The organism is Cellulomonas sp. NPDC055163, assembly GCF_053607065.1.
On sequence record NZ_JBSGSU010000006.1, the window covers coordinates 56409 to 111679 of the forward strand.

At 75.4% G+C, this 55271-nt stretch carries 54 protein-coding genes (2 of these 54 cut by a window edge); 26 read left to right on the forward strand and 28 right to left on the reverse strand.

Going from position 1 to position 55271, the window contains the following annotated elements; genetic code table 11:
• Positions 1–1275, forward strand: partial view of a carboxypeptidase-like regulatory domain-containing protein gene (locus ACWFNE_RS12770; RefSeq protein ID WP_452122808.1) — the 3' portion only. Its footprint begins 588 nt before the window's first position; the window shows 1275 of its 1863 coding nt (coding positions 589–1863); its start codon lies beyond the left edge, outside the window; the stop codon is at positions 1273–1275.
• Between the two features lie 111 nt (positions 1276–1386).
• Here ACWFNE_RS12770 and ACWFNE_RS12775 read toward each other — a convergent pair whose 3' ends face one another.
• Positions 1387–2688 (reverse strand): family 16 glycosylhydrolase, encoded by a 1302-nt coding sequence (locus tag ACWFNE_RS12775; RefSeq protein WP_452122809.1) that lies wholly within the window; start codon positions 2686–2688, stop codon positions 1387–1389.
• A 240-nt stretch (positions 2689–2928) separates the two neighbouring features.
• Here ACWFNE_RS12775 and ACWFNE_RS12780 point away from each other — a divergent pair, with 240 nt between their 5' ends.
• Complete coding sequence (locus ACWFNE_RS12780; protein WP_452122810.1) at positions 2929–4116, forward strand: NAD(P)/FAD-dependent oxidoreductase; 1188 nt, start codon at positions 2929–2931, stop codon at positions 4114–4116.
• 42 nt (positions 4117–4158) lie between these two features.
• Here the strand turns inward: ACWFNE_RS12780 and ACWFNE_RS12785 are convergent, their stop codons facing one another.
• The gene (locus ACWFNE_RS12785) at positions 4159–4389 is read right to left on the reverse strand and encodes a hypothetical protein (protein ID WP_452122811.1); all 231 of its coding nucleotides are present in this window, start codon (positions 4387–4389) and stop codon (positions 4159–4161) included.
• Positions 4390–4458: 69 nt separating this feature from the next.
• Between ACWFNE_RS12785 and ACWFNE_RS12790 the strand changes: the two genes are divergently transcribed.
• Positions 4459–4911, forward strand: coding sequence for an SMI1/KNR4 family protein (locus tag ACWFNE_RS12790; RefSeq protein ID WP_452122812.1), 453 nt, complete (start codon positions 4459–4461; stop codon positions 4909–4911).
• A gap of 402 nt (positions 4912–5313) precedes the next feature.
• On the opposite strand, the gene ACWFNE_RS12795 is transcribed toward ACWFNE_RS12790, so the two are convergent.
• A complete protein-coding gene (locus ACWFNE_RS12795) occupies positions 5314–5697 on the reverse strand; it encodes a VOC family protein (RefSeq protein ID WP_452122813.1) in 384 nt (127 codons plus the stop codon).
• 270 nt (positions 5698–5967) lie between these two features.
• Between ACWFNE_RS12795 and ACWFNE_RS12800 the strand changes: the two genes are divergently transcribed.
• Genes ACWFNE_RS12800 through ACWFNE_RS12810 form a run of 3 tightly spaced genes read left to right on the forward strand, consistent with a single transcriptional unit; the run spans position 5968 to position 7931 of the window.
• Entirely contained in the window at positions 5968–6642 is a 675-nt protein-coding gene (locus ACWFNE_RS12800; protein WP_452122814.1) for a YceI family protein, read from the forward strand.
• A gap of 21 nt (positions 6643–6663) precedes the next feature.
• Positions 6664–7173, forward strand: a complete 510-nt coding sequence (locus ACWFNE_RS12805; RefSeq protein ID WP_452122815.1) for a sigma-70 family RNA polymerase sigma factor — start codon at positions 6664–6666, stop codon at positions 7171–7173.
• Positions 7170–7931, forward strand: a complete 762-nt coding sequence (locus ACWFNE_RS12810) for an anti-sigma factor family protein (protein ID WP_452122816.1) — start codon at positions 7170–7172, stop codon at positions 7929–7931. The genes ACWFNE_RS12805 and ACWFNE_RS12810 overlap by 4 nt, the downstream gene beginning before the upstream one ends.
• On the opposite strand, the gene ACWFNE_RS12815 is transcribed toward ACWFNE_RS12810, so the two are convergent.
• Positions 7915–9213 carry an ion channel protein gene (locus ACWFNE_RS12815; protein ID WP_452122817.1) on the reverse strand — a complete coding sequence of 433 codons (1299 nt, stop codon included), beginning with the start codon at positions 9211–9213 and terminating at the stop codon, positions 7915–7917. The two genes, ACWFNE_RS12810 and ACWFNE_RS12815, sit on opposite strands and share 17 nt — an antisense overlap.
• Positions 9214–9780: 567 nt before the next feature.
• Between ACWFNE_RS12815 and ACWFNE_RS12820 the strand changes: the two genes are divergently transcribed.
• Positions 9781–10287 (forward strand): FBP domain-containing protein, encoded by a 507-nt coding sequence (locus ACWFNE_RS12820; RefSeq protein WP_452122818.1) that lies wholly within the window; start codon positions 9781–9783, stop codon positions 10285–10287.
• 132 nt (positions 10288–10419) lie between these two features.
• On the opposite strand, the gene ACWFNE_RS12825 is transcribed toward ACWFNE_RS12820, so the two are convergent.
• Positions 10420–10791, reverse strand: a complete 372-nt coding sequence (locus tag ACWFNE_RS12825) for a cupin domain-containing protein (protein WP_452122819.1) — start codon at positions 10789–10791, stop codon at positions 10420–10422.
• Between the two features lie 90 nt (positions 10792–10881).
• On the opposite strand from ACWFNE_RS12825, the gene ACWFNE_RS12830 reads away from it, so the two are divergent.
• On the forward strand, positions 10882–11370 hold the full coding sequence (locus tag ACWFNE_RS12830) for a MarR family winged helix-turn-helix transcriptional regulator (protein ID WP_452122820.1): 489 nt from the start codon (positions 10882–10884) through the stop codon (positions 11368–11370).
• Positions 11367–12020, forward strand: a complete 654-nt coding sequence (locus ACWFNE_RS12835) for a class I SAM-dependent methyltransferase (RefSeq protein ID WP_452122821.1) — start codon at positions 11367–11369, stop codon at positions 12018–12020. Before ACWFNE_RS12830 ends, ACWFNE_RS12835 begins: the two co-directional genes overlap by 4 nt.
• A gap of 123 nt (positions 12021–12143) precedes the next feature.
• Here ACWFNE_RS12835 and ACWFNE_RS12840 read toward each other — a convergent pair whose 3' ends face one another.
• Entirely contained in the window at positions 12144–13232 is a 1089-nt protein-coding gene (locus ACWFNE_RS12840) for a trypsin-like serine peptidase (protein WP_452122822.1), read from the reverse strand.
• Between the two features lie 233 nt (positions 13233–13465).
• Complete coding sequence (locus tag ACWFNE_RS12845; protein WP_452122823.1) at positions 13466–13978, reverse strand: MarR family winged helix-turn-helix transcriptional regulator; 513 nt, start codon at positions 13976–13978, stop codon at positions 13466–13468.
• A gap of 95 nt (positions 13979–14073) precedes the next feature.
• On the opposite strand from ACWFNE_RS12845, the gene ACWFNE_RS12850 reads away from it, so the two are divergent.
• Positions 14074–14985 (forward strand): LLM class flavin-dependent oxidoreductase, encoded by a 912-nt coding sequence (locus tag ACWFNE_RS12850; protein WP_452122824.1) that lies wholly within the window; start codon positions 14074–14076, stop codon positions 14983–14985.
• Positions 14982–17318, forward strand: coding sequence for an LLM class flavin-dependent oxidoreductase (locus ACWFNE_RS12855; protein ID WP_452122825.1), 2337 nt, complete (start codon positions 14982–14984; stop codon positions 17316–17318). The genes ACWFNE_RS12850 and ACWFNE_RS12855 overlap by 4 nt, the downstream gene beginning before the upstream one ends.
• Here the strand turns inward: ACWFNE_RS12855 and ACWFNE_RS12860 are convergent.
• Complete coding sequence (locus ACWFNE_RS12860; RefSeq protein WP_452122826.1) at positions 17308–18009, reverse strand: histidine phosphatase family protein; 702 nt, start codon at positions 18007–18009, stop codon at positions 17308–17310. The genes ACWFNE_RS12855 and ACWFNE_RS12860 overlap by 11 nt on opposite strands.
• Positions 18010–18273: 264 nt before the next feature.
• The gene (locus ACWFNE_RS12865) at positions 18274–18627 is read right to left on the reverse strand and encodes a nuclear transport factor 2 family protein (RefSeq protein ID WP_452122827.1); all 354 of its coding nucleotides are present in this window, start codon (positions 18625–18627) and stop codon (positions 18274–18276) included.
• Positions 18628–18924: 297 nt separating this feature from the next.
• On the opposite strand from ACWFNE_RS12865, the gene ACWFNE_RS12870 reads away from it, so the two are divergent.
• Positions 18925–19593, forward strand: a complete 669-nt coding sequence (locus tag ACWFNE_RS12870) for a DUF305 domain-containing protein (protein WP_452122828.1) — start codon at positions 18925–18927, stop codon at positions 19591–19593.
• Positions 19594–19682: 89 nt separating this feature from the next.
• Here the strand turns inward: ACWFNE_RS12870 and ACWFNE_RS12875 are convergent, their stop codons facing one another.
• Positions 19683–19973, reverse strand: a complete 291-nt coding sequence (locus ACWFNE_RS12875) for a DUF4287 domain-containing protein (protein ID WP_452122829.1) — start codon at positions 19971–19973, stop codon at positions 19683–19685.
• Between the two features lie 408 nt (positions 19974–20381).
• Here ACWFNE_RS12875 and ACWFNE_RS12880 point away from each other — a divergent pair, with 408 nt between their 5' ends.
• Positions 20382–21479, forward strand: a complete 1098-nt coding sequence (locus ACWFNE_RS12880; RefSeq protein WP_452122830.1) for a phosphotransferase family protein — start codon at positions 20382–20384, stop codon at positions 21477–21479.
• A gap of 12 nt (positions 21480–21491) precedes the next feature.
• Here the strand turns inward: ACWFNE_RS12880 and ACWFNE_RS12885 are convergent, their stop codons facing one another.
• From ACWFNE_RS12885 to ACWFNE_RS12900, 4 genes are all read right to left on the reverse strand, one after another.
• Complete coding sequence (locus tag ACWFNE_RS12885) at positions 21492–21983, reverse strand: protein-tyrosine phosphatase family protein (RefSeq protein WP_452122831.1); 492 nt, start codon at positions 21981–21983, stop codon at positions 21492–21494.
• An 89-nt stretch (positions 21984–22072) separates the two neighbouring features.
• Positions 22073–23092 carry an SGNH/GDSL hydrolase family protein gene (locus ACWFNE_RS12890; RefSeq protein WP_452122832.1) on the reverse strand — a complete coding sequence of 340 codons (1020 nt, stop codon included), beginning with the start codon at positions 23090–23092 and terminating at the stop codon, positions 22073–22075.
• A 129-nt stretch (positions 23093–23221) separates the two neighbouring features.
• Positions 23222–25471, reverse strand: coding sequence for a rhamnogalacturonan lyase family protein (locus tag ACWFNE_RS12895; protein WP_452122833.1), 2250 nt, complete (start codon positions 25469–25471; stop codon positions 23222–23224).
• A 233-nt stretch (positions 25472–25704) separates the two neighbouring features.
• The gene (locus tag ACWFNE_RS12900) at positions 25705–26808 is read right to left on the reverse strand and encodes a LacI family DNA-binding transcriptional regulator (protein ID WP_452122834.1); all 1104 of its coding nucleotides are present in this window, start codon (positions 26806–26808) and stop codon (positions 25705–25707) included.
• Positions 26809–26983: 175 nt separating this feature from the next.
• Here ACWFNE_RS12900 and ACWFNE_RS12905 point away from each other — a divergent pair, with 175 nt between their 5' ends.
• From ACWFNE_RS12905 to ACWFNE_RS12925, 5 genes are all read left to right on the forward strand, one after another.
• Positions 26984–27907 carry a carbohydrate ABC transporter permease gene (locus ACWFNE_RS12905; protein ID WP_452122835.1) on the forward strand — a complete coding sequence of 308 codons (924 nt, stop codon included), beginning with the start codon at positions 26984–26986 and terminating at the stop codon, positions 27905–27907.
• The gene (locus ACWFNE_RS12910) at positions 27904–28896 is read left to right on the forward strand and encodes a carbohydrate ABC transporter permease (RefSeq protein WP_452123118.1); all 993 of its coding nucleotides are present in this window, start codon (positions 27904–27906) and stop codon (positions 28894–28896) included. The genes ACWFNE_RS12905 and ACWFNE_RS12910 overlap by 4 nt, the downstream gene beginning before the upstream one ends.
• Positions 28897–29026: 130 nt before the next feature.
• Positions 29027–30367, forward strand: coding sequence for an ABC transporter substrate-binding protein (locus ACWFNE_RS12915; RefSeq protein WP_452122836.1), 1341 nt, complete (start codon positions 29027–29029; stop codon positions 30365–30367).
• Between the two features lie 222 nt (positions 30368–30589).
• Positions 30590–32734, forward strand: coding sequence for a beta-galactosidase (locus ACWFNE_RS12920; protein ID WP_452122837.1), 2145 nt, complete (start codon positions 30590–30592; stop codon positions 32732–32734).
• Positions 32735–32847: 113 nt separating this feature from the next.
• A complete protein-coding gene (locus tag ACWFNE_RS12925; RefSeq protein ID WP_452122838.1) occupies positions 32848–36105 on the forward strand; it encodes an RICIN domain-containing protein in 3258 nt (1085 codons plus the stop codon).
• A 101-nt stretch (positions 36106–36206) separates the two neighbouring features.
• On the opposite strand, the gene ACWFNE_RS12930 is transcribed toward ACWFNE_RS12925, so the two are convergent.
• Positions 36207–36830, reverse strand: a complete 624-nt coding sequence (locus tag ACWFNE_RS12930; RefSeq protein WP_452122839.1) for a small multidrug efflux protein — start codon at positions 36828–36830, stop codon at positions 36207–36209.
• Between the two features lie 216 nt (positions 36831–37046).
• Between ACWFNE_RS12930 and ACWFNE_RS12935 the strand changes: the two genes are divergently transcribed.
• Complete coding sequence (locus ACWFNE_RS12935; RefSeq protein ID WP_452122840.1) at positions 37047–37823, forward strand: MerR family transcriptional regulator; 777 nt, start codon at positions 37047–37049, stop codon at positions 37821–37823.
• 34 nt (positions 37824–37857) lie between these two features.
• Here the strand turns inward: ACWFNE_RS12935 and ACWFNE_RS12940 are convergent, their stop codons facing one another.
• Positions 37858–38952 carry a helix-turn-helix transcriptional regulator gene (locus tag ACWFNE_RS12940; protein WP_452122841.1) on the reverse strand — a complete coding sequence of 365 codons (1095 nt, stop codon included), beginning with the start codon at positions 38950–38952 and terminating at the stop codon, positions 37858–37860.
• 112 nt (positions 38953–39064) lie between these two features.
• On the opposite strand from ACWFNE_RS12940, the gene ACWFNE_RS12945 reads away from it, so the two are divergent.
• The gene (locus ACWFNE_RS12945) at positions 39065–39490 is read left to right on the forward strand and encodes a VOC family protein (RefSeq protein ID WP_452122842.1); all 426 of its coding nucleotides are present in this window, start codon (positions 39065–39067) and stop codon (positions 39488–39490) included.
• 128 nt (positions 39491–39618) lie between these two features.
• Here the strand turns inward: ACWFNE_RS12945 and ACWFNE_RS12950 are convergent, their stop codons facing one another.
• Complete coding sequence (locus ACWFNE_RS12950) at positions 39619–40251, reverse strand: maleylpyruvate isomerase family mycothiol-dependent enzyme (protein ID WP_452122843.1); 633 nt, start codon at positions 40249–40251, stop codon at positions 39619–39621.
• 84 nt (positions 40252–40335) lie between these two features.
• Here ACWFNE_RS12950 and ACWFNE_RS12955 point away from each other — a divergent pair, with 84 nt between their 5' ends.
• Positions 40336–41541, forward strand: coding sequence for a class I SAM-dependent methyltransferase (locus ACWFNE_RS12955; RefSeq protein ID WP_452122844.1), 1206 nt, complete (start codon positions 40336–40338; stop codon positions 41539–41541).
• Positions 41538–41759, forward strand: coding sequence for a helix-hairpin-helix domain-containing protein (locus ACWFNE_RS12960; RefSeq protein ID WP_452122845.1), 222 nt, complete (start codon positions 41538–41540; stop codon positions 41757–41759). The genes ACWFNE_RS12955 and ACWFNE_RS12960 overlap by 4 nt, the downstream gene beginning before the upstream one ends.
• A 216-nt stretch (positions 41760–41975) precedes the next feature.
• Here ACWFNE_RS12960 and ACWFNE_RS12965 read toward each other — a convergent pair whose 3' ends face one another.
• Positions 41976–42560, reverse strand: a complete 585-nt coding sequence (locus ACWFNE_RS12965) for a mycothiol transferase (RefSeq protein ID WP_452122846.1) — start codon at positions 42558–42560, stop codon at positions 41976–41978.
• 136 nt (positions 42561–42696) lie between these two features.
• On the opposite strand from ACWFNE_RS12965, the gene ACWFNE_RS12970 reads away from it, so the two are divergent.
• Positions 42697–43815, forward strand: a complete 1119-nt coding sequence (locus tag ACWFNE_RS12970) for a helix-turn-helix transcriptional regulator (RefSeq protein WP_452122847.1) — start codon at positions 42697–42699, stop codon at positions 43813–43815.
• A 10-nt stretch (positions 43816–43825) separates the two neighbouring features.
• Here ACWFNE_RS12970 and ACWFNE_RS12975 read toward each other — a convergent pair whose 3' ends face one another.
• From ACWFNE_RS12975 to ACWFNE_RS12990, 4 genes are all read right to left on the reverse strand, one after another.
• Complete coding sequence (locus tag ACWFNE_RS12975) at positions 43826–45739, reverse strand: M64 family metallopeptidase (protein WP_452122848.1); 1914 nt, start codon at positions 45737–45739, stop codon at positions 43826–43828.
• Between the two features lie 13 nt (positions 45740–45752).
• Positions 45753–46223, reverse strand: coding sequence for a hypothetical protein (locus tag ACWFNE_RS12980; RefSeq protein WP_452122849.1), 471 nt, complete (start codon positions 46221–46223; stop codon positions 45753–45755).
• Between the two features lie 249 nt (positions 46224–46472).
• Entirely contained in the window at positions 46473–47153 is a 681-nt protein-coding gene (locus tag ACWFNE_RS12985; RefSeq protein WP_452122850.1) for a DUF459 domain-containing protein, read from the reverse strand.
• Positions 47150–47815 (reverse strand): LysE family translocator, encoded by a 666-nt coding sequence (locus ACWFNE_RS12990; RefSeq protein WP_452122851.1) that lies wholly within the window; start codon positions 47813–47815, stop codon positions 47150–47152. Before ACWFNE_RS12990 ends, ACWFNE_RS12985 begins: the two co-directional genes overlap by 4 nt.
• 216 nt (positions 47816–48031) lie before the next feature.
• Here ACWFNE_RS12990 and ACWFNE_RS12995 point away from each other — a divergent pair, with 216 nt between their 5' ends.
• Positions 48032–48418 (forward strand): TFIIB-type zinc ribbon-containing protein, encoded by a 387-nt coding sequence (locus ACWFNE_RS12995; protein WP_452123119.1) that lies wholly within the window; start codon positions 48032–48034, stop codon positions 48416–48418.
• A 77-nt stretch (positions 48419–48495) separates the two neighbouring features.
• Here ACWFNE_RS12995 and ACWFNE_RS13000 read toward each other — a convergent pair whose 3' ends face one another.
• Both ACWFNE_RS13000 and ACWFNE_RS13005 read right to left on the reverse strand, forming a co-directional pair.
• A complete protein-coding gene (locus tag ACWFNE_RS13000; protein WP_452122852.1) occupies positions 48496–49518 on the reverse strand; it encodes an alpha/beta fold hydrolase in 1023 nt (340 codons plus the stop codon).
• Between the two features lie 37 nt (positions 49519–49555).
• Positions 49556–50263 (reverse strand): TetR/AcrR family transcriptional regulator, encoded by a 708-nt coding sequence (locus tag ACWFNE_RS13005; RefSeq protein WP_452122853.1) that lies wholly within the window; start codon positions 50261–50263, stop codon positions 49556–49558.
• A 158-nt stretch (positions 50264–50421) separates the two neighbouring features.
• Here ACWFNE_RS13005 and ACWFNE_RS13010 point away from each other — a divergent pair, with 158 nt between their 5' ends.
• A complete protein-coding gene (locus ACWFNE_RS13010) occupies positions 50422–51375 on the forward strand; it encodes a DUF1214 domain-containing protein (protein WP_452122854.1) in 954 nt (317 codons plus the stop codon).
• Here ACWFNE_RS13010 and ACWFNE_RS13015 read toward each other — a convergent pair.
• Together ACWFNE_RS13015 and ACWFNE_RS13020 are read right to left on the reverse strand one after the other, a co-directional pair.
• Positions 51372–51779, reverse strand: a complete 408-nt coding sequence (locus ACWFNE_RS13015) for a VOC family protein (RefSeq protein ID WP_452122855.1) — start codon at positions 51777–51779, stop codon at positions 51372–51374. The genes ACWFNE_RS13010 and ACWFNE_RS13015 overlap by 4 nt on opposite strands.
• 127 nt (positions 51780–51906) lie before the next feature.
• Complete coding sequence (locus ACWFNE_RS13020) at positions 51907–52269, reverse strand: DUF3817 domain-containing protein (RefSeq protein ID WP_452122856.1); 363 nt, start codon at positions 52267–52269, stop codon at positions 51907–51909.
• Positions 52270–52456: 187 nt separating this feature from the next.
• Between ACWFNE_RS13020 and helR the strand changes: the two genes are divergently transcribed.
• Positions 52457–54622, forward strand: coding sequence for an RNA polymerase recycling motor ATPase HelR (gene helR / locus ACWFNE_RS13025; protein ID WP_452122857.1), 2166 nt, complete (start codon positions 52457–52459; stop codon positions 54620–54622).
• Between the two features lie 42 nt (positions 54623–54664).
• On the opposite strand, the gene ACWFNE_RS13030 is transcribed toward helR, so the two are convergent.
• Together ACWFNE_RS13030 and ACWFNE_RS13035 are read right to left on the reverse strand one after the other, a co-directional pair.
• Complete coding sequence (locus tag ACWFNE_RS13030) at positions 54665–54985, reverse strand: MarR family winged helix-turn-helix transcriptional regulator (protein ID WP_452122858.1); 321 nt, start codon at positions 54983–54985, stop codon at positions 54665–54667.
• A gap of 146 nt (positions 54986–55131) precedes the next feature.
• Positions 55132–55271, reverse strand: the end of a protein-coding gene (locus tag ACWFNE_RS13035; RefSeq protein ID WP_452122859.1) for an SRPBCC family protein. The gene runs 301 nt beyond the window's last position; the window shows 140 of its 441 coding nt (coding positions 302–441); its start codon lies beyond the right edge, outside the window; the stop codon is at positions 55132–55134.

The window sequence follows — 55271 nt, forward strand, 5'->3', positions numbered from 1 at the left end:
CTCGCAGCCGACTTCCGCCGCACGCCGTTCTCCCCGTTCGTCAACGTCGAGCTCACCGAGGGACCGGACGTCTACGCGACCGTGCGCCTCGGCGGCCAGCCGGTCCTGACGGAGACGCAGGCCGACGGCCGCAAGCCCGGCCGGCAGAACGTGGGGCACTGCTTCTGCCTCGACCTGTGCACCGACCAGGTCACCGGCGACCCCGGGACCGTGCCGCACTGGCAGCAGGTCGAGGTCTTCGACATCCACCCCGGCAACGGGCAGCCCGGGTCGACGTTCGACGCGCTCGGGTACGCCGACCCGGCCGGCGGCGCGTACGTGTTCGGCGGGACGGTCACGCTGCGCGGGAACTGCCCGCTGACGGACGTCGGTACCGGGCACCCGCTCAAGTACCGGTTCCTCGTCGGGGAGTACACGTGGGCCGGAAGCGGCGCGGAGGACCCGGCGAACCCGCCGACGGTCGTCCCGGCGACGCTGACGCCGGTGACCACGCAGGTCACGCCCGCGCTGGTCGGCTACGTCTTCTACACCGACGGGAACGGCGCGCCGCAGTCCGCGCCGGTCCACGTGAGCGCCGCGGACCTCGGGGTGGCGGACGGGTTCGTCACGCTCCTCGGCAAGGCGGTCACGGTCCCGATGTACGACCCGCCCGGGGCGACCGCGGTGGTGAACGTGACCACGTCGAACTTCCTGCGCACGTTCGAGCTGCTCGAGCTCAACACCGCGGCGTTCACCTCGCTGCACCCCGTCAAGAAGCCCGGGGGGCTGCCGCTCGGGCACGCCGGCGAGACGCTGCCGGCGAACGAGCAGGAGCCGGTGCGCCGGTACCGCGTGGCGTTCGAGGTGCGCGACGCGAGCACCGACGGGGTGCTGCACACCGACCAGCTCGACTCGATCGTCTTCGACAACTCCGCGGTCGTCGCGGCGCTCGACCTCGAGGAGCTGCGCCTCAACGCGTGCAACCCGCTCTCCGGGGCGACGACGATCCACGTGCTGCACACCGTCGACCACCCGCACCTGAGCAGCTTCTCGGTGACGATCACCAACAACGGGGGGACGGTGCACGCACCGCCGCAGACCCCGTCGGGTGCGTTCACGGCGGGCGTCTACACGTTCCGGGGCGGCGCGAGCGGGCCGCACAACGGCACGAGCACCGGGGGAGTCCCGATCGACGTCTCGGCCGACCCGGCGTGCGCGTACGCCGTCAACCTGAGCTGGGTGACCCGGCGCTACCTCGACTCCCCGCAGCAGCTCCAGCGGCTGTACTGCCACTGACGGGCGAGAGCCCTGACCGGACGACCCCCACGGGGGGGACGAGGGCCGTCCGGTCAGGAGTCGTCCCGGGGCGTCAGGTGCTCGACGCCCCGGTGGTGGCGGTGCGCGCGCTCAGAACGTCCACTGCTGGTTCGCCGCGCCGTGGCAGTCCCAGATGTTGAGCTTCTGCCCCTCGAAGACGGGGTTCCCGCCCTTGGCGTCGAGGCACCGGCCCGACTGCGGGTTGCGCAGCGTGCGCGCCGCCGAGTCGTACGTCCACTTCTGCGCGTTGGTGCCGTTGCAGTCCCAGAGCTGGACCGCGGTGCCGTTGGCCGTCGCGCCGCCTGCGACGTCCAGGCACTTGCCGAGGGCACGGATCGTGCCGTCGGAGCCGCGGGTCCACTGCTGCGCGGCGTTGCCGTTGCAGTTCACGACCTGCGCGGGATTGCCGTTGTGGGTCTGGGCCCACGGCACGTCGAGGCACAGCGAGCTCGCGACGCGGATCGTGCCCGTCCCGGTCGGGAGCGCGCCACCGCCGCCGCCCCCGCCGCCGCCACCGGTCGAGCCGTTGTCGTAGACGCGGACGTAGTCGATCTTCATCTGCTGCGGGAACTGCGTGGTCCCGTCGGGGTAGCCGGGCCACTGGCCGCCGACCGCGAGGTTGAGGATGAGGAAGTACGCCTTGTCGAAGACCCACTGGTTGGCCCCGACGCTCGCCCGCGTGACCTGGTGGTAGCGCTGGCCGTCGACGTACCAGGTGATCGTGCCGGGGGCCCAGTCGACCGCGAAGGTGTGGAAGTCGTCGGCGAACGACCAGCCCTGCGGGTGCTGGTAGGTGCCGGTGATGCCGGCGCCGCCCGAGTACCCGGGGCCGTGCACGGTGCCGTGCACGCGGTGGGGCTCGTAGCCGACGTTCTCCATGATGTCGATCTCGCCCGAGCTCGGCCACGACGTCGCGGGGAAGTCGGCGCCGAGCATCCAGAACGCCGGCCAGATGCCCTGGCCGCGCGCGACCTGGATGCGTGCCTCGACCCGGCCGTACCTGACCTCGAACTTGCCGTTGCTCTGCAGGCGGGCCGACGTGTACGAGCCGTCGCCCTCGCGACGCGCCGTGATGACGAGGTTGCCCGCGCCGTCGAGCGCCGAGTTGGCGCGCGACGTCGTGTAGTTCTGCAGCTCGGCGTTGCCCCAGCCGCCCGCTCCGGTGTCGTAGCTCCACACGGAGCCGTCGGGCGCGGAGCCGGACGCGCCGTTGAACTCCTGCGACCAGATGACGTCGCCGACGGCCGCGGGGGCGGCGCCGAGGGCCGGAGCGGGGCCCGCGGCTGCGGGCAGCGTGCCGGTGAGGGTCGCGGCGCCGGCGGCGACGGTCGCGAGCGCGGCGGTGAGCCAGCGGCGTCGGGTCGTCCGGGGTTCGGGGGGCGCGAGCTGCATCGTCCGTCTCCTTCAGGTCCGCACGGGACCGGTCGGATCGTCCACCCGTTCGCCGTCCGCGGTGCGGCGTCGCACGGGAGGGCCGGGGCGTCGTCGTCCCGGCGGAGCGAGGCTATGGGTTACTGACCAGAAAGTACATACCCGGCACCACGGGACGAAGGCCCCAGCGCGCGCCGGTGCGAGGCGTCTCCTACCGTGGCTCGGGTCCCCGTCCTCGACCCCACGGAGCGTGGTTCGGTCATGAGCCCCCACCGCCACCACGACGTCCTGATCGTCGGCGGCGGCAACGCCGGCGTCTCGCTCGCCGCGAAGCTGCGCCGCGACCGGTGCCGCGACGTCGCGGTCGTCGACCCCAAGCAGACCCACGAGTACCGGCCCCTGCTGTCCTGGGTCGCGGGCGGGTTCGCGACGCTCGACGACCTGCGCCGCCCGCAGGCCGACGTGATCCCCGACGGCGTCCGCTGGTACCCGGACCGCGTCGTCGCGATCGAGCCCGAGCGCTCGCTCGTGCGGCTCGCCGGCGGCGAGGAGCTCACGGGCACCGACCTCGTGATCTGCCCCGGGTCCCAGGTCGACTGGGACGCGATCCCCGGCTCGGAGGCCGCCGTCGCGACCCCGCACGCCTCGACCAGCTACCTGCCCGAGCACGCGCCGGACACCTGGACGATGCTGTCGTCGCTCACCTCGGGCCGCGCCGTCTTCGTGATCTCCGACCGGCACGTCCCCTGCGCCCCCGTCGGGCTCAAGCCCCTGTTCCTCGCCGCCGACCACTGGCGCGCGACCGGCGTGCTCGGGGACGTCGAGATCGAGCTGCTCGTCGAGGCCGACCGGCTCGTCGACCTCGACCGCGCCGACCGCGAGCTCCGCGCCGCCGCCGAGGACCTCGGCGTCCGGGTCCGCACCGCCACGACCGTCGAGTCCGTCGACCCCTCGGCGCGGACCCTCCGGGTGCGCTCGGCGGGCGGCTCCGAGGACCTGCACTACGACGCCCTCTACCTCGCGCCGCCGCACCGCGCGCCCGACTGGGTGGGCGGGCTCGACGCGCCCGGCAGCGACGGGTTCGTGGCGGTCGACCCGCACACGCTCCAGCACGTCACGTACCCGACGGTGTGGAGCCTCGGCGACGTCGCGACGGTCGACGCGCTGCCCTCGGGCGGTGCGCTGCGCAAGCAGGTTCCCGTCGTCGCGCACAACATCGCCGCACGCCGGACGGGCGCGCCGATGCGGCGCTACGACGGGTACTCGATCGGGCCCGTCACCACGTCGCGCTCGCACCTGGTGCTCGCCGAGTTCGACCGCGAGCGCCGCCCCGAGCCGACCGTCCGGTTCCCCGACCTCGTCCGCCCGCGCCGCAGCACGTTCCTCTTCGACCGGTACGTCGAGCCGCAGGTGTACTGGCACCGGCTGCTTACGGGCCACGTGTCCTGAGGCGGCGGTCGCGGCGAGTCCGAGGCCTGCCGGGCCAGCGCCTCAGGGCCGCCCGCGCCGCGGCACGTCACGTCCGGGTTCCTCGACGACCGGCAGCCGCGCGAGCCACCCGCTCGACACGGCCGCCGGCATCGGCGCGGAGTACGTGCGTCCGTCGCCGCCGGGGATCCGCACGGACCCCGGGACCACCGACCCGAACATGACCCCGACCCACCGCAGCACGGCCGGCAGCCGTGGCCGCTCGACCCACGCCCCGGTCAGCACCGACTCCACGACCGCCACGGTGTCGCGCCGCAGGACGTCGACCTCAGCCTCGTGGCGGGCTGCAGTAGGTTCGTTCGCGTGGAGCCGACGGACGACGGGCGGGGCTGGGCCGGGACGCGGGAGCGGGTCCACCGGCTGCGAGCTGCCGACCGTGACCTACGGGGCTTCGGTGCAGCGTCCCACCGGCTGGTCCTCGCGCCCGCCCTGACGGAGGCGCAGGTGGACGACGCCGAGCGCCGACTCGGGATCCGGTTCCCCGAGGAGTACCGGTCGTTCCTGCTCGAGGTCGGATCCGGCGGTGCCGGCCCGGGCTACGGCCTGACCACGCTCCGTGACGGCGACGACGGGTGGGCGTGGGAAGGTGACGGCAGCGCCGGCGCCCGGCTCGACCGGCTGCACGTCCCCGCCCGAGCCGTCGACGAGCTCCGGGCGCTCCAGGCGGCGGTCCCCGAGATCGGCCCCCTGCCCGAGGACTTCCCGACCGTCGCCGCGTGGGAAGCCGCCTCGGCGGCCTGGGAGCGGGCGGACTAGGAGACCGTCGCGATCACGCGCGACGGGTCGGTCCCGCTCGGTCACCAGGGCTGCGGCTGGTACCAGTGGCTCGTCGTCTCGGGGCAGCACCGCGGCGAGGTGCGCGAGATCGGAGAGGGGACATACCACGTCGCCCCTGAGTTCCGGACGCACTACCTGCGGTGGCTGACCGGGGCCGAGCGGGAGGCCGGGTGCTGATCGTCGGAGCTCGCGCGGCATGACGAGACCGTCGCGGGCGGGCGACCTTGCCGGGACCGGCTACCCGCGACGTGCCTGAGCGGGTTCCTCCCGCTCGCCCGTGTCGCAGCATCACGCGAAGCGAAGGGAGCCGGCGTCATGTGAGTCTCCGACCGGCGGCCCGGGCACGATGCGTCCCGGCCCGCGCAGGACGGTCCGCGATGCTCAGCGCAGCGGCGAGGCGATCGCCCAGCGGTGCCCGAACGGGTCGACGAGCCAGCCGCGCCGCTCGTCGCCCTGGTCCTGCGGCTCCCGGTCCACCGTCGCACCGGCGGCGACCGCCCGTGCGTAGGTCGCGTCGGCGTCGGCCACGTCGATCACGACCGACGACGTGCTGTGGCCGAGCGTCCGCGGGGCATAGGCGCCGTACTGGTGGTTCTCGTCGGACAGGTAGAGCGGCTGGCCGTCGATCTCCAGGGCCACGAACCCGATCCGGCCGTCCTCCTCGTCGTACCGCTCGCCGCTCTCCGTCGCGCCGAACGCGGCGGCGTAGAACGCGATCGCCGCGGCGCCGTCGTGCACCGTCAGGTACGGGACCATCCGTGTCATCGTCCGCTCCTCCGCGCGCCGTGCACTGCCGTGCACTGCCGAGCGGCGCCGGTCGTCGCCGCTCCTCGTGACGCTAGGCCCTCACCCCACGTGAGGGGCAAGGGAGCGACCCGCGCGCACGGGTCGGAGCACGTGCCCGGTCCGACGTCCCCCGCGAGCCCACGGGCCACGCACAGACACGTGGTGAACCATCTGGGCCTGCGTCTCGTCTACCGGGTGGCGGCCTCGACCGGGTCGCGACGGGGGCGGACGGCGGCAGGAGGCAGGACGATGGACAAGCGCACGAAGGTGATCACGGGTACGGGGGTCGGTGTGGTGGTGCTCGCGGCAGGGCTGGTCGTGGGGCCACGGCTGTACGCGGACGCCGAGAACAGCCGGACCGAGGCGGCGCCCACGCTAACGGCGCCTGCCGAGACCGGGGGCGCGGCGGCGCCCGCCGCGACCGACGGCACGTGGACGGTCGGCGAGGGCTCGTTCGCGGGGTACCGGGTCGACGAGGTGCTCAGCGGCAACGACATCACCGTCACCGGGCGCACCGAGGACGTGACGGGCACGGTGACGGTCGAGGAGGGCTCGCTCACGGGCGCGACGGTCGAGGTCGACATGGCGAGCATCGCGACCGACGAGGCGCGCCGCGACGACTACTTCCGCGGCACCGCGCTGCAGGTCGACACGTACCCCACGGCGACGTTCACGCTGACCGAGCCCGTCGAGCTCGCCGAGGGCGCGACGAGCGCGCAGCTCGCGGGCGAGCTCACGATCCGCGACGTCACGCAGCCCGTCACGGTCGACGCGCAGATCGCGGCGTCGGGCGACGCGGTCCAGGTGATCGGCTCCGTGCCCGTGACGTTCGCCGACTACGGCGTCGAGGCGCCGAACCTCGGCTTCGTGAGCGTCGAGGACACCGGGTTCGTCGAGTTCGACCTGCGCCTCGCGGCCGGCTGACGGCGGGCCGACGAGCACCCCATGACCCCCGACGCCGACGCCGACGAGCTGCTGCGTGCCGTGCACGCCGCGCACGGCGCCGCGCTGCACCGGTACGTCGTGCGCCTCACCGACCCGGCGCGGGCGCAGGACGTGGTGCAGGAGACGCTGCTGCGCGCGTGGCGGAACCCCGAGGTGCTGACGCGCCCCGAGGCGTCGGTGCGTGCGTGGCTGTTCACGGTCGCGCGCAACCTCGTGGTCGACGACGTGCGCAGCGCGCACCGCCGGCGCGAGCTCACGACGGGGGAGGTGCCCGACGCCCCGACGGGCGACGGCACGCAGGCGGTGCTCGACGCGTGGCTCGTGGGCGACGCGCTCGACGGGCTGTCCGCCGAGCACCGGGCGGTCGTCGTCGGGGCCTACTACGGCGGCCGCTCGGTCGCCGAGCTCGCCGCGGAGCTCGGCATCCCGCCCGGCACCGTGAAGTCCCGTCTGCACTACGCGCTGCGCGCCCTGCGGCTCGCGCTCCAGGAGAGAGGGGTGACGTCATGACCGCCGACCCGTACCGCGAGTGGGACGCCGCGTACGTGCTCGGAGCGCTCGCGCCCGACGAGCGGCGCGAGTTCGAGCAGCACCTCGCGGGCTGCCCGGCGTGCCGGGAGGCGGTGGGCGACCTCGCGGGGATGCCGGCGCTGCTCGGGATGGTGCCGGCGGACGTAGCCATGCCGGCCGCGCCCCAGAGCGGCTCCGCCGTCGACCTCCGTTCGGCCGGGCCGGGCGCGTCCGGCGACGCGGACGACGAGTCGACGTCGACGCTCGTGCCCCTCGCCTCGCTCGCGCACGCGGCGCAGCGGCGCACCCGCCGCCGGCGCACGCTCCTCGCGGCCGCCGCCGCCGGGCTGGTCGCGGCGAGCGGCGTCGTCGGGGCGGTGACGGCGCAGCTCGGGGACGACGGGCGCGCGCCCGCGGTCGTCGCGGAGGCGGCGGCGCGGACCGTGACGCTGACCCCGGTCGGGCAGTCCGGCGTGAGCGCCGACCTGACGCTCGCCCCGGCCCGCTGGGGCACGCGGCTCGACTGGTCGTGCGAGTACGAGGCGGCCGAGCTCGCTGTCGGGGTCTACGAGCTCGTGCTGGTCGACGAGGCGGGCGAGCGGACCGTCGTCGCGACGTGGACCAGCACCGGCTCGCGGGTCGCCGCGGGGCTCGGTGCCTCGTCGGCCGTCCCGCTCGACGGCATCAGCCGGGTCGAGCTCGGCGTCGTCGGGCTCGACGTGCCGCTCGCGTCGGCGGAGGTCACGACGGACGCGTGACCGGGTGCGCGGCCGGCTCCGAGGGCACGATCAGCGCCGGGCGGTTCGTCACGACGAGCCAGGCGGCGAGGGTCGCGAGCAGCAGCGGGATGACGAGGTCGACCTGCGGCACCACCGCGGCCGCGATGAAGATGGCGAGCCAGCCGTTGCGGGTGACGGCGACGACGATGCCGACGACCGCGGCGCCGACGGCGAGGGCCAGCGGCACCGCGTCCCAGGCCTGGTGCACGGCGAACCCGACCGCGACCCCGACGAACAGCCCGGGGAAGATCCGCCCGCCACGGAACCCGGAGGTCGCGGCGACGAGCATCGCCAGGAGCTTGATGCCGGCGACGGCCAGGAAGCCGAGCGCCGTCGTGGTCGCCGCGAGGCCGGGCAGCTCCTGCATCTGCGTGAGGCCCTTGAACAGGGTGACCTCGCCGCCGAGGGCGCCCAGCAGGCCGAGGACGAGGCCACCGGCGCCGAGCATGAGGACCGGGTGCCCGAGGCGGTGGAACAGCCGGTGCGCGGGCACGAACAGGTACACCGCGGCGAGCCCGAGGAGCGCGGCGCCGACCGCGACGGCGACGGCGAGGCCGAGATCGGGCAGACCCCCGTACGTGTAGGCCGGCACGGAGACGGACAGCGTGAGGTCCTCGAGCTGCAGCATCGTCAGCGACCCCGCGGTGGCCGCGACCAGCGGTGGGAACAGGCGGTCCCACAGGGGGATGCGGCGGTCGCCCGCGTCGAGCTCCGAGAACACCAGGGCAGCCGCGATCGGGGTGCCGAACAGCGCGCCGACCGTCCCGGCGACGGCCATCGCCAACCAGATCGGCGCCCGGACCCTGGGGAGGAACCTCATCCCGAGCGCGACCGCGAGGCCGACGTTGACGCCGATGACGGGGTTCTCCGGGCCGAGGCTCACGCCGCCCGCGAGCATGAGCACGAGGGCCAGGGCCAGCCCGGGCAGCACGCGCAGCGGCAGCGGGTCTGCGACGAGGTCGATCGTCGCGGGGTCCGGCCCGGCGTGCCCGGGCGCGTAGCGCACGACGAGGCCGACGAGCAGCCCGGTCGCCGTGAGCACCGCGGCGATCCACGGCGCCGAGTCCGACGCCAGCCCGACCGCCGCGCTCGCGTCGTCCCAGACCCAGTGCTCGATCACGCCCGCCAGCCGGCTCAGCCCGACGAGCGTCAGGGCCGACCCGACCCCGACGACCACGGCAGGGGCGGTCAGCCGGACGAGGTCTCCGACCGGGACCCGGAACGGCGGGTCGGCGACGACCGCCGGTGCGTCGTGGGTCATGGCACCTCCTCGTCCTCCGCGGACTTCCCCGACGTGGGCACGGCGACCTCGGGCCGCCCGCCAGGTCGTCTCCCCGTCGAGACGCGGGCGGCACCCTTCGCACCACCCGCTGATGCCTCACGCTGTCGGCCGCGGGTCGCGGGGTCGTCACCCCGACGGGGTGATGCCCGGTCCTGACCCGGAGCCACGGCTGTTGCACGTCCAGCCCGCGCGGTGCACCATCGAGGGCCGGACGCTGCGTGCTGAGCAGCGGCCGCGTCGTCGGTGGAACGGGGAGCGAGCGGATGCTGGGCATCGCGGGATGCGGGGTGGCCGCCCTGGCCTGCTCAGGCGCACCCGGGAGCCTCGTCACGCACGTCTGACCCCGAGCACGGCACACGCCGGTCCACCGCCCACCCCGGGCGGCCGACCGTGCGCGCCGTGCCCCGGTGAGGGCTGCGGGCGGGGCCGGCCCCTGCCCCGCCACCAGCCGCCCGCCGCCCGGTCACCCGGGTCGCGGACGCGTCGCCGTGCACCGTCCGGTGCGCCGGCCGGTGGCCCCGACCCCACCGGAGAGACCGAGAACCCATGAACCCCCTGACCGAGACCCAGCTCCGTGCCTGCTTCGTCAACGCCTCCCGCCGCGAGGCGGCCCAGGCGACCCTCCCCGACCTCGACGCGCTGCGCTGGGACCGCCTCGACTACCTCGGCTGGCGCGACCGCAAGGCGCCGCTCGCCGCGTACGTCGTCGTCGAGCTCGACGACGAGCCCGTCGGGGTGCTGCTCCGCTCGGGCGACGCCAGCAAGGGCAAGCGGCGCCGGGCGGTGTGCGCGTGGTGCGAGGACGTCGTCGAGACCGAGGACGTGTCGCTCTACGTCGCCCGCCGCGGCGGAGCGCTGGGCCGGCGCGGCGACACCATCGGCACGCTGGTCTGCACCGAGTTCCGGTGCTCCCGCAACGTGCGCCGCACCCCGACGCGCGCCGAGGCGGGCAGCGACCTGGAGTCGGTGCGCGAGCAGATCGTCGCCCGCCGCGTCGCCGGGCTGCGCGAGCGCTCCGCGCGGTTCGTCGCGGAGGTGCTGCGGACGCGGTGACGGTCGTGCCCGTCGGCGGAGGTGCCGGCGGCGTCGCGCGACGGGCCGGTCCGCGGCGGTGCCGCCGGGCTGGAGGCTCTGTGGCCGGCGAGCTCCGTCGCCCCCCCGGGCTGCGTGCGGCGGGACGTCCGGCTACGCGGCCCAGGGCGGCGACATCGTGCGTCCGCCGACGGTCGCCTGCATCCCCGCGCTCGTGCAGGCGAGCGCCTGGGCGGGCTCGTCGAACGGGTTGGCGAGGGCGAACGTGGCGTCGGCGGGGACGGTGAGCGCGTCGCCGGCCGAGAGCTCGTGGCGCTCGTCGGCGACGGTCGCGACGAGCCGTCCGTCCTGCACCACGAGGACCTCCTCGCGGCTCATCGTGCGGGGCGGGCTCTGCGCCCCGGGCGGCGCGACGACCTGCCACAGCGCGAGCTCGTGCGTGCCGAGCGCCGGGGTCGCGAGCGGTCGGAAGGTGAAGCCGTGCATCGTGTGGACACGGGCGGTGCTGGCGCGGGCGGCGGTCATCGGTTGCTCCTCGGTCAGTCAAGGTGGTTGACTGAGACGACAGTACGGCCGGCGTCGCCGTCGGTCAAGCAACTTGACCGAGAGGCTCGCATGGCCGGGACGCCCCGCACCCCCGACGTCACCGAGGCCCTCGGGCTGCCCGAGCTGCTCCTCGTCGCGACCCGCGCCGTCTTCGACCGCACGCACGCGCTGCTCGCCGACCGTGGCCTCGACCTGCGGCCTGCGCACGGCTACACCTTCCAGCTCCTCGCGAGCACCGGCGGGGCCTCCGGCTCCGAGGTCGCCGAGCACCTCGGCGTGACCAAGCAGGCGGCCTCCCAGCTGCTCGACGGGCTCGAGCGCGCCGGGTTCGTCGAGCGCCGCGCCGACCCGCGCGACCACCGGGCCCGGCTCGCTGTGCTGACCGCGGACGGGTGGGCCGCCGTCCGGACCGCGACGCAGGCGTGGGCCGAGGTCGAGAGGGCCGCCGCCGAGGTGCTCGGCACCGAGCGGCTCGCCGCCCTGCGCGCCGACCTCCATCACCTCGCCGCCGACGGCGGTGCGCTCGAGCACCCGCTCCGGCTGCGGCCCGTCTGGTGAACGACGCCCCGCGCCCCGAGGACCGCGCGACCGAGCGCGCGCGGCGGTACTTCGACACGCGCGCCGACGGCTACGACGACGAGACGCGGGTCGCGGAGCGGCGGCTGCTCGGTGAGCAGCGGACGTGGGCGACGTCACGGGCGTCCGGTGCGGTGCTCGAGCTCGCGGTCGGCACCGGGCTCAACCTCCCGCTGTACCCGGCGGCGGTCACGCGCGTGCTCGGCGTCGACCTCTCGGCGGCGATGCTCGACCGGGCGCGCGCTCGCGTGCGCGACCTCGGGCTGGGCGACCGCGTCGAGCTGCGGCAAGGCGACGTGCAGGGCCTCGACGTGCCCGACGGCACGGTCGACACCGTCCTCGCGACGTACGCGCTGTGCACCGTGCCGGACCCCGGCGCCGCGCTGCGGGAGGCCCGGCGCGTGCTGCGCCCCGGGGGACGGCTCGTGCTCGTCGAGCACGGGCCCGCGTCGTCGCGCTGGGCGCGCGCGGTGCAGCGCGTGCTCGACCCGCTGGCCGTGCGGTTCCAGGCCGACCACCTGCTGCGCGCGCCGCGCCGGTCCGCCGTCGAGGCCGGGTTCGTCGTCGAGCACGCGGACCAGGTCGGCACGGCCGGCCTCGCGCACCGGGTGGCGGCCCGGCGCCCGGCCTGACCTCGGCCCGCCCACCGGGGTACGCGACAGCGGCGCGCCGCAGGCTCGCGACGCGCCGCCCCACGTCCTCGAGGCGCGCGAGAGCGACGCGCCGCAGCATCGCGACGCGTCGCCCCACGCCCGTCAGGGGAAGTTCGACCGCGCGTACGTGATGAGCGCGCTGAGCGCCGACCCGCCGCCGAACTCGTTGTCGCCCGACGTGGTCGGGCCGGGGGTGCCGGACTCGGCGGACTGCACGCCGACGACCCGCGGCCACGGCTCCGAGCCCCACCAGCCCCACACCGGGCCGCCGGAGTGACCACCCGTGATGTCGTTGAAGTGGCCCATGACGAGGCCGTCCTGGCCGGACACGGACTCGTCGGACGTCGACGAGACGACCGCGCTGCCGACGAACGCCGGCCGCTGGGTCCCGGTCAGGTCCCCCGGGTAGCCCATGTGCTGCCAGTACGCGCCGCCGTTCCAGCCGCCGTCGTACGAGCGGTAGCCGGCGTAGCCGACGTGGTCGCCGACGGGACGGTCCATGACGAGCACCACGTAGTCGAACGCGGTCTCGAGGTCGGTGAGCCCGCCCTCGGCCTTGTTCCACGACAGGATCGTGGTCGCGTGGTACTCGCCCCACGGTCCGTTGGTGTTGTAGTACCCGGGCGAGAAGGTGACCCACCCGGCGCCGCCGTCGTCGTGCCAGTCGATCATGTGGCTCGCGGTGAGCACGTGCCGCGGGCCGACGACCGCGCCGGTCCCGGTCCCGCCGGCACCCCAGACCCGGCCGACGATGCGCCACGGGAACGACGTGTCCTGGTAGACGTAGCGGGAGTCGGGCTGGAACACGTTCGCGGGCCGGTCCTCGTCCTCGCCGAGCCCCCCGGCGCGCTCGAGCAGGTGCGGCCACGAGCGCAGCGCCGCGAACGGCGGCCGGTAGCCGTCGAGCTCGCGGACGTCGCCGAGCTGCTCGACGAGCTCGCGGTCGAGCCGCTGGACCTCGAGCGTCGGGTAGGGCGGCTCGACGCGGACGCCGTCGCCGCGGGTGCGGGCCACGACGCGGTAGGTGCCGCGCTCGTCGCGCACGAACTCGACCTCGTCGCCGTCGGGCAGGGCGAACTCGTAGAGGGAGAACTCGCCGCCCGGAGGGGCCTCGGTGGCCTCCTCCTCGCGTCGCCGCCGCAGCGAGCGCGCCGTCACCGGGGCGTCGGTCTTCTCGGGTGTGGTGGTCATGGGGTGCCTCCTGGTCCGGCCGCCGGAGGTCGGCGGTCACCTGGGTGGAGGCGGCGCCGGGCCGGGGGATACGGCCGGGGAGGGCACGGACGGTGCCCGATGGGGCGCGTCGTGGCGGGCCCGACGAGGCGAGGGCCGGCGTCGGGGGAGCGCAGGAACCGGGCGGGCGTGGTGGCGGGACGGGCCGGCGGAGCGCGGGGCCGGGCGGGCCGCGGGACGGGTGACGGGACGCGTCAGCGGGCGGTCAGCCCGAGCTCTCCCTCGACGGCCGCGCAGACGTCGCGCGCCGGGGTGATGCCGCGCAGCGCGCACGCCGCGGCGGAGAGCAGGTGGCGCAGCGCCGCGCGGTCGGCGGGCTCGAGGACGTGCAGAGCGGCGTCCTCGGCCGCGCGCACGTCGTCCTCGAGCCGGGCGAGGGTCGTGCGCCCCTCGGTGGTGGGGACGAGGCGGCGCTGGCGCCGGTCGGCCGGGTCGACCTGGCGCTCGACGAGGCCCGCGGCGACGAGGTCGTCGACGAGGTAGGTCATCACGGTCCGGTCGATGCCGAGGTGCCCGGCGAGCGCGAGCTGGCTGCGCTGGTCGCCGTGCACCACGGAGGCGAGGACCTGGAAGCCGCGGTGGCGGTGCGGGACGGCGTCGAGCACAGGCCCGACCTGCTCCTGGTAGTGCCGCAGCAGCACGCCGAGGCTCCACCCGAGCTCGTCGTGCCCCAGGCGTCCGCCGCCGGCTGCCGTCGTCGTCTCCACGCCCGCAGCATACGCCGGAGACGTCGCTTGCGCAGATCGTCTGCCCGACATACGGTCTGCTCGACAACACGGATCCGTCGAAGGGACCGCCCGCCATGGCTGACCACGGCCACGACCTGCTGCTCGGGTCGTTCCTCACCCCGACGAACGCCGACCCGCAGGCGCCCGTCCGGCTCGCCGTCGCGAGCGAGGCCGCCGGGCTCGACCTCGTGACGTTCCAGGACCACCCGTACCAGCCCGCGTTCCTCGACACCTGGACCCTGATGTCGTACGTCGCCGCGCGCACCGAGCGGATCCGCCTCGCGGGCAACGTGCTCAACCTCCCGCTGCGTCCGCCCGCCGTGCTCGCCCGCGCCGCCGCGAGCCTCGACCGGCTCTCGGGCGGGCGCGTCGAGCTCGGCCTCGGCGCCGGGGCGTTCTGGGACGCGATCGAGGCGATGGGCGGGCACCGGCTCACGCCCGGCCAGGCCGTCACGGCGCTCAGCGAGGCGATCGACGTGATCCGCGGCGTGTGGGACGACTCGACGCGCCAGCCGCTCCGCGTCGACGGCACCGTCCACGCCGTCCACGGAGCCAAGCGCGGACCGGCGCCGGCGCACCCCATGGAGATCTGGCTCGGCGCCTACAAGCCGCGCATGCTCGCGCTCACCGGGCAGAAGGCCGACGGCTGGCTGCCCTCGCTCTCCTACCTCGGCTCGCCCCAGGACATGGCCGGCGCGAACGCCCGCATCGACGACGCCGCGCTCGCCGCCGGGCGCCGACCCGCGGACGTCCGGCGCCTGCTCAACATCAGCGGGACGTTCACCGACCGGTCCGCCGGGCCGCTCCAGGGGCCCGTCACGCAGTGGGTCGAGGAGCTCGGGGAGCTCGTCGTCGAGCACGGGTTCAGCACCTTCATCCTCGCCGGGGACGACGAGCGCGCGCTGCGCCTCTTCGGCGGCGAGGTCGGCCCGGCGCTCCGGGAGCTCGTGGCCGCGCACCGCGGGACCGCCGGGGCCGGCGCATGAGCGGGCGCGGCGACGCGGGCCACACGCTGCGGCTCGGCGCGGCGGTCCGGGGCGACGCGGGCGATCCCGCACTGCTGACCCGGCTCGCCGCCGCGGCGGAGGCGGGCGGGCTCGACGTGCTCGCGGTCGGCGGGGGCGCGGTCGGCGGGGGCGCGGTCGGGAGCAGCGGGAGCAGCGGGAGCCGCGCGGGCGCGAGCGACGCGGGCGGCCGTGGTGCGGTCGGCGGGGGCGACGGGCTCGACGCCTGGACCGCCCTCGGCTGGGTGGCGGCAGTCACCCAGCGCATCACCCTGGTCGCCGGCGGGCTCGCCGTCGACGGGCCCCCTGCGGTGCTCGCGCGGGCGGTGGCGAGCCTCGACCTGCTGACCGGAGGGCGCGTCGAGCTCGCGCTGACGCCGGCCGCGGACGGCGCAGCGGGCGGGGGAGCGGGCGGCGCGGCAGACGCGCTCGACGAGGCCGTGGCCGTCCTCCGGGGCATGTGGACCCCCGACCGGGCGCCCCTGGTCGCCCCCGGTCCGGCACACCCCGTCCCCGGTGCGGCGCGCGGCCCGGCGCCGGCCCACGACGTGCCGGTCTGGCTCGCCGGTGCCGACGACGCGGCGGTCGACCTCGCGGCCCGCACGGCCGACGGCTGGTGGCTCGACCTCGGCGCGACGGGCGACGCGCTCACCGGCGTCGGGCCCCGGCAGGACCGGCTCGACCGCGCCGCCGCCCGGCACGGCCGGGAGCCCGGCGACGTGCGGCGGGCGCTCACGCTCTCCGGTGCGTCTGGCGTGCCCACGGTCGAGGAGGTCGTCGGACTCGTCGTCGACGACGGCATCGACACGGTCCTGCTCGCGACCCAGGACGCCGAGGTGCTCGACCGGTGGGCCACCCAGGTCGCCCCGGCGGTCCGGTCCGCGGTCGCCGCGACCCGCGCTGCGTCGTTGGCGGCGGGGCCGCCGCAGGCCCCGACCCGCAGCGCGCGCGTCCGGTCCGCGCGCCGGGCAGGCATCGCGTACGACACCGTCCCGGCGGGCATCGAGACCGTCGAGCCCGGCGACACCCGGTACCCCGCGATGCGCTCGAACTACCTGCGCGCCGGACGGCCCGGCCTCGTGCTCCTGCCGCGCGACACCGCGCAGGTGTCCGCCGCGCTGACCTGGGCGCGGACCCAGCCGGTCGCGCTCGCGGTGCGCAGCGGCGGGCACGGCATCAGCGGGCGGTCGACGAACGACGGTGGCATCGTGCTCGACCTGCGCCACCTCGACGGCATCGAGGTGCTCGACGTCGCGACGCGGCGGGTGCGGATCGGTGCCGGTGCGCGGTGGGGTGCGGTCGCGGAGGCGCTGCAGCCGCACGGGTGGGCGCTCACGTCGGGGGACTACGGCGGCGTCGGCGTCGGCGGCCTCGCCACCGCGGGCGGGCTCGGGTTTCTCGCGCGCGAGCACGGCCTGACGATCGACCACGTGCGAGCGGCCGACGTCGTGCTCGCCGACGGGTCGGTCGTGCGCGCCGACGCCGAGCACCACCCGGAGCTGTTCTGGGGTCTGCGCGGCGCGGGCGGCAACCTCGGGATCGTCACGTCGTTCGAGTTCGAGGTCGACGAGGTCGGCGACGTCGGGTTCGCGCAGCTCTCGTTCGCGGTCGACGACGTCGCCGGCTACCTGCACGACTTCGCGGCCCTCGTCGAGGCGGCCCCGCGCGACGTGACTCCCTTCCTCATCGTCGGGGCGCCGCGCGGCGGGCAGGTCGTGGCGCACCTGCTCGCGGTCGTCGACTCCGACGTCCCCGAGACGATCGTCGAGCGCCTGCAGCCGTTCGCGATGCTGGCCCCGCTCGTGCAGCAGGCCGTGCACGTGCTCCCCTACACGGGCGTGGTGCGCCGCACCGCGGACGTGCACGCCGGCTACGGCGAACCGGTGTCCCGCTCCTCGCTCGTCGAGCACGTGACGCCCGAGCTGGCGACGGACCTGGAGCGCCTGGTGCGCGGCGGCGCGGTGCACTTCTTCCAGATCCGTTCCGCGGGAGGCGCCGTCAACGACGTCCCGGCCGACGCGACCGCGTACGCGCACCGCAGCGCCGGGTTCTCGCTCGTCGCGATGGGGTCCGAGCGGGACCGGGTGGACCGCCTGTGGGACGCGATGGCCCACCACTGGTCCGGGCTGTACGGCAGCTTCGACACCGACCCGCGGCCCGAGCGCGTCGAGGACGCGTTCCCGCCGGCGACCCTGGCCCGGCTGCTCGCCCTCAAGGAGCGCTACGACCCCGACGACGTCTTCCGGCACAACCTGCCGGTGACGGCGACGCTGCGACGGGCGGCAGGCACGGAGCGTGCTCTCCTCACGCGCTGAGCCCGAGGTGCGCGGTCGAACCCAGCTCGGTGACCTCGCGGTTGTGGAAGCGCCCGTCCTCGCGCAGCTCCGTGATGCTCCCGGCCGGCAGCCGGAAGCGCGCGTACCCGGTGGCCTCGACCGGGATCCCGAGCCACGCGGCGACGACGAGCTGGCCCGAGCCGCCGTGCGCGACGACGACCTGGTGGTCGCGCGGGCGGCTCAGCACCTCGGACACCCCCGCGTAGACGCGACGCGCGAAGGTCAGCCACGGCTCGGCGCCGGCCACCCCCTCGTCGTGCCGGAGCCGGTCGCCGGACGCCGGGGGCGGCACGAGCCGCGCGTCGAGCCACGCCTGCGGCCGTCCGCCGGCGACCCCGTAGGACTTCTCCCGGAGCCGGGCGTCGAGCGACGGGCTCACCCCGAGCGCGGCGCCGACGGCGGTCGCGGTCTGCTGCGCGCGCCGCAGGTCGGACGCGACCACCTCGACGTCGGCGCCGGGCGGCACGCGCCGTCGCAGCTCCCGCCCGGCGAGCTCCGCGTCGCGCTCGCCGCGGGGCGTGAGGGCGGAGTCGAACCACCCGCCGACGAGCCCGTCGACGTGGTGCGTCGCCTCGGCGTGCGTGACCAGCCACAGCGTGCGCTCGCGCGGCCCGACCCGGTGCGGCGTCGGCGCGGCAGGAGCGGCGTCGGCTGCGTGGTCCTCGAGCATGCCGACCACCCTGCCGCACCAGTGCCGGCTCCAGGGGCCGGACGCCTGGGCGGTCCGTGCCGGGCCTGGGGAAGGCCCCCGCGATCCGTGCCCGGGCATGGAGGAGGCCCCGCTGCTGCAGGGGGCTAGAGCAGCGGGGCCTCTGCCTCAGTCTATCGACCCGGGGCCGTCCGGGGTGGAGCGCCGGGGCGGATGAAGCCGCGGAACCTGCGGGTGAGACCGGGGCCGATGAAGCCGCGGGACCTGCGGGTGAGACCGGGGCCGTCAGACGAGGTAGGTCCCGTGCCCGCGCACGACGAGCCCGTCCTCGAGCTCGAGGACCTCGCTCACGAGCCCGCCGTCCTGGTTGCGGTACGCGATGACGACCGTCCCGACACCCGCGAAGACCTGGACGACCTCGAAGTGCAGCCCCGGGAGCAGCTCGAGCCCGCGGGCCCAGTACGCCCGCAGCGCGTCCTTGCCGCGGACGACGCCCTCGCTGCCCGGCACGACGCGCGCCGCGACCGGGGACGTGAAGACCACGTCCTCGGCGACGTGCGCGAGCAGCGCGTCGAGGTCGTGGGAGTTCCAGTCGCGCTCCCAGCGGCGGGCGAGGTCGGTGGCCCAGGCGGTGTCCATGCACCCAGCATCACCGGGCGCGGCGCCGCGCGGGACCCGGTCATCCGCATCCTGGACGAGGGCTGGCGCCGGGTCCGCGCGTCCGCCGGTCGTCGGACGCGACCTCGTGGACGTTCGCGCTCTCGTGCGCCGGTTCTGGACGGCGCCGCTCACCCGCGCTGCTCCCAGGGTCCCCGACGGCGGTCGGTCGGTCCGGGTGGAGCGGTGCGTCCGGAAGGGGCGATGATGCGGTCGGCGGAGCCGGTCCCGGGCGGCTCGCCCACGGACCGTACGGCCGACCGATCGAGGAGCACCACCGTGACCACGCGAACGCCAAGGACGAGCACGCTGCCGTGGGCAGCCGCCACGGGCCTCGCCCTCCTGCTCACGCTGACCGCCTGCGCCGACGACGCGGGGCCGGGTGCGTCGGATGCCTCGACCGGCGGGACGACCTCCGGGTCGACGTCGGGCAGCACGACGCCGGGCGGCACGGCGAGCGAGGTGTCCGCGGAGCACAACGACGCGGACGTGCAGTTCGCGCAGCAGATGATCGTGCACCACCGGGACGCGGTCGAGATGGCGGGGCTCGCCACCGACCGCACCGAGACGCCCGAGGTCCTCCAGCTGGCCGGCCGCATCGCCGCTGCGCAGGGCCCGGAGATCGGGACCATGTCCGTGTGGCTCGATGTCTGGGACGCCGAGATCCCCGCGGACGACGCCATGGCCGGGATGGGCCACGGCGACATGGACCACGGCTCCGTGTCCGGGATGATGACGGACGAGCAGATGGCGCAGCTCGAGTCGACCGACGGTGCGGCGTTCGACGAGGCGTTCCTCACGCTGATGATCGAGCACCACCAGGGCGCGATCACGATGGCGCAGGTCGAGGTCGACGGCGGCGAGAACCCCGACGCGACCACTCTCGCGGCGCGGATCATCGAGGACCAGACCGCGGAGATCGCCGAGATGACCCGCCTGCTCGGCTGAGGCGCCGCGGTGCAGGTCGCCGTGGGTGAGACCGCGCCGGCGCCCGTCGCGGTCCACGCGCGCCGGGCGCGCGCCGAGCCCCGCCCGCGTCAGCTCGGCTTCGTCGCCCTGCCGTCGAGCCAGAGCGTGTCGGACTCGTCGCGGTGGACCCCGTCGGTCCCGACGTGCTTGGTGCTGATCGTCGGACCCTTGGTGAGGACGTGCCACAGCGCCATCGCGTGCCCGCGCCCGAGGCCGTAGTCGGTGGCGAGCCACTCGACGACCCCCGCGGCCTTGGCGCCCGGCGCGTCGAGGCCCTTCTCGTGCGCGATCGCGACGAGCTGGCGCGGGGTCAGGCCGGTCTTCTGCTCGATCGTGTCGAGGTACGCCTGGAAGGACATCGGGTCTCCTGCGTCGGTGGGAGCGGCCGACGGCGGCTGTCGTGCGGGGAGCGCGGCGGCGTGCGTTGGCCCCACCCGGCCGCGGCGACAGGTGCCGCCGCGGCCGTTCGGGCGGGTGACGAGAGCATGGCGCACGGCACCCACACGCCCGGGTGACGCGACGGGCGCGACGCGCGCGCAGCATGCGCCCGCACCGCGCAGCATGCGCCCGCACCGCGCAGCACGCGCCCGCACCGCGCAGCGACGGACTCCCGCCGATGTGTCCGACCGATCGGTCGGGTTCACCCGGGCGGGTCGTCGCCGGGCACTGGGCGCGCGGGATGCCGGGCTGTACTCTCCAACTCCCAACCCGGTCGGGCCCGCCCGACGTCGTGCGGTGGAGCACCCTCACGACGACCGGGAGACCCCATGTCTTTCGCCCCTGCAGCGAGCCTCGGCACCGCGACGGCGGCCCGCGCCCACAGCCCGCTCGACGCGGGTCCGGGGCACGACGTTCCGGGGCGCGACGCTCCAGGGGACGACGCCGCTCACCCCGGGACGCGCGACGCGGGTCCGGGGCACGACGCTCCGGGGCGCGACGCTCCAGGGGACGACGCCGCTCACCCCGGGACGCGCGACGCCGGCACCGCCGCTCCCGCCGCCACCCGCCGCCCGGTCGACGACCGCCCCGACGCCCTCCCGCTGCCGACCGCCGGCTGGGGCGCCGAGGACGCGCTCGACGCCGTCGCCGAGGCCCGGCTCGCGCTGCCGTTCCGGCTGCCGCGCGCGCACGTCGTCAGTGCGCTCACGACCGTGGTGCTGAGGGCGGGTCGGCGCGCGGTCAAGGTGTACCCGCCCGGCACCGACCCGGCGCACCTCGCGGCGACCGCCGAGGCGCTGGCCGGCACGCCCGTCGCGGTGCTGCCGGTGTGCGCGCCGGTCGTCACGTCGTCGGGTGTCGTGACCGTCTCGCCGTGGATCGCGGGCGGACGGTCCGCCGACTGGGCCGAGACCGGGGCGCTGCTGCGCGGCTTCCACGACCTGCACGCCGACGCCGCGGTCCCGCTCTGGGACCCGCTGCGACGCGTCGTCTCGCAGGTCCCCGCGCTGCCCGACGACGCCGCGGGCGTGCTGCTCGACGCCCGCGCGGCGCTGCTCGACGCGGTCGCAGGGCTGCGCTCGGAGCTCGGGGTCGGGACGGTGCACGGGGACGTCTCGCCCGGCAACACCGTGCGCGCCGGGACGACGCCGCTGCTCATCGACCTCGACTTCGTCGCCCGCGCGCCCCGCGAGTACGACCTGACCAGCGCGGCCCGGCGGTTCGTCGCGGGCGAGATCGACGCCGCCACGTACCGGGGGTTCTGCGCCGCCTACGGGTTCGACGTGCTCACGTGGGACGGGCGCGCGGTGCTCGACCGGGTCGCGGAGCTCGGCGGGGTCGCGTTCCGGCTGTGGGACGACGCGCACCACGGGCGCACGCACATCTGGCTCGACGACGCGGTCCGGGAGTGGCGCACCCCGCTCTGACGGCGCCCGGGGTCAGCGCGGCGCCGGGAGGCTGCGGAGCCACTCCGCGAAGCGGGCGTTGTTGACCGTGCCCTCGCGGTGCGCCTGCACGTGCGCGAGCGCCTCCGCGCCCGTGAGGCCGAGCGCCTCGCGGACCACGAGCGACACGATCAGCCCCGAGCGGTTGCGGCCGAACGTGCAGTGCACGAGCACGCGGTAGCCGTCGTCGAGCAGGCCGGCGACGAGGGTCGCGAGCCGCAGGGTCAGCGCCGGCTCGGGCAGGTCGTCGCCGTCGACCAGCGGGGCCTTGAGGTACAGCAGGCCGTCGGTCGCGCCGGCCGGCGGATGCGCGTCGGCGTCGGCGATGTCGACGACCGCGCGGATCCCCGTCGCCGTGACCCAGTCGAAGTCGACCGGGCAGCCGCCGTGCCACAGCCGGCCCGGCAGCATCTCGGTCGGCGGGTCCGCCGGGCGCACGCCGGGCAGCTCGACGGGCTCGGTCGTCAGGGAGGTCAGCTCGGTCACCTCGCGAGGCTAACCGCGCGTGCTGACGCCCGCCGGTCGGCGGGGTGGACACCGGGAGAGCGGCGGTCGACCGTGCGGCGCACCGTCGCTCAGCGGGGGAGCGCCGCCGCGAACGCCTGGGCCAGCCGCTCGTGGCCGTCGCCGTCGGGGTGGGTGCAGTCGGTGCCGCCGACGAAGTCCCCGGCGCCGAGGAGCCCGAACGTGTCGACGACGGTCACGTCGTAGCGCGCGGCGACCTCGCGGAGCCGGTCGTTGAAGCCGGCCGGCAGGGTCACGCCGCCCAGCGTGCCGCCCTCGAGGATCGCGTCGCCGAGCAGCCGCACGCGCGCCGGGTCGCTCGCGCCGAGGTCGCAGAACGGGAGGGGGTTGTAGTACGTCATCCCGAGGATGAGCGTGCCGGGCCCGGCGTGCTCGCGGAGCGTCCGCAGGATCTCGTCGTACCGCGTGACGAACCCCGCGAACGTCGCCTCGAGCGTCGGCAGGCACGCGGGCGTCGTCGCGAGCACGCACGCCGCGACGACCGGCCCGTACAGGTCGTTGCCGCCGACCGACACGGTGACGACCTCGACGTCGTTGCGACGGGAGCGGTCCTGGTTGCGGGCGTCGAGGAGGGCGACGGCCTGGTCGAGCTGGTCGCCGGGCGCGAGCACGGTCTCGGTCGTGACACCGCCGGCCACGCCGGGGATCCCGGTCCGCGACAGGTTGACGAGCTCGATCCCGCGGCAGCCGCGCCCGTGGTGGTCGGGGTCCGCACCGTGCCGGCCGTGGCCCGGTGAGCAGTCCAGCCGGCGCGGGAGCACCGCGTGGAACCGGGCGACGAAGCCGTTGGCCTTCCAGAGCGCGGCCGTCGTGGGGAAGTCGACCGCGGGCGGCACGGACTGCTGGCCGGCGGGGAGCGAGTCGCCGATCGCGACGTGCAGCGGGCGGCCGTGCCGCGGGTGGTGGGAGCCGCCGTCGGGCTGTGCGGCCTGGTCGGTGACGTCCGCCCGGGCCGCGCCGACCGCCGTCGCGGCCGACGCGGCGTCCGCGGGACCGGCGAGCGCCACGGCGGCGCCCGGTCCGGCGAGCAGGACGACGGAGACGGCCAGGCACGCCCACGAGCGCTTCACGGCGATCCCCCTCGACCCCTGCGCGACGCTCTCCACGCTACGCCGGGCGCCCCGCGAGGCAGCCTGCCCGTTGGGGCCGGGGGCACGCGTGCGGGCCGGCCGGGGCATCCCCGACCGGCCCGCACGAGGTCAGCGCACGTACACCCGCGGCTGGGCCGGGAGCGTGAACGGTGCACCCAGGAAGAACGACGGGTGCGGCGGCTGGTTGTAGGCGGTGTTCTGCCACGCGATCGCGGTGCGGTACTGCTGGTCGTGCAGCAGCGTCCACACGCGGGTGTCGGTCGCGACCGGCGTCGCGTAGATGCGCAGCGCGCTGTCGTCGGACGTCGGCCAGACGACCTCCTCGCGCCAGTCGCCGAGGATGTCGCCCGAGAGCGTGGGCGTCGCCTTCGTGCCGTTGTTGCTGTGCACGCCCGAGCCGGTCAGCAGCCGGGTGTCGCCGCCCGTGCCGTACTTGTCGACACGCGTGCCGTCGAGCAGCTCACGGACGGGGTCGCCGTCCCACCAGGCGAGGAAGTTCGCCGAGGAGGGCTTGCGGGCGACCGCCGTGCCGGACGTGTTGCGGAGCTGGGAGTCCGACGACGACCACGACTCGGCACCGGGGCTGCCGGCCCAGACGTCACCGGACACGCCGCGGCCGTTGTCGGTGGTGCCGGGCGTCTGCCACAGGAGCTGGCCCGTGCGGGCGTCGGCCATCCAGGAGTCGGGCTGGGACGCCGACTCGGTGACCTTGTAGTACTCGAGCCCGGGGCGGCTCGGGATGAGGTCGCCGAGGTGCGCGGCGTCGCCGTGGCCGGTGCGGGTGTTCCACAGCCCGCGGCCGTCGTCGTCGATCGCGGCGCCGCCGTAGACGATCTCCTGGCGGCCGTCGCCGTCGACGTCACCGACCGTCAGCGCGTGGTTGCCCTGCCCGGCGTACGTGCTGTTGCCCGACGTGCTGGAGCTCGAGTCGAACGTCCAGCGGCGCGTGAGCCTCCCGTCGCGGTAGTCCCAGGCCACGACGACGGCCCGCGTGTAGTAGCCGCGCGCCATGATGATCGACGGCCGCACGCCGTCGAGGTAGGCGGTCCCGGCGAGGAAGCGGTCGACGCGGTTGCCGTAGGAGTCGCCCCAGCTCGACACGGTGCCGCGCGCGGGCACGTAGTCGGTCGTCGCGCCGATCGCGCCGGTCTGGCCCTGGAAGACCGTGAAGTACTCCGGCCCGCTCAGCACGTACCCGTCCCCGTTGCGGTGGTCGGCGCTCGCGCTGCCGATGACCTGGCCGGTGCCCGAGCGGGTGCCGTCGGCCGTCTTGACGGCGATCTCGGCCTTGCCGTCGCCGTCGTAGTCGTACACCTGGAACTGCGTGTAGTGGGCCCCCGCGCGGATGTTGCGGCCCAGGTCGATGCGCCACATGCGCGTCCCGTCGAGCTGGTACGCGTCGAGGTACACGTTGCCGGTGACCCCGGCCTGCGAGTTGTCCTTCGCGTTCGTCGGGTCCCACTTGAGCACGACCTCGAGCCGGCCGTCGCCGTCGAGGTCGCCGACGGACCCGTCGTTGGCGACGTACCCCGAGCCCGGCCTGGAGATGGGGACGTCGAGGTAGCCGTTGGCGAAGGTCAGCGACGGGGCCGAGGCTGCCTGCTCGGTGCCGTTGACGACCGCGCGCACGGTGTAGCTCGCGCTCGCGGACGCCCCGGCGTCGACGTAGTTGGTCGATCCCGTGACCGGCGAGGTCGTCACGCGTGTGCCGCCGCGGTAGACGTGGAAGCCCGTCGACGCGGCCTCGGTGCCGAGCAGTCGCCACTGGACGAGGTTGCCCGAGCCGGACCGGACGCTGATGAGCCCGCGGTCGAGGTCCTCGGCCTGCCACGCGCCCGCAGGCGGGGTGGTGGTCGTCGGCGTGGGCGTGGGGGTGGTCGTGACCGTCGGGGTGGGCGTCGGCGTCGTGGTGGACGTCGGGGTCACCGTCGGCGTCGGCGTCGGGGTGACCGTCCCGGTGCACGCCGTCCCGTTGAGCGTGAACGACGCCGGGGCGGTGTTGGCCGTCCCGTTCCACGACCCGTTGAACCCGAACGCGACCGTCCCGCCCGACGGGACCTGCGCGTTGTAGCCGGCGTCCGTGACGCTCACCCGCGTGCCCGACTGGCTCGCGACGCCGTTCCACGCCTGCGTGACGGTCTGCCCGGCAGGGAAGTCCCACGCGAGCGTCCAGCCGTTGACGGCGTCGCCCAGGTTCTCGACCGTGACGGCGGCGCCGAAGCCCGCCGACCACTCGTTCGAGACCGCGTAGGTGACGCGGCAGCCGATCGCGGCCTGGGCGCTCTCTGCGGCGACGACCCCGGCGCCGACCGCCGTCGCGGCGGCGAGAACCCCCGCCGCCATCCTCCGTGCTCTCATGACGTCTCCCTCGCGACGTGGCGCCGCCGGCCGGTCGCCGCAGCGCTGCGGGTGCGCTGCCCCGGGCCTCGTCGCCCCGGGGACCGCGTCCGCGCCCCAAGGTAGGTAAGCGCTCGCCCGCCGAGGAGGGGTCCGAGCCGTCTGAATCCTTTCAAGTCGAAAGTTTCGCTCCGCGGACCTGCGTTCCCCCGGCCCGGCGTCGCTCGCGGTAACAAGGGTGTCGACGCCGGTCGTCAGCCCCGGCCGGCCCCCGCGCGCGGCGTGCCCGTGCTCGCGCGCACCACGAGGTGGGTGGGCACGAGGGTCGTCCCGACGTCCGGCTCACCCGCGGTGAGCTGGTGCAGCGCCCGGTCGACGCAGCGCCGCCCGACCTCGGAGAAGTCCTGGTGCACGGTCGTCAGGGGCGGGCTGAAGGACGCGGCCTCGGGGTAGTCGTCGAACCCGACGACGCTCACGTCCTCGGGCACGCGCAGGCCCTTCTCGGCGAACGCGCGGTACAGGCCGAGGGCCATCTGGTCGTTGGCGGCGAAGACCGCGGTGCAGGTCGGCTCGGTCGCGAGCGTCAGGCCTGCGCGGTACCCCGACTCGGCGGACCAGTCGCCGCGCACGACCTCGGGCACCGGGCGCCCGGCCGCCTCGAGGGTCGCGCGCCACGCCTGCGCCCGGCGCTCCGCGGCGAACGACGGCTCGGGCCCGGCGACGTGCCACACCGTCCCGTGGCCGAGGTCGAGGAGGTGCTCGGTGGCCTGCCGGGCGCCGTCGGCCTGGTCGGTGTCGACGACGGCGTACCGGTCGCCCGCGTCGGAGTCGACGACGACGACCTCGACCCCGGGGGGCAGCGTCACGGTCGAGGAGTCGAGGAGGTGGACCTCCATGATGACGATCACGGCGTCCACCGCGAGCTCCCCGAGGCGCGTGAAGGCGCCGCGCACGTCGCTCTGCGTGGGCACGGCGACGGGGATGAGCGTGATCGCGTAGCCGGCGGCGGCGGCCGAGGTGGCGATGGCCTCGAGCGTGCGCATGTTGCCCGTGGTGGAGAGCGTGAAGACGATGACGCCGATGGTCCGGAACTCGCCGCTCTTGAGTGCGCGAGCGGCGCTGTTGGGCCGGTAGCCGAGCTCGCGCATCGACGCCAGCACGAGCGCGCGGGTCTCCTCGACGACGCCCTCGTACCCGTTGGCGACGCGCGAGACGGTCTGCGCGGAGACCCCGGCGTGCCGGGCGACGTCGGCCATCGACACGCGCCGACGGGCCGCGGTCCGGGTGGCGGCGGGGGCGTCGGCGGGCGTCTGACCTGGGGCGCCGGCGGCCGTCGCCGTCCCGTCGTCCGGACTCATCGCTCCACCTCGAAGACTCCCTGCGTCCCCTGCGCGGGCCCGTGCCGGGCTCGTCGCGGACAGCCTAGGGCACCCCTATGGTTGCGCAAACATCCCAGAGCATGCTCCTATGGTTGCGCAAACATCGGACACCCACCGGGCCTGATCCAGGCCACCGGAAGGCACCAGAACCGCGATGACGACGACGTCCGCCCCACCGGCCCCCGTGGCCCTGCGCCCCCGACAGGGCGGCCGCGCCCGCCGGTCGTTCACCGGCTGGGCCTTCATCGGCCCGTTCATGGCCGTGTTCGCCCTCGTGTTCCTCGCGCCCATCGCGTACTCGCTGTACCTCAGCCTGTTCCGCAACCAGCTCGTCGGCGGCAACGCGTTCGTCGGGCTCGCGAACTACCAGCGCGCGCTCGCCGACAGCCAGTTCTGGGAGGCGCTCGGGCGGGTCGGGCTGTTCCTGCTCGTGCAGGTCCTCGTGATGCTCGCGATCGCCCTCGTCGTCGCGCTCGCCATCGACAGCGGCCGCCTCTACGGCGCGGGGTTCTTCCGCATCTCGATCTTCCTGCCGTACGCCGTCCCGGCCGTCGTCGCGACCCTCATGTGGGGGTTCATGTACGGCACGCGGTTCGGGCTCGTCGGCAACATCAACGACGCGCTCGGCACCTCGCTGCCCAACCCGCTCTCGCCGGACCTCGTGCTCGCCTCGATCGGCAACATCGTGACCTGGGAGTTCGTCGGCTACAACATGCTGATCTTCTACTCGGCGCTGCGCGTGATCCCGACGTCGCTCTACGAGGCCGCCGAGCTCGACGGCGCCGGCCAGCTCCGCGTCATCACTGCGATCAAGCTGCCCGCGATCCGTGGCGCGCTCGTCATCGCGACGATCTTCTCGATCATCGGCAGCTTCCAGCTCTTCAACGAGCCGAGCATCCTGCAGAGCCTCGCGCCCAACGCGATCACCACGTACTTCACGCCGAACCTCTACGCCTACTCGCTGTCCTTCTCCGGCCAGCAGTACAACTACTCGGCCACCGTCGCGATCCTCATGGGGCTCGTCACGATGGCGGTCGCCTACGCCGTGCAGCTGCGCGGCATGCGGAAGGCGAGCTGATGACCGTGACCGCCCAGCCCGGCACCTCCTCGTCCGACCGCCCGCGTCCCGCCCGCCCGGCGCCCCGGATCCGCCCGTCCGCGCGCGACGACGCCCCCGGCCGCGGCACCCGACGACCGGCCCGCGCCGCTCGTGCCCGCAGCGCCCGCCCCCGCCGCAGCATCACGCTGACCGTGCTCGCCGGGATCGTGCTGGTGTACAGCCTCGTCCCGCTCGTCTGGCTCGTCATCAACGCGACCAAGACGCAGTCCGGCCTGCTGTCCTCGTTCGGGCTGTGGTTCGCGGGCGACTTCGCCCTCGTCGACAACATCGCGACGACGCTCACCTACGACGACGGCATCTTCGTGCGCTGGCTCGCGAACACGCTGCTCTACGTCGTCGCGGGTGCGGGCGGTGCGACGGCGCTCGCGGTGCTCGGGGGCTACGCGCTCGCCAAGTTCGACTTCCCCGGCAAGCGCGGCGTCTTCGCGACCGTCATCGGCGCGGTGGCCGTGCCCGGGACCGCGCTGGCCGTGCCGACGTTCCTCATGTTCAGCCAGATGGGCCTGACGAACACCCCGTGGTCGGTCATCATCCCGTCGCTGATCTCGCCGTTCGGCCTCTACCTCATGTGGACGTTCGCGGCCGAGGCGATCCCGACCGAGCTCATGGAGGCCGCGCGCGTCGACGGCGCGAGCGAGTGGCGCACGTTCTGGCAGGTCTGCCTGCCGCTGCTCGCTCCCGGCATCGTCACGGTGCTGCTCTTCACGATGGTCGCGACCTGGAACAACTACTTCCTGCCGCTCATCATGCTCAAGGACCCCGACTGGTTCCCGCTGACCCTCGGGCTCAACGCCTGGAACGCGCAGGCCGCCACGGCCGGCGGCGAGGCGATCTTCCACCTCGTTATCACCGGCTCGCTGCTCACGATCCTGCCGCTCGTCGCCGCGTTCCTGCTGCTCCAGCGGTACTGGCAGTCCGGCCTGGCCGCCGGGAGCGTCAAGGAGTGAGCGCCGTCGCCCGACCCGTCGGGCCGCGCGCCCGCGCCGCCGGCCCCGCCGCACCGACCACCCCCGACCACCCCCGCCGGTCGCTCCCCGCGACCGGGTCGACCTCGACGACGAAGTGAGAGGACCCACCATGAGGACCCACACCCGACGCGCCCGGCGCGTCACCGCGAGCCCCGCCGTGCGCGCCGTTGCGCTCGCGGGCGCTGCAGCCCTGGCCCTGGCCGCCTGCTCGGGCGGCTCGGGCGACGCCTCCGACCCGTCGGCCGCCGCCGAGGAGGGCGGGAAGCTCACGGTCTGGGCGTGGGAGCCCACGCTCGAGCAGGTCGTGGAGGACTTCGAGGCCGCGCACGAGGGCGTCGAGATCGAGCTCGTCAACGCCGGCACCGGCAACGACCAGTACACCGCGCTGCAGAACGCGGTCGCGGCCGGCTCGGGCGTGCCCGACGTCGCGCAGGTCGAGTACTACGCGCTGCCGCAGTTCGCGCTCGGGGAGTCGGTCGCCGACCTCACGGACCTCGGTGCGGGCGAGCTCGACGGCACGTTCACGCCCGGCCCGTGGTCGTCGGTGAACGTCGGCGACGGGATCTACGGCCTGCCGATGGACTCCGGCCCGATGGCCCTCTTCTACAACGAGGAGGTCTTCACGAAGCACGGCATCACGGTGCCGACGACGTGGGACGAGTACGTGACCGCCGCGAAGGCGCTGCACGCCGCCGACCCGAACGTCTACATCACCAACGACACCGGCGACGCGGGCTTCGCCACGAGCATGATCTGGCAGGCCGGCGGCCAGCCGTTCCAGGTCGACGGCACCGACGTCACGATCGACCTGAACGACGAGGGGTCGACGCGGTTCGCCGAGACCTGGCAGCAGCTGCTCGACGAGGACCTCGTCGCCCCGATCAGCTCGTGGAGCGACGAGTGGTACCAGGGCCTCGGTGACGGCTCGATCGCGACGCTGACGATCGGTGCGTGGATGCCCGCGAACCTCGAGTCGGGCGTCGAGGCCGGCAACGGGAAGTGGCGCGTCGCCCCGATGCCGCAGTGGGAGCCCGGCGACGAGGCGACCGCCGAGAACGGCGGCAGCGCGCTCTCGGTCATGGAGGCCGGCGAGAACAAGGAGCTCGCGTACGCGTTCCTCGAGTACGCCAACGCGGGCGACGGCGTGCAGACGCGCATCGACGGCGGCGCGTTCCCCGCGACGACCGCCGAGCTCGAGTCCGAGGAGTTCATCGGCAAGGAGTTCCCGTACTTCGGCGGCCAGAAGGTCAACGAGGTGCTCGCCGAGTCCGCCGCGAACGTCCGCGAGGGCTGGTCGTACCTGCCGTTCCAGGTCTACGCGAACAGCATCTTCAACGACACCGCGGGCCAGGCGTACGTCGGCGGCACGACGCTGCTCGAGGGGCTGAAGGACTGGGAGGAGGCCTCGGCCTCCTACGGCGAGGAGCAGGGCTTCACGGTCGGCGAGTAGCCGGCGCCGGTCCTCGGCCGCGCCGGGGACCCCGCAGCAACCGCCGGGCCGGGTGCCGTGCGCCCCGGCCCGGCGGGCACCGCCCGGGGCGACGGGCACGGCCCGACGTCCTCGCGTCCCGCGCGGTGCACCCCACGCGCGGCCGCTGCCCCGCCGCCCCGGCGCGCCGCACGACCCCCGACCCCGCCCCACCTCGCTCGACCCTGCCCCGAGGAGACCCCCATGCCCCGCCCCGACAGCGCCCGGACCTGGCTGCGCTGGCCCGAGACCGCCGGGAACCCCCTGGCGTACGGCGCCGACTACAACCCGGACCAGTGGCCGCGCGAGGTGTGGGACGAGGACGTCGCGCTCATGCGTGAGGCCGGCGTCAACGTCGTGTCGCTCGCGATCTTCTCGTGGGCCCGCATCCAGCCGTCCGCGGGCACGTGGGACTGGGCGTGGCTCGACGACGCGATGGACCTGCTGCACCGGACCGGCATCGGTGTCGACCTCGCGACCGCGACCGCGTCCCCGCCGCCGTGGCTCACGACCGCGCACCCCGAGGTGCTGCCGGTGACCCGCACGGGCGAGACGCTGTGGCCCGGTGCGCGTCAGCACTGGCGGCCCACGTCCCCGGTGTTCCGCGAGCACGCGCTGCGGCTCGTCGAGGCCGTCGCGACGCGGTACGCGGACCACCCGGCGCTCGTCGCGTGGCACGTGAACAACGAGCTCGGCTGCCACAACGTCTACGACTACTCCGACGACGCGGCGCGGGCGTTCCGCACGTGGCTCGAGGCCCGGTACGGCACGGTCGACGCGCTCAACGACGCGTGGGGCACCGCGTTCTGGTCGCAGCGGTACGGCGCGTTCGACGAGGTGCTGCCGCCGCGCCTCGCCGCGTCGCACCCGAACCCGACGCAGCAGCTCGACTTCAAGCGCTTCTCGTCGGACGCGCTGCGCGACCACCTGCGGGCCGAGCGCGAGGTGCTGCGCCGGATCACCCCGGGCGTCCCGGTGACCACGAACTTCATGGTCATGGGCGAGACGAAGGGCATGAACTACGCGGAGTGGGCCCCCGAGGTCGACTTCGTCTCGAACGACCACTACACGCACCCCGGGCCGCAGTCGCACGACGAGCTGTCGTTCTCGGCGAACCTCACGGGCAACCTCGCGGGCGGGCGCCCGTGGTTCCTCATGGAGCACGCGACGAGCGCGGTCAACTGGCAGCCGGTCAACGTCGCGAAGAAGCCCGGCGCGCTCCTGCGGGACTCGCTCACGCACGTCGCCCACGGGGCCGACGCGGTGTGCTTCTTCCAGTGGCGGCAGTCCTCGGCCGGCGCCGAGAAGTTCCACTCCGGGATGGTGCCGCACGCGGGACGCGACAGCGACGTGTTCCGGGAGGTCGTGCGGCTCGGCGGCGAGCTTCGGGACCTCGCGCCCGTCGCCGGCGCGCACCGGCACCCCGCGCGTGTCGCGGTGCTGTTCGACTGGACGTCGTGGTGGGCGAGCGAGCAGGACTCGCACCCGTCCGACCGCCTGCGCTACCGGGCCGAGGCGCTCGACTGGTACTCCGCGCTGCTCGCGGCGGGGGTCCGCGCCGACGTGGTCCCGACCGGCACCCCGCTGACCGGGTACGACGTGGTGGTCGCGCCCGTGCTGCACGTCGTGGCGCAGGCGCTCGCCGACGAGCTCACCGCGTACGTGGACGGCGGCGGGCACCTCGTGACCACGTACTTCTCGGGGGTCGTCGACGAGCACGACCACGCCTGGCTCGGCGGCTACCCCGGCCCGCTGCGGGGTGTGCTCGGCATCCGCGTCGAGGAGCTCGAGCCGCTGCTCGACGACGAGACCGTGACGCTCGACGACGGCACCGTGGGGACGCTCTGGAGCGAGCGGGTCGACGTGACGGACGACGCGGTCGAGGTGCTCGCGCGGTACGCCGGGGGCGACCTCGACGGGCGCGCGGCGGTGACGCGGCGACGCGCCGGGATCGCGGCCCGTGCGGGCGCCGGGGGCGCCGGGGATGCGGCGGACGGCGGACGGGCGGCCGGCGGGTCCGGCGCGCGCAGCGGGTCCGGCGGGTCCGCGACGTACGTCTCGACGCGGCTCGGGGTCGACGGCCTGCGCCCGGTGCTGGCCGCGGTGCTCGACGGCGCGGGCGTCACGAGCGAGCTGCCCGAGGAGGTCCGCGGGCGCATCGAGCTCACGGTGCGCGCCACGGACGGCGACGAGTTCTGGTTCCTGGTCAACCGGACCGCCGAGACCGTCGAGGTCGCGGTCGACGGGGGAGTTCTGCTGGGCGAGAGGGGGCAGGGGGAGCAGGGGGAGGCGGGCCCGCTGGTGCTGGGTCCGCGAGGTGTCGCGGTGCTGAGGCGCGCGACGCGGTAGGGCACGGCAGGGGGCAGCGGGTCGCGGCGGGCCGGGAAGGGTCCGCCGCGCCGCGCGCACGGCCTCCGCGCCGACGGCGTACGACGACGTACGAGACGAAGGAGAGCTGTTCGATGACGAGCACGCACGCACGCGCCCGGGGGGCCGTCGCGGCCCTCGGGGCCGCCGCCGTGGTGGCCGGCCTGGCCGGCACCGCACCCGCGGCCGCCGCACCACCGGCTGCGGCACCCGCAGCACCGGCACCCGCAGCACCGGCACCGGGCACGCCCGGGGTCACCGTCCGGCCCGACCCGACCTACCGGGGCGCACCGTTCGAGGGCTGGGGGACGAGCCTCGTGTGGTTCGCCGACGCCACCGGCGACTACCCCGACGAGGTGCGGGACGCGCTCGCCGACCTCGTGTTCGGCGACGAGGGCCTCAACCTCAACATCGCGCGCTACAACATCGGCGGCGGCAACGCCCCCGACGTCCCCGACTACCTGCGCCCCGGCGGCGCGGTCGAGGGCTGGTGGGCCGCTCCCGAGGGCACGACGCGCACCGACACCGACTGGTGGAGCGCCGACGACCCGGCCGACTGGAACGAGGACGCGGACCGCACGCAGCGGTGGTGGGTCGACCGGATCAAGGACGACATCACGCACTGGGAGACGTTCAGCAACTCCCCGCCCTGGTTCCAGACCGTGAGCGGGTACGTCTCGGGCGGGTTCGACGCGAGCGCCGAGCAGGTCCGCGCCGACCGGGTCACCGACTTCGCGCAGTACGTGGTCGGCGTGACCGAGCGGCTCGAGGACGCGCACGGCATCACCGTCGACACGGTCGACCCGCTCAACGAGCCGAACACGAGCTACTGGCGGACCACGCTCGGCCCCGACGGGAACCCGACGGGCGGGCGGCAGGAGGGCGCGCACGTCGGCCCGCAGCGCCAGCAGGAGATCCTCACCGCGCTCGCCGAGGCCCTCGAGGGGTCGAGCACCGACGCGGCGGTCTCCGCCATGGACGAGACGAACCCCGGCACGTTCGCGACGAACTGGAACGCGTACACCCCCGAGGTGCGGGACCTCGTCGCGCAGCTCAACGTCCACACCTACGGCACGGGCCAGCGCACCACGGTCCGGGACATCGCCAAGGCGGAGGACAAGCCGCTGTGGATGAGCGAGGTCGAGGGCTCGTGGGGCAACGGCCAGGACTTCGAGTCGATGGTCCCCGGGTTGGGGATGGCCGACCGGATCGTCGACGACCTGCGCGAGCTCGAGCCGACGGCGTGGGTGTTCTGGCAGCCCGTCGAGGACTACGACAACATGAAGCCGGGCGGCGAGAGCGCGGCGGGCGCGAACTGGGGCAGCATCCAGCTCCCGTTCGACTGCACCGCCGAGGACACCCTCGAGACGTGCCCCATCTACACGAACACGAAGTTCGACACGGTCCGGAACTTCACGCACTTCATCGAGCCCGGTGACCGCCTCGTCGCGGTCGACGACCCGGCGAGCGTCGCGGCCGTCGACGACGAGGGCGCGACGGTCGTGCACCTCAACGACACGACCGAGGCCCGCACGGTCACGCTCGACCTCTCCGCGTTCGGCACGGTCTCCAAGCGCGCGACGGTCACGCCCGTGGTGACGAGCGCGCAGGGGGCGCTCGTCGAGGGCGACCCGGTCCGCGTGCAGGACGCGCGGGCGACGCTGGAGGTCCCGGCGCAGTCGGTCACGACGTTCGTGGTCGACGGCGTGCGCGGGGTCGCCGACGACGCGGCGCTCGTGCAGGACGGGCACGCCTACCGGCTCCAGGGCGTGCAGAGCGGGCTCTCGCTGGCGACGGCGGGCGACGACGCGACCGGTGCGGTGATCCGCACGACCGACGCCGCCGCGCCCGACCAGCTCTGGACCCTCACGCAGGTCGACGACGGAACGGGCGGCACGGGCCAGAACCCGCGGACCAGCGGCACGAACCGCGCGCAGTACACGGTCACGTCCGCGGCCGACGGGCGGCGCCTCGCCGTGGTCGACGGCGCGGTCGCGCTGGTCCCGGGCTCCGGCGAGCTCGACGACGCCGCGCGCTGGATCCTCTCGACGACCGGGAACGGCACGTTCACGCTGGTCAACGTCGCGACGGGTCGCAACCTCGAGGTCCCCGGCCAGGCCACCACGGACGGCTCCCCGGTCTCGACCTGGCTGCCGAACTCGGGGGCCAACCAGCTCTGGCGGGTCGTCGACGAGACGGTCCTCGACGTGCAGCAGGCTACGGCGTTCACCACGCCGGGCACCGCACCGGAGCTGCCCGCGACCGTCGTCCCGGTGTTCCGCGACGGCGCACGCGGCACGCTCCCGGTGACGTGGAAGCTCCCGCCGTACCAGCGCTGGGACCGCGCCGGCACGGTCACGGTGAAGGGCACCGCGACCGACGCGCTCGGCGGCACGCACCGCGCCGAGGTCGTCGTCACGGTCGACACGCTCGTCCGCACCGAGCCCGCCCGCGCCAGGACGTACGTGGGTGGCGTCCCCGAGCTGCCCGCGACGGTCACGGCGGTCGGCCGGACGACCGGCGCGCACGTCGAGCGCCCCGTCACGTGGGACGTCGACGGCGCCGTGTTCGGCGCGGTCGGCACCGTCGAGCTCACCGGCACGGCCGACGCCGGCGACGGCGCCACCCTGCCGGCGACCGTCCGGGTCCAGGTCACCGAGCCGGGTGCGGCCAACGCCGCGCTCACCCCCGGCACGCTCGCCACGGCGACGTTCACCGAGCCCGGGTACTCCGCGGCGGGGATCGTGAACGGCGACCTCACCGACAAGGCGTGGTCCAACTGGCAGTCGGGCCGGGCCAACGCGTCCGACACCCTCACGGTGACCCTCCCGGCGAGCCGCACGGTCTCCGGGGTCGCGGTGCACTTCTACCGCGACGGCGGCGACAGCTGGGCGCAGACCGTCACCGTGCAGACCCGCACGGCCGACGGCACGTGGGTCGACGCCGGGGACCCGGTCACCGTGCCCACGGGCACCCCGACCGCCCCCGTCGCCACCGTCCCGGTCCCGCCCGTCGACACCGACGCGGTCCGGGTCGTCCTCGCCGCGCGCCCGTCGCAGCACATGACGGTCAGCGAGGTCGAGGTGCTCGCGCACGCACCGGGCGTCGGGTCGGACGCGACGCTCAGCGCGCTCGCGGTCGACGGCACCGCCGTCCCGGGCTTCGACCCGGCCGTCACGGAGTACACCGTGCGCGGCGTCCGGGGGGTCGCGACGGTCACGGCCGTCGCCGCCGACCCGTACGCGACCGTCGAGATCCAGCAGCCGACGCGCCGCGACCCGACGGCGCGCGTCACCGTCACGAGCGAGGACGGCTCGGCGACGACGACGTCCACGGTGACGACCCGGCGCTGACCGCGCGAGGTCGGGCCCGGGCTCGGCACGGCAGGGCAGGTGCGGCGCACGAGAGGCGCACCTGCCCTGCCGTCGTCGGGCGCGGTGCGCCGTCGCGACCGTCACCACCCGAGCGCCGCGACGAGGCCCGTGGCGGCGACCACCACGAGACCCGTCCACAGCACGATCGCGACGACCTGCCAGAGGATGACCCACTCCTTGCGGACCCCCGACGCGACGAAGAACGCCGCGGTCAGCATCGTGGGCAGCGCGATCGGCGCGAGCAGGCTGGCGCCGGGGACGCCGAACCTCACCATCCAGCGACGGAGCCGGGCGTGGCCCTTCGACCGGTGGCTCCGGCCCGACGCGGGGTCGTCCGCCGATGCGTCGACCCTGGTCACGGCGGGTGCTTCGGCGACGGCGGTCGAGGGCGCGAGAGCCGATCCGCGGAGGGGAGCGGCGGACGACGGCGTCCCGTCGGTCCGTCCTGCCCGCGCCGCACGGCGTGCGCCGACCGTGCCCCGGATCCGTGACCCGAGGAGGACGACGGCGACGACGCACAGGATGTTCCCCGCCGCGGCGGCGAGGCCGGCGACGACCGGGTCGATCCCGGCGAGGATGCCGAGCACCGCCGCGCCCTCGCCCTCCACATAGGGGACGGCGGCGGCGCCGGCGACGATCAGCGGCTGGACGAGGTCGGGAACCTGGTCGATGAGATCCTGCAGCCAGGGGTACGGGTGGTCCATGTCGGCTCTTCTCCGGTGGCGGGCGTCGCGCTGGTCGGACGCCCTGAGCGGGTGAGGACCGCAGTCCAGACCGTGTTCCCACCACAGGGTCAAGTGCCGTCCGCGCCGGTCCCGCACCGCGCGCCCGCCCGTTGACCCTGTTCCGGGAACACGGTCTTGAATGGGTCCGGCATCGCGGACGGGACGCTCCCGCCGTGGCCGGACGAGGGAGCGACGATGGCGTGGAGCACGCGCGAGGTGGCCGAGCTCGCGGGCACGACCGTGAACACGGTCCGGCACTACCACCGCTCCGGCCTGCTCGACGAGCCAGAGCGGAGGTCCAACGGGTACAAGCAGTACGGCGCGCGGCACCTCGTGCGGCTCCTGCAGATCCGGCGCCTGCGCGACCTCGGCGTCCCCCTGACGCAGATCGAGGCGGTCGGCTCCGCCGGCGGCAGCCCCGCGCAGGCGCTGCTCGCGATCGACGCCGGTCTGGCCGAGAGCATCGAGCGGCTGCAGCGGGCGCGCGCCGAGATCCGCGCGATCCTCGAGGGCTCGACCACGACCGACGTCCCCGCCGGCTTCGAGGACGTCGCCGGGCGGCTCACCGGCACGGAACGGTCCCTGATGCTCGTCTACGAGCAGCTCTACGACGAGTCGGCGATGGCCGACCTCAAGCAGATGGTCGAGTCCGAGCCCGGCGACGGTGTGGGCGCCGAGCTCGACACGCTGCCGCCCGACGCGGACGACGCCACGCGCCAGCGGATCGCCGAGGCCCTCGCCCCGGAGATCGCCCGCAACCTCACCGACTACCCGTGGCTGATGCACCCCGACGAGCACCTGTCGAAGGGGCCGCGCGTCACGCAGGAGACGTTCCTCGAGACCGTCACCGAGCTCTACAACGGCGCGCAGCTCGACGTGATCGCGCGTGCGAGCGTGCTGGCCGCGGAGCTGGCGGGCGTGCGACCGGGCGACCGGGCGGCGACGAGCGCGGACGGCGGCGGCGCCGACTGAGGCGGCCGGCGCACCCGAGGCGTGGATGTGGTGCTCATGCCTCGCGCGCCGTGCCCCCGGCCGTCCGCGCGAAACGCTCCGCGAGCTGCCCGAACGCCTCCGTGAGCGCGGGCGGACCGACCACGTCGACGTCCGCGTCGAACCGCGCCAGCGACGCCGCGAGCCCGACCCACGACCACGCGCCGAGCACCACTCGGCAGCGACCCGGGCCGAGTTCCTGCACGACGCCGTCGGCGGCGTAGGGCGCGACCTCCGTGGCGGGCGCGTGCACGACGACCTCGCCCCGGCACGGCCACCCCGCACCCGTGCCGCTCGCCGCCGCACCGCCTCGTCCGGCAGCGCCCTCCGCCCCGTGGCCCGCGGCACCCGCGTCCCCGGCGGCACCGCCCCGTCGCCCGACCGCCGGGCCGGGGTCCGGCAGCCCGCGGAACCGGTGGGCGAGGAACCGGTCGAGGTCCCCACCGGGCACCTCGCGTGGCGTGAACCGCGCACCGCCCGGGCCGCGCGGGGTCAGGCGGTCGACGCGGAACGTCCGCCAGTCGTCCCGGTCGAGGTCCCACGCGACGAGGTACCAGCGGCCCGCCCGCGCGACGAGGTGGTGCGGCTCGACCCGGCGGGGCGGGCCGGGCTCGGCGTCGGCGGGCGCACCGGGCGCGCGGTGGTCGAGGCGCAGGACCTCGCGCGCGCCGATCGCGGCGCTGACGGCGGAGAGGACGGCCGGGTCGACCGGCTCGACGTGGACGGGTGCCGACGCGTGCACGTGCAGCGCGTCCACCCGGTGCCGCAGCCGCACGGGCAGCAGCTGCCGGACGGTCCGCAGCGCGCGGCCCGCCGCCTCCTCGACGCCCGCACCGGACGCCGCAGCGGTCTGCAGCGCGACGGCGAGCGCGACGGCCTGCTCGTCGTCGAACAGCAGCGGCGGCAGCGACGCCCCGGCGTCGAGCCGGTAGCCGCCCTCGCGGCCCCGCGTGCTCGTGATCGGGTAGCCGAGCTCCCGCAGCCGGTCGACGTCGCGCCGCACCGTCCGGTCGGTGACGTCGAGGCGGTCCGCGAGGGTCGCCGCGGGCCAGTCGCGGCGGGTCTGCAGCAGCGACAGGAGCGAGAGCAGGCGCGAGGACGTCGTGGGCACGGGACCCAGTCTGCCGCGCTATCCGGACTGATCCTGTCCGGAAGCCTTGCGATCGTGTGCCTGCGCCGCCCGCACCGGGTGCCGCACCACGACCGCACCACCAGGAGCCGGAATGTCGATCACCACCACGACCCACATCAACCTGCGCGGCGACGCCCGCGCCGCGCTCGAGCTCTACCGCGACGTCTTCGGCGGCGAGCTCACCGTCGTCACCTACGGCGACGCGCACGCCGCCCAGGACCCCGCCGAGGCCGACCAGGTCATGTGGGGCCAGGTCGTCTCGCCCGGCGGCTTCCACGTCATGGCCTACGACGTCCCGTCCGCGCGGCCGTGGTCGCCGGGGGAGGACCCCTTCTTCGTCGCGGTGCGTGGCGCGTCCGCCGACGAGATCAGCGGACTGTGGGACCGGCTCAGCGCGCGCTCCACGGTGGTCGTGCCGCTCGCCCCGGCCGGCTGGGCACCGCTCTACGGGATGCTGCGCGACCCGTTCGGGGTGGTCTGGGTGCTCGACGTCGCGGTCGCGTACGACGCGTCCTGACGTGCGCGGCCCCGTCACCCGGAAGGCCCGTCCCGGACGGGTGACGGGGCGCCGCCGTGACGGTCGGCCGCGCCCACGGGGTCCCGACGGCGCCGGCAACCGTCCCCGTCACGGTGTCGTCGGCGCCGTCAGCATCGAGCGCGCAGCGTCGTGACGCCCGGACCGGTGAGCTCGTCGCAGTACGCCGAGCGGCCGGTCATCGCCATGACGAGCGCGAGCGTCGTCCCCGTGACCTCCGGCCCCGCGCCCGCCGTGAAGCCACCGTCCGTGGCGACGAGCCGCAGCCCGCGCACGCGGCGCCGCGCGACCACGACCTGGTCGGTACCCGCGTAGTACCGCGCCACGGCGTCGAGGACCTCCGTGGGGTACGCCCGCGCGATCCCGAGGGGACGCCGGATGTCCTCGCCGTGGACGACCGCCTCGCCCAGGATCGCGAGCCGGGGGAGCGGCGGCGTCGTCTGGCTCGTGACGACGCGCTCGAACCGCGCGAACGTCTCCGCGGGCGAGTCCCCGAGCTGCTCGCCGAGGCGCATCGCGACCTGCGCGTCGAAGTCGAAGCGGCAGCGGACCACCCCGGCGAACCACCGGAGGCCCGTCAGGCTCGCGGCGGCCGTCAGGTGCGCGAGCACCTCGCGCACGTTCAGCCCCGCGCACAGCGACGGGGTCGCCCAGCGGGCGTCGTCGAGGTCGCGCAGGTCGTCGGCGAGGGCGGCGCGCTCGGCGTGGATGAGGTCCCAGGTGGGGGAGGTCGTCGTGGTCACGCTGCAGCAGACCACGGGCGGCGTCGAAACTCGTCGGTCGGGCGGTTGTTAGCCTCGCCCGGTGACCCGAGCCCGGCGCGCGCGATGAGCGACGTCCTCGACGACCTCCTGCGGTACCCCGACCTGGAGGCGCCGAACCTGCACGCGGTCGACGCGACCGACCGGCTCGTGCTCGACGAGGCGGCGCCGGTCCTCGCGGCGCTCGCGGACGCGGCTGACGGCAGCGTCGTCGTGATCGGGGACCGCTACGGAGCGCTGACCCTCGGCGCGGTAGCGCGGCACGGGGTCACGAGCATCCGCACGCACCAGGACCGGCTCACGGGCGAGCGAGCCCTCCACGCCAACGCCGAGCGGCTGGGTCTCGGCGGGTTCACGACCCACGAGCTCGGCCCGGCGCTGGTCGCGGGCGCCCGGCTCGTGCTGCTCCAGCTCCCGCGCTCGCTCGACGCGCTCGACGAGGTCGCCGCGCTCGTCGCCGAGCACGCCGACCCGGCGGTCGTCGTCGTCGCGGGCGGTCGCCTCAAGCACATGACGACCGCGATGAACGACGTGCTCGGGCGGCACCTGGTCACCGTCGAGGCGCGGCTCGCGCGGCAGAAGTCGCGCGTCCTCGTCGCCTCGCGACCGCGTCCGGCGGGCGAGCGCCCGCACCGCCGCTGGCCCGAGCGCACCGAGCACCCCGACCTCGGGATCACGGTGTGCGCGCACGGCGGTGCCTTCGCGGGCACGAGCGTCGACATCGGGACCCGCGCGCTGCTCGCGCACCTCGACGAGGTGCCGGTCGCGACCGGCGCCGCGGTCGACCTCGGGTGCGGCACCGGCGTGCTCGCCGTGGCGCTGGCCCGGCTCCGCACGGGAGCGAACATCACGGCGACCGACGAGTCCGCGGCGGCCGTGGCGTCGGCGCGTGCGACCGTCGAGGCCAACGGGGTCGCGGACCGGGTCACCGTGGTGCGCGCCGACGCCGCCGGCGCGCTGCCCGACGCGTCCGTCGACCTCGTGCTGCTCAACCCGCCGTTCCACGTGGGCGCCGCGGTGCACGACGGCGTCGCCCGGGCCCTGTTCGCCGACGCCGCGCGGGTGCTGCGGCCGGGCGGCGAGCTGTGGGCGGTGTGGAACTCGCACCTGCGCTACCGCTCGGCGCTCGAGAACGTCGTCGGCCCGACGCGCCAGGTCGCACGCGACCCGAAGTTCACCGTGACCGTCTCGACCCGACGGGACGCGCACGTACCCCAGACCGGCCGGACCCGACCCGGTGCGGCCACCGCCCCCGCGGAGGCGAGCCCATGAGCACCACGGACGGCGCCGCGTCGGGCGGCGTGCCCCTCACCCCGAGGATCGGACGCCCCGCGCTGGGCGCCCTCGCGCACGTCGGCGTCACGACTCTCGAGGACGTCAGCCGGCTCAGCGAGGCGGAGCTCCTGGCGCTGCACGGCGTGGGCCCCAAGGCGGCGCGGCTGCTGCGCGAGGCGCTCGCAGCCGAGGGGCTGTCGCTGCGCGACGGCTGAGCCGGGCACGCCGAACCCGCCCGGGCCCGGCGCAGCCCACCGCGAACCTCCGGGAGCCGACGCAGCGCACCCGAACCCGCCGGGCTCGGCGCGGCGCACCCGAACCCGCCGGGCTCGACGCAGCGCACCCGAACCCGCCGGGCTCGGCGCGGCGCACCCGAACCCGCCGGCCCCGGCGCGGGGGATCCCGACCGTCCGCCGCACCGCCCGCGCCGCTCAGCCGTGCTGCGGCGGGTCCTCGCCGACGAGCCCGTCGACCGCCTCGCGCAGCAGGTCCGCGTGCCCGGTGTGCCGGGCGTACTCGTCGTGCAGGTCGACGAGCACACGGCGCAGGTTCGGGCCGTCGCCGTCCCACATCGGCGAGCGGGTGTGCTGGCCGAGCCCGCCGTCCGCGAGGGTCGCCGCCCACGCCGCACGGGACCGGGCGACCGCGCCGCGCCACAGCGCGTACAGCGCCTCCGGGGAGTCGTCCGCCGCGGAGGTCCAGGCCCACTCCGGGTCGTCGGGGTCGGCGGTGTCCCACGGCGGTCCGAGGCGCTGCACGCCCTGGCCGTGCGGGCTGGGTCGGCCCGTCACGTCGAGCACCGTGTACTTGTCCTCGACCAGGGCGAGGTGCTTGAGCAGCCCGCCGAGGGTCATCGTCGAGGGCGGCTGGCGGCGGTTCAGCGCCTCGGCGTCGAGCCCGCCGGTCTTCCACGCGAACGTCGCGCGGGAGCGGTCGAGGGCGAACAGCAGCATCTCGACCTCGCCGGCCGTCATCGACGGCTCCTCGACGTGCAGCAGGTCGTCGGTGTCGGTCACGGGCGTCTCCTCGGTGAGCGGTGCGCGGTGAGCGGTGGGCGCTTTGGACATCGTGCGGTGAGGCCGCTGCCGGTGCCACGGGAGCGACGCTAGGGTCGGTTCCGGACGATCGGCTTCCGGATCGGAGAGCAGTTCCATGACGGCCGACGACAGCCCCACGGCACGCGCGCTGCTCACTCTCGAGCTGCTGCAGGACGCTCCCGGGCTGACCGCCGACGGCCTCGCGGCCCGGCTCGGCGTGAGCGAGCGCGCCGCCCGCCGCTACGTCGCGATCCTGCGTGAGGCCGGCATCCCCGTCGAGTCGGTCCGCGGCCCCTACGGCGGCTACCGCGTCGGCCGGGGGCTGCGCGCCGCGCCGCTGCGGTTCACGGACGCCGAGGCGCTCGCCCTCGTCATGGCGGTGCTCGACGGCCACCACGACGCCGACGACCCGGCCGACCCCGTGGGCCGGGCGCTCGACCGGATCCTGCGCGCCCTGCCCGGACCCGTCGCCGCGCAGGCCACGGCCGTGCGCCGGACCGCCGCGGCCGCGCCCGACCGCGCCGCCGCCCGCCCCGACCCGGCGACGGCGAGCGCCCTCGTGCACGCGTGCGCCGACCGCCGGCCCGTCCGGGTCGGCTACCGGTCCGAGGCCGGGAACGCGTGGGACACCGAGGTGGACCCGTGGGCCGTCGTGGTCCGGCACGGCCGCTGGTACCTCGTGTGCCGGGCGCACCGGGCCGACGCCGTCCGCGCGTACCGGGTCGACCGGGTCGGGGCGGTCGAGGTGCTGCCCGGGACGTTCACGCCGCCCGACGACCTCGATCCCGTCGGGCTGCTCGACGAGCACCTCGCGACGGGCTGGGAGTACGCGGCCGAGGTCGTCATCGAGGAGCCCGTCGACCGCGTGCGGCGCCGGCTGCCGCGCGCGCTGGGCCGCCTCGAGGCGGTGGACGACGCGGTGACGCGCCTGACGGGGACCACGAGCAACCCGTACTGGTACGCCGAGCAGCTCGCGGTCCTGCCGGTGCCGATCCGGGTGCTGGGCGGGCCCGAGCTGCGCGCGACCGTCGGGGCGCTCGGCCGGCGGCTGAGCGCAGCGGTCGTCGTCGACGAGCCTGCCGCAGGGGCCGACGACGCCGCGGCGGGCCGCCACGGTGCCGGAGCGCCCCCGCCCGTCGTGGCCCGCGAGAGCGGACCGCCGCCCGGTACGCACGACGACGCCGGCCCCGGGACCGTCGCGGACGACGACCCCGGGACCGGCGCAGCGGTGTGAGCGACGCCCCTCAGGTCACGGCGACCTGGAACCAGCCGCCGGCCCAGCCGCCGCTGCCGTCCCACCACGTGCTCCACACGCGGGAGTCGGTGCCGACGGTGAACACGTCGAGGTGCTCGGCGATGCGCGAGATCGCCGCGACCTGCCCGCCGGGCTTCCCGACGCCACCGGCGACGTTGAACCAGCCCGCCCAGCCTGTCGCGTTGTTCCACCACGTGCTGTACACGCGGTTGTCCGTGCCGATCACGAACAGGTCGAGCTGGTCGGAGTACCGCGCGATCGCCGTGACGGGCGACCCCGCCGAGGCGACCCCGCCGGACACCTGGAACCAGGAGCCCCAGCCGGACCGCGCGTTCCACCAGGTCGAGACGATCGCGCCGTTCGACGCGGTCGTGAACAGGTCGAGCTGGTCGGGGTGCCGAGCGACGACGGTGACCGTGGAGTCGGGCCGGGCGACCTGCCCGCCGACCTGGAACCAGCCGGCCCAGCCGACGCGCTCGTCCCACCACGTGCTCCACACGCGGTTGTCCGTGCCGACGGTGAACACGTCGAGGTGGAACGGGTACCGCGCGACCGCGGTGACCGTGGCACCGGCCGCCGCGACGCCGCCCCCGAGCTGGAACCAGTCGGCGGCCCATCCGGTGCGGGCGTCCCACCACGTCGACATGACGCGACCGTCCGACGCGGTGGTGAACAGGTCGAGGTGGTCGGTGTACCGGCTCACGACGTTCACCGTCGACCCGGCCCGGGCCACGAGCGACCCGATCCGGAACCAGCCGGACCAGCCCGTCGACTGGTCCCACCACGCGCTCCACACCCGGTTGTCGGTGCCGACGACGAACAGGTCGAGGTGCCCGGCGTACCGCGCGATCGACGTGACGGGCGACCCGGCGCCGCCCGGCGAGGCGAACCCGCCGGACACGTGGAACCACCCCGCCCAGCCGACCGACTGGTCCCACCAGTCGCTCATCGTGCGGCCGTCCGATGCGACCGCGAACACGTCGAGGTGCTCGGGGTAGCGGGCGACGACCGAGATCGGCGTGCGCGCACGCGCGTCGAGCACCGACAGCGGCCAGAGCCGGTTCCAGATGACCTGGCGGCAGACCCGGCAGAACGGCACGCTCAGGTTCCGCATCTTGCAGTCGAACTCCGGCCGGTACGCGCCGCAGTGGTAGTAGTGCGCGCCCTCGAACGCGCCCACGGTGCCGGCGGGGACGGTGCTCGGCCGGGAGTCGACGGTCGAGCAGTCCGGGTTGGACATCGTCGGGATCGCCGTCCCCGCGGCGACCGCCCACGCCCACTTGAGCGTGGCGCGCGTGTTGCGGATCGTCACGTTCGGCTCGGACGGCTCGGTCGCCGGGTGGTGGTCGTGCCCCGTCTCGTTGCCGCCCGCGTAGTACGGGTACTCGTCGGCGAGCCCGAACGCCGTGTGCCCCATCTCGTGGATCGCGATCTCGGTCGCGCCGCCCGCGAGCGAGTACGTCCCGACCGAGCCGCCGGCCCCGCCGTAGACGGTCGAGTTCACGACGACGAGCACCGTCGTGAACTCGGGGACCTGCGCGGCGGCGACGGTGAGCGCGGTGGCGCTGTTGACGAGCAGCAGGCGCCGGATCCCGTTCCCGCCGAACGTCGCGTCGAAGTACGTCCGGACGACGGCGCCGGTCCCGCCCGCGGACGCCGGGTCGTCGGCCCCCGAGTCGGTGGAGGCGACGTTGACCCGGAAGACGTTGATCGCCGGACGCAGCTCGTCGAAGGGGGGCGTGCCCGTGAACGCCGTCACGAACGCGGCCGCCGCGGTGTTGAACGCCGCCTGCTCGCCGGCCGTGAAGCCCTCGGCGAGGAGCACGACGTTGAAGGCCCGGCCGCGGGGCTGGTTGCCGAAGATCTGGGTGACACCCTGGACGGTGCCGTCGGAGGTCGTCATGGTCGCCGCCCCCTCAACCCAGCTCGACGGGGAAGGTGGCGAGCTCGGTCGCGCTCGCCCGGGGGGACCGGGACGGCGCGGGTGCGGCGCCCTCGTCCCCCGCGGCCAGGTCGGTTGCCGCCGGGGGCACCCGCAGGACCGAGACCTGCGCCGCACGGTCGGCGGCGGGCAGCACGACGGTGAACGCGCCGCGCGGACGCTCCACCTCGGTGCGCGTGATGGGCTCGCCGTGCTCCTCGGGGAACACCTCGAGGCTCCGGCCGAGCTCGCCGCGGACCGCCACGGCCGCGAGCGCCGCACCGTCGGTGTCGCGCACCTCGACGTAGTGGCCGGGCGCCAGCGCCGGCTCCTGGTGCAGGTCGAAGCCGGTGACGGCGACGTCGACGCGCTGCTGGGACACGAGGCGCACGTCGTCGCCGTCGTACTCGAAGATGAAGCGGACCGCGCCCCCGGGTGGGGGCACGGCCTCGTCGGACTCGCTCATGGGGTGTTCCTCGTCTCTGAGGTCCTGCGGAGGGTTCCCGCCTCGGGCAGGGGCGGGCGGTCACGCGGGAGGACCGGGCAGGCGAGCGGGAGATACGCGGCGCGGACGCACGGACGCGGGCGGTGCCCGAAGGTGCGGCGGATCGCAGGCGAGGGCGGGGCGCAGGCGTTGGGCGGGTCGCAGGCGTGGGCGGGTCGACCACCGGCGTCGTCGTGCCGCGGGTGCCGCGGGTGCCGCGGGCGCGGTCGGTCAGACCGCCGTGGCCGCGGCGACGACCCCCGCGAGCCACGTCCGCCAGGCCGGCCGGACGAGCGCCGCGAGCGCGGCGTAGCCCTCGGCGCCGGGATGCGCGGCGTCACCCACGCGCACCTCCCGCATCCACGGCTCGTTGCCGCGGAGCCCGCCGAGCACCTCCACGAACGTGACCCCGTGCGCCGCGGCCTCGGCGCGCAGCCGGGCGTCGACCTCGGTGATCCGTGCGTTCACGCGCTCGTCCGCGATCGGCGGCGGCCCGACGACGAGCACGTCCAGCCCGGCCGACGCGGCCCCGGTCAGCAGCGTCCGCAGGTTCGCCACCGTGTCGTCGAGCGCGACCCGGGGCCGGCCGTCGTCGCCGTCCGTCGCGTCGTTGACCCCGAACGACACCACGAGCCCCGTGCGCCCGGCGCGGGGGAGCCGCGCGGTCGTCTCGTGCCGCCACTGGGCCAGCACGTCGGCGGAGGTGTTGCGGCGCACCCCGAGCGGGTACGCGGTGAGGTCGGTCCCGCCGGCGCGGGCGTCGGCGACGAGGCGCGTCGTCCAGCCGAGGCCGGTCGGGTCGCCCACACCGGCGACGAACGAGTCGCCGAGGAAGAGCACGGTCGCCGGCCCCGGGGCGATCGGCGCCGCGGCGCTCCCGCGCGCGTCGCCCGGAGAGGTCGCCCCGCTCACGCCGGCAGCGCCCGGGCCGTCGCGGCGAGCCGCACGCCGAACGCGACGAGCACGGCACCGGTCACCCGGTCCGTCACGCGCCCGACGGCGTCGCCGGACAACCACCGGGAGGCGAACCCGGTCGCGAGGACGATCGCGGTGAACCACGCCATGCCGAGCAGGTTGTGGACGGCCGCGAGCAGCACGCCCATGAGCAGCGGCGAGACCCCGTCGGGCACGAACTGCGGGATCGTCGCGAGGTAGAAGACGCCGACCTTGGGGTTGAGCAGGTTCGTGCCGAGCCCCATCAGGAACGCCCGCCGGACCGACCCGCGCGGCACGGGAGGGGTCCCGGTGCCGCCAGGCTCGGCGGCGGCGACGGCCGGACGTCGGCGCAGGCTCGACCACAGCAGCTGCGCCCCGAGCACCACCATGTACGCCGCTCCGGCGAGCGTCAGCACCGTGTAGGCCGTGCGCGACGCCGCGAGCAGGGCCGACGCCCCGACGGCCGCCGCGACGCCCCACGCGAAGCACCCGGCGTTGATCCCGGAGCCAGCGGCGAACGCGTGCGCCCGGCCGCGGCTGATCGCGGAGCGGAGCACGAGCGCCGTGTCGAGCCCAGGAACGATCGTCAGGAGGCCCGCCACCAGGGCGAACGAGAGCACGGCCTGCGTCACGGTCATGCGCGGCAGGGTAGCGAGGGTGGTGTCGCGCGCACCGCTCGAATTACCCGCGTGGGCACGGGAGCCTCCGGCAGGATCGTCGGTTGCCGGCCCTCGACGCGCCCAGGACAGGCACGCGCACGCGCGGCTCGCGGAGGCGGGCACGATCGGCGCCACGGGATCGTTGTCCCCGTGACGGCAGGCGGAGCGGCCGCCCACCCGAGCGAGGAGCCCACGATGAAGTGCCCGATCGACGGTGCCGACCTGGTGATGTCCGAGCGGCAGGGGGTCGAGATCGACTACTGCCCGCAGTGCCGTGGGGTGTGGCTCGACCGCGGTGAGCTGGACAAGATCCTCGACCGCGCGGCCGAGCTCGCGACCCCGTCGGCGGCGTCGTCCGCACCGCCCGCGCAGCCGTACCCGACGGCCCCCTACCCGGTCGACCCGTACCCCTCCGGCGGGTACGCGCGGCCCTCGGGCGAGGGTTACCGGGACGACCGGGACGACCGGTACCGCGACGACCGGCAGCGGGGCGATCACGACCCGCGCCGCGACCCCAGGAACCAGCCGTACCGCAAGAAGAAGAAGGAGTCCTGGCTCGGGGACATCCTCGACTTCGGCTGACGGTCGCCCGGCGAGCGGGTCACCCTCGGGGTCGGGCTGCGGTCCGCCGCCGGTTCCGGTGGCGATGCGCGGCCGGTTCAGGCCGAGGTGCTCAGGGCGGACGGGCTCGGCGTCGACGGGCTCGGGGCCGACGGGCCCGGTGCCGAGGGGCTCGTCGGCGACGGACGCGCAGCGATGTCCCGCACGATCAGTTCGATCGTCGCCTCGTCCCGCAGGATCCGCTGGTGGCCGAGCCCGTCGGTCGCGACGAGCGTCGCGGTCGGCCAGGACTCGGCGACGCGGTGGCCGACCGCGAACGGGGTCTCCTTGTCGTGCCGGTCGTGCACGACGAGGGTCTGGGGGAGCTGCCCGTCGGCGCCGAGCGGTGCGAGGTCGAAGTCGCTGAGCGCGTGCCCGACGAAGTCCTCGAGCGCGGTGCGCAGCAGGTGCTGCACGCGGGCGGGGAGCCGGAGCGTGCGGTCGAAGTCGACGAGGATCTCGGCGAAGTCGTGGTTGGGCGCGATCAGCACGAGCCGCTCGGTGCGCAGCGGCCCCGCGCTCAGCACCTTCGAGGCGGCGGTCGTGCCCATCGAGTGCGCGACGATCGCCGCCGAGTCACCGAAGTGCGCGCCGACGACCTCGAGCGCCTCCATGACCTCGACGAGCGTCCCGCGCCCGGGGCCGAGCACGCTCGGGTCGGAGTCGCCGTGGCCCGGTGCGTCGAACGCGACGACCCGGTAGCCGGCGTCGACGAGCGGCGCGACGAACGCCCCGAGCTGCCCGCGCCAGCCGCCCCACCCGTGCACCAGGTAGACGACCGGGCCGGAGCCCCACGACTCGGCGACGACCCGGCCGCCGCGCGGCGCGGTCAGCTCGACGACCTCGCCGGCGTGCGGCCGGAAGTCCTTGCGGCGCCCGGTGCCGCCGGGGAGCGTGCACCAGAGCGCGAACGCCTCGGCACCGGCACGGCGGGGCGCGACCGTGCCGAGCACGCGCAGCCGGCCGCGGACGTAGGCGAGCCGGGCGCGGGCGGCGAGCCGGCGGCGGGTGGCGCGGGTGGTGCCGACGGTGGGCGCGGGGCTGGGGGTGGTGGTCGGGGTGGACGTGTCGACGGCGCTCATGCGGCGGCCTGCTCTCGGGTGGGGACGGTGCGGGAGGTCATGCGGAGGCCGTGACCGCGGGAGCTGTGCCCGCGGGAGCCGCGACGGCGGCTGCATCCCCGTCGCGGCCCTCGGGCGACGAGGCCGCGGTGCCGGGGGCCGGCTCCGCGCGCGCGGCGTCGAGCAGGCGGTCGATCGCGGTGCGGGCGTGGCGCTCGGCGGCGGGGTCGGAGAGCAGCCGGTAGCCGTGGTACATCGCGAGCATCACGCCGTGCAGGTCGGTCGCGAACTGCTCGGTGTCGGTGTCGGGGCGCAGCTGCCCCTCGGTGACCCCGCCCGCGACCATGCGCGCGATGCTGTACGCGAGCTGCTGGTGCTGCTCGCGGAGCCGGTCGCGCACGGGGCCGTCCTGCTCGTCGAGCTCGGTGCTGGCCTTGACGAACAGGCAGCCGCCGGGCTGACGCTCGAGGCCGCACCGGATCCACAGCTCGGCGAGCGCGCGGACCCGCTGGACGCCGCGGGGCGCCGACAGCGCGGGGACGATGACCGTCGTCGCGAACTCCTCGGCGGCCGCGTCGAGCACCGCGAGCTGCAGCGCCTGCTTCGAGCCGAAGTGCGCGTACATCCCGCTCTTCGACATCCCGACCTCGTCGGCCAGCCCGCCGATGGTGAGCCCGCCGAGCCCGACGCGGCACGCGAGCTCGACGCCACGGGTGAGCACGGCGTCCCGGGTGCGGCGTCCCTTGGGCAGGGCGGTCGTCGTCATCCCGCGAAAATAGCACGATCGTCCGAAAATAACAGCACGGTCGTGCGGAAATGCGGCCGGTGCTCGGCTCACCCGCGCCGTGGGATCCGCTCGTCGCGCGGCCGCTCCACCGTGGGGAGCGCCGCGACGTGCCGGAACCAGCACCCCAGGAGGCCCGGATGGGTACACACGTGAACGTCGACAACTTCGTGCGCGCCGAGACCGCGCGGATGCTGACCGACCTGCAACGGGGCGCCGGCGGCGTCAACACGTTCCGCCACGACCGTGAGCCGGCACCGATCGACGACCAGCCGGTGATCCGGCTCAACCGGGACACCCTCTACAGCTTCGCGGTCGTGGACCTCGCCGCCGGCGGGACCGTGACGATCCCCGAGCACGGGGGACGGTACGTCTCCGTCATGGTGGTCAGCGAGGACCACGTCGTCGCCGAGATCTTCCACGGCGCAGGCACGTTCGACCTCCGCCCGGAGGCGGTCGGCTCCCGGTACGCCCTCGTGGCGGTCCGCACGCTCGTCGACCCGGACGACCCCGCGGACGTCGCCACGACGGCCGCGCTCCAGGACCGCTACGCCCTCGAGTGCGGCTCGGCCGCGCCCTACCGGAGCCTCGAGTGGGACGTCCCCACCCTGGACGAGACCCGTGCGGCGCTGCTGCAGCTGGCGAGGGGCCTGACCGCCTTCGACCGGATGTTCGGTCGCCCCGACCAGGTCGACCCGGTCCGGCACCTCATCGGCACGGCGGCCGGGTGGGGCGGCCTGCCCAGCACCGAGGCCACGTACGTCGCCGTCGACCCGCGGCTGCCGCCCGGTGACTACGAGATGCGCTTCGTCGACGTGCCGGTCGACGCGTTCTGGTCCGTCTCGGTCTACGACGGGCGCGGGTTCTTCGAGCGCAACCGTCTCGGCCGGTACACGGTCAACAGCGTCACGGGGGCGCGCGATGCGGACGGCGGCGTGACCGTGCGGTTCGTGCGCGACGACGGCACCGACCTGCCGAACGCCATCCCGACCCCGAAGGACTGGAACCTGCTGGTCCGGCTCTACCGACCGCGATCGGCCGTGCTCGACGGCACCTGGACGGTGCCCGAGCTCGTGGCGATGGCCGTGTCCTAGGTGGACGTTCCCAGGACGGCGAACAGCGAGTGGATGTTGCCCTCGGGGTCCGCGAAGAACCCCGTGTAGTGCCCCCACGCCGTCTCGACCGGCTGCGCGACCGGCTCGGCGCCGTGGGTCGAGAGCCACGCGAACCTCTCGTCGACCTCGCCGCGGTCGGCGCACTCGAAGTTCAGCTCGAACGCCTGACCGGACGTCCGGGCGCGGTACGCGGGGTGGTCGTGCGTGTTCGCGAGCATGCCGGCGCGCGAGAAGACCGCGAACCGGACGCCCTCGCCGCCGAACGCGACGTACCGCTCCTCCTCGACCTCGATCGTGAGTCCGAGCGCGTCGCGGTAGAAGGCGCTGAGGCGGGCGACGTCGTCCGCGAGCACGGTGATGCCCTCGAGCCTGGGGGTGGCCATGCGCCCAGTGTGGCGGCAGCGGCACCTCGGCCCGCACGCGTCACGCGCACCGCGGCGCGCACCGCTGCAGAGCGCGGCCGCGCGGCAGGCTCGTCGGGTGGCCCGCGACCTCCGCATCCCGCCTCGCTCAGACCTGCGCGGGCACGGCCTGCGTGTGGTCCGCCCCCGGTCGCACACCGCCGAGCAGCCCTCGCCGGCGTGCCACGACCTCGAACAGCAGCGTCGTCAGCGGCGGGACGCTCGCCGCGAGCGCGAGCAGCGTCACGAGCCACGACCAGCGCAGCACCCGGGCGGCGACGAGCGTCGTGACGCAGTAGACGAGGAACGCGGCGCCGTGCAGCCGCCCGAACAGCCACACGCCGGCCTCGGTCGTCTCGGTGACGTACTTGAGGAACATCCCGACGAGGAGGCCGGTCCAGGTCACCGCCTCGACGACGGCGACGGTGGTGAAGGCGCGGCGGGCGAGGAGGGTGCGGTCGCGTGCGGTCACGGGTCCATCCGATCACGTCCGCGGACGCGGTCGGGACACCACCACCGTGCGTCGCGTCGCACCGGGACCGGCGACGGCGAGCTCCCGCCACTCTCAACCTATAAAGCACCCCGGGGCTTGTGGCAAGACCCCCGTCGGGGCGCAGAATCGCCGGCCCAGGCAGTCCCGACGCAGATGGGCGGACCCCGTGCACCCCGTGACGACCAGCGCGTTCGACCTCCCCCCGCGCCTCACCGCCAAGGCCGACCCGGCCCTGACCGCCGCCGACGAGCAGCACCTCGCGGCCGTCGCCGCAGCACTCGACGAGCAGCTCGCCGAGCTGTCGAGGCGGCTCGAGGCCGCGCGCCGTGCTCCCGGTGGCAGCGGCACGGCGGCGCTCGAGCGCGACCAGGAGATCCACCGCCTGACCGCGCGCCTGCGCCTGCTGCGGCGGTTCGGCCTCGACCTCTGCCTCGGGCGGATGGTGCCGGCCGACGGCTCGGAGCCGGTCTACGTCGGGCGCGCCGGGCTGACCGGCGCGGACGGGCGGCGGCTGCTCGTGGACTGGCGCTCCCCGGCGGCCGAGCCGTTCTTCGGTGCCTCGCACGGGGACCCGATGGGTCTGGCGAGCCGGCGCCGGTACCGCTGGGCGCGCGGGCGGGTCAGCGACTACTGGGACGAGGTCTTCAGCGTGGACGGCCTCGAGGGGCACGCCGCGCTCGACGACCAGTCGGCGTTCGTCGCGAGTCTCGGCGCGAGCCGCTCACCGCGGATGCGGGACGTGCTGGCGACGATCCAGGCCGACCAGGACGCGATCGTGCGGGCGGGCTCGCGGGGGGCGCTCGTGGTGGACGGCGGCCCGGGCACCGGCAAGACGGTCGTCGCGCTGCACCGGACGGCGTACCTGCTGTACTCCGACCCGCGCCTCGGGCACCGGCGCGGCGGCGTGCTGTTCGTCGGGCCGCACGAGCCGTACCTCGCGTACGTCGGCGACGTGCTGCCGAGCCTGGGGGAGGAGGGCGTGCAGACGTGCACGCTGCGCGACCTCGTGCCGGAGGGTGCCGCCGCCGGGCCCGAGCCGGACCCGGAGGTCGCGCGGCTGAAGTCGTCAGCCGGCATGGTCGGCGCGATCGACCGGGCGGTCGCGTTCTACGAGCGACCGCCGGCGGCGGGCACGACCGTCGAGACCGACTGGGCGGACGTGTGGCTCGGGCCCGACGACTGGGCCGAGGCGTTCGAGGCGGCGGAGCCCGGCACCCCGCACAACGAGGCCCGCGACGAGGTCTGGGACGCGCTGCTCGCGATCCTCGTCGACAAGCACCGCGACGAGGACGAGGACGTCGACGCGGGGCTCCTGCGCCGGGCGCTCGCGCGCGACCCGGACCTCGTGCGCGCGTTCGGACGGGCGTGGCCGCTGCTCGAGCCGACCGACGTCGTCGGCGACCTGTGGTCGGTGCCCGCGTACCTGCGCCTGTGCGCACCGTGGCTCGACGCGGGTGAGGTCGCGGCGCTCCAGCGCCCGGACGCCCAGGCGTGGACCGTCGCCGACCTGCCGCTGCTCGACGCCGCGCGCCGACGGCTCGGCGACCCGGAGTCGTCCCGTCGCCGCGCGCGCCACGAGGCGACCGTGGCCGCCGAGCGCGAGCGGATGGCCGACGTCGTCGCGCACCTCATCGAGACCGACGACTCGGAGCTGCACCTCATGTCGATGCTGCGCGGGCAGGACCTGCAGGACGCCCTCGTCGACCGGGAGCTCCCGCGGCGCACCGACCCGGACCTGCTCGCGGGGCCGTTCGCGCACGTCGTGGTCGACGAGGCGCAGGAGCTCACCGACGCCGAGTGGCAGATGCTGCTCGCCCGCTGCCCGTCGCGCAGCCTCACGATCGTCGGGGACCGCGCGCAGGCCCGGCACGGGTTCACCGAGCCGTGGCACGAGCGGCTCGCGCGCGTCGGGCTCACGCACGTCGAGGTCGCGTCGCTGACGATCGGCTACCGGACGCCCGAGGAGGTCATGGCCGCCGCGGAGCCCGTCATCCGCTCGGTGCTGCCGGACGCGAACGTCCCGACGGCGGTGCGGCGGTCCGGCGTCCCGGTGGTCCACGCGGACGTCTCCGAGCGCGACGCGGTCCTCGACGCCTGGCTCGCGGAGCACGACGAGGGCGTCGCGGTCGTCGTCGGCGACCCCGGCTTCCGTGCGCGTGACCGGGTGCGCTCGCTGAGCCCCGAGCTGACCAAGGGGCTCGAGTTCGACCTCGTCGTGCTCGTGGACCCCGAGGCGTGGGGCTCGGGCGGCGCGGGCATCGAGGGGACGGTCGACCGCTACGTCGCGATGACCCGCGCGACCCAGCGGCTCGTCGTGCTCACGAGCGGCTGAGGCGTCCGGGGCGCGGAGCGTGCGCACCCGGTCGCCGCCCGCTCATCCCGCCGCGAGCCGCGCGAGCATCCGGGCGAGCTCTCGGCCCTCCGCACCGAGAGGGCCGAAGAACCGCGCGTCGACCTCCTCGACGACCACGACGGCGCGGTTGGCGAGCTCGAGCCCGGCGGGCGTGACCCGCAGTGCTCGGGCACGTGCGTCGCGAGGGTGCGCGTGGCGTTCGACGAGCCCCTTGCCCTCGAGGGTCCGGAGCACCTGGGACGTCATCATGGGGTCGGTGCCGGCGTGCGCGGCGAGCTGCCGTTGCATGACGGGTTCCTCGCCGTGGAGCCAGGCGAGCGACGCGAGCAGCACGAACTGCACGTGCGTGAGGTCGAACGGGCGCAGCGCGGACCGCTGGGCCGCCTGCCAGGCGTTCGTGACCCGCCAGAGCAGCAGGCCGGGGCTCTCGTCGGCGTCCGCGTGGCCGGTGCGGAGGGCCCTGCGCCGGGCGCCGGCGTCGCTCGTGCTCAGCGCGCCACCGCCGCCGTGTCCCGGGTCCGTGCGGCGGCGAGGAGCTCGTCCATCGCCGCGGGGAAGTCGCTGCTGATCTGCGGCCCGAGCTCGGGGCCAACGGCGTCCGCCGAGGGGCCGTCGATCGTGAGCCGGT

Bases quoted from the DNA above. Each gene is read 5' to 3' on its own strand.
- ACWFNE_RS12775 (WP_452122809.1), bottom strand. From the start codon at position 2,688: ATGCAGCTCGCGCCCCCCGAACCCCGGACGACCCGACGCCGCTGGCTC.
- ACWFNE_RS12780 (WP_452122810.1), top strand. From the start codon at position 2,929: ATGAGCCCCCACCGCCACCACGACGTCCTGATCGTCGGCGGCGGCAAC.
- ACWFNE_RS12795 (WP_452122813.1), bottom strand. From the start codon at position 5,697: ATGACACGGATGGTCCCGTACCTGACGGTGCACGACGGCGCCGCGGCG.
- ACWFNE_RS12800 (WP_452122814.1), top strand. From the start codon at position 5,968: ATGGACAAGCGCACGAAGGTGATCACGGGTACGGGGGTCGGTGTGGTG.
- ACWFNE_RS12805 (WP_452122815.1), top strand. From the start codon at position 6,664: ATGACCCCCGACGCCGACGCCGACGAGCTGCTGCGTGCCGTGCACGCC.
- ACWFNE_RS12810 (WP_452122816.1), top strand. From the start codon at position 7,170: ATGACCGCCGACCCGTACCGCGAGTGGGACGCCGCGTACGTGCTCGGA.
- ACWFNE_RS12815 (WP_452122817.1), bottom strand. From the start codon at position 9,213: ATGACCCACGACGCACCGGCGGTCGTCGCCGACCCGCCGTTCCGGGTC.
- ACWFNE_RS12820 (WP_452122818.1), top strand. From the start codon at position 9,781: ATGAACCCCCTGACCGAGACCCAGCTCCGTGCCTGCTTCGTCAACGCC.
- ACWFNE_RS12825 (WP_452122819.1), bottom strand. From the start codon at position 10,791: ATGACCGCCGCCCGCGCCAGCACCGCCCGTGTCCACACGATGCACGGC.
- ACWFNE_RS12830 (WP_452122820.1), top strand. From the start codon at position 10,882: ATGGCCGGGACGCCCCGCACCCCCGACGTCACCGAGGCCCTCGGGCTG.
- ACWFNE_RS12840 (WP_452122822.1), bottom strand. From the start codon at position 13,232: ATGACCACCACACCCGAGAAGACCGACGCCCCGGTGACGGCGCGCTCG.
- ACWFNE_RS12850 (WP_452122824.1), top strand. From the start codon at position 14,074: ATGGCTGACCACGGCCACGACCTGCTGCTCGGGTCGTTCCTCACCCCG.
- ACWFNE_RS12855 (WP_452122825.1), top strand. From the start codon at position 14,982: ATGAGCGGGCGCGGCGACGCGGGCCACACGCTGCGGCTCGGCGCGGCG.
- ACWFNE_RS12860 (WP_452122826.1), bottom strand. From the start codon at position 18,009: ATGCTCGAGGACCACGCAGCCGACGCCGCTCCTGCCGCGCCGACGCCG.
- ACWFNE_RS12865 (WP_452122827.1), bottom strand. From the start codon at position 18,627: ATGGACACCGCCTGGGCCACCGACCTCGCCCGCCGCTGGGAGCGCGAC.
- ACWFNE_RS12875 (WP_452122829.1), bottom strand. From the start codon at position 19,973: ATGTCCTTCCAGGCGTACCTCGACACGATCGAGCAGAAGACCGGCCTG.
- ACWFNE_RS12880 (WP_452122830.1), top strand. From the start codon at position 20,382: ATGTCTTTCGCCCCTGCAGCGAGCCTCGGCACCGCGACGGCGGCCCGC.
- ACWFNE_RS12895 (WP_452122833.1), bottom strand. From the start codon at position 25,471: ATGAGAGCACGGAGGATGGCGGCGGGGGTTCTCGCCGCCGCGACGGCG.
- ACWFNE_RS12900 (WP_452122834.1), bottom strand. From the start codon at position 26,808: ATGAGTCCGGACGACGGGACGGCGACGGCCGCCGGCGCCCCAGGTCAG.
- ACWFNE_RS12905 (WP_452122835.1), top strand. From the start codon at position 26,984: ATGACGACGACGTCCGCCCCACCGGCCCCCGTGGCCCTGCGCCCCCGA.
- ACWFNE_RS12915 (WP_452122836.1), top strand. From the start codon at position 29,027: ATGAGGACCCACACCCGACGCGCCCGGCGCGTCACCGCGAGCCCCGCC.
- ACWFNE_RS12920 (WP_452122837.1), top strand. From the start codon at position 30,590: ATGCCCCGCCCCGACAGCGCCCGGACCTGGCTGCGCTGGCCCGAGACC.
- ACWFNE_RS12925 (WP_452122838.1), top strand. From the start codon at position 32,848: ATGACGAGCACGCACGCACGCGCCCGGGGGGCCGTCGCGGCCCTCGGG.
- ACWFNE_RS12930 (WP_452122839.1), bottom strand. From the start codon at position 36,830: ATGGACCACCCGTACCCCTGGCTGCAGGATCTCATCGACCAGGTTCCC.
- ACWFNE_RS12935 (WP_452122840.1), top strand. From the start codon at position 37,047: ATGGCGTGGAGCACGCGCGAGGTGGCCGAGCTCGCGGGCACGACCGTG.
- ACWFNE_RS12945 (WP_452122842.1), top strand. From the start codon at position 39,065: ATGTCGATCACCACCACGACCCACATCAACCTGCGCGGCGACGCCCGC.
- ACWFNE_RS12955 (WP_452122844.1), top strand. From the start codon at position 40,336: ATGAGCGACGTCCTCGACGACCTCCTGCGGTACCCCGACCTGGAGGCG.
- ACWFNE_RS12960 (WP_452122845.1), top strand. From the start codon at position 41,538: ATGAGCACCACGGACGGCGCCGCGTCGGGCGGCGTGCCCCTCACCCCG.
- ACWFNE_RS12970 (WP_452122847.1), top strand. From the start codon at position 42,697: ATGACGGCCGACGACAGCCCCACGGCACGCGCGCTGCTCACTCTCGAG.
- ACWFNE_RS12975 (WP_452122848.1), bottom strand. From the start codon at position 45,739: ATGACGACCTCCGACGGCACCGTCCAGGGTGTCACCCAGATCTTCGGC.
- ACWFNE_RS12980 (WP_452122849.1), bottom strand. From the start codon at position 46,223: ATGAGCGAGTCCGACGAGGCCGTGCCCCCACCCGGGGGCGCGGTCCGC.
- ACWFNE_RS12990 (WP_452122851.1), bottom strand. From the start codon at position 47,815: ATGACCGTGACGCAGGCCGTGCTCTCGTTCGCCCTGGTGGCGGGCCTC.
- ACWFNE_RS12995 (WP_452123119.1), top strand. From the start codon at position 48,032: ATGAAGTGCCCGATCGACGGTGCCGACCTGGTGATGTCCGAGCGGCAG.
- ACWFNE_RS13000 (WP_452122852.1), bottom strand. From the start codon at position 49,518: ATGAGCGCCGTCGACACGTCCACCCCGACCACCACCCCCAGCCCCGCG.
- ACWFNE_RS13005 (WP_452122853.1), bottom strand. From the start codon at position 50,263: ATGACGACGACCGCCCTGCCCAAGGGACGCCGCACCCGGGACGCCGTG.
- ACWFNE_RS13010 (WP_452122854.1), top strand. From the start codon at position 50,422: ATGGGTACACACGTGAACGTCGACAACTTCGTGCGCGCCGAGACCGCG.
- ACWFNE_RS13015 (WP_452122855.1), bottom strand. From the start codon at position 51,779: ATGGCCACCCCCAGGCTCGAGGGCATCACCGTGCTCGCGGACGACGTC.